This window comes from Cupriavidus sp. IDO, from assembly GCF_000812465.1.
GTDB lineage: Bacteria > Pseudomonadota > Gammaproteobacteria > Burkholderiales > Burkholderiaceae > Cupriavidus.
On sequence record NZ_JWMA01000190.1, the window covers coordinates 1 to 55917 of the forward strand.

At 65.7% G+C, this 55917-nt stretch carries 55 protein-coding genes (1 of these 55 only partly in view); 21 read left to right on the top strand and 34 right to left on the bottom strand.

Going from position 1 to position 55917, the window contains the following annotated elements:
- Positions 1-125: 125 nt before the first annotated feature.
- The 8 genes from RM96_RS33565 to purB form a co-directional block, all read right to left on the bottom strand.
- A complete protein-coding gene (locus RM96_RS33565) occupies positions 126-1133 on the bottom strand; it encodes a response regulator (protein ID WP_039016073.1) in 1008 nt (335 codons plus the stop codon).
- Entirely contained in the window at positions 1130-2263 is a 1134-nt protein-coding gene (locus RM96_RS33570) for a hybrid sensor histidine kinase/response regulator (protein WP_039016074.1), read from the bottom strand. Before RM96_RS33570 ends, RM96_RS33565 begins: the two co-directional genes overlap by 4 nt.
- Positions 2264-2269: 6 nt before the next feature.
- A complete protein-coding gene (locus RM96_RS33575) occupies positions 2270-3601 on the bottom strand; it encodes a sensor histidine kinase (protein ID WP_039016075.1) in 1332 nt (443 codons plus the stop codon).
- 25 nt (positions 3602-3626) lie between these two features.
- On the bottom strand, positions 3627-5018 hold the full coding sequence (locus RM96_RS33580) for a class I SAM-dependent methyltransferase (protein ID WP_039016076.1): 1392 nt from the start codon (positions 5016-5018) through the stop codon (positions 3627-3629).
- A 384-nt stretch (positions 5019-5402) separates the two neighbouring features.
- Positions 5403-5993, bottom strand: a complete 591-nt coding sequence (locus RM96_RS33585) for a YceI family protein (protein ID WP_039016077.1) — start codon at positions 5991-5993, stop codon at positions 5403-5405.
- Between the two features lie 85 nt (positions 5994-6078).
- The gene (locus RM96_RS33590; protein WP_039016078.1) at positions 6079-6651 is read right to left on the bottom strand and encodes a YceI family protein; all 573 of its coding nucleotides are present in this window, start codon (positions 6649-6651) and stop codon (positions 6079-6081) included.
- Between the two features lie 71 nt (positions 6652-6722).
- Complete coding sequence (locus RM96_RS33595; RefSeq protein ID WP_039016079.1) at positions 6723-7277, bottom strand: cytochrome b; 555 nt, start codon at positions 7275-7277, stop codon at positions 6723-6725.
- A gap of 248 nt (positions 7278-7525) precedes the next feature.
- Positions 7526-8902: an adenylosuccinate lyase gene (gene purB / locus RM96_RS33600; RefSeq protein WP_039016080.1), complete on the bottom strand. Its 1377-nt coding sequence runs from the start codon at positions 8900-8902 to the stop codon at positions 7526-7528.
- Between the two features lie 369 nt (positions 8903-9271).
- Between purB and RM96_RS33605 the strand changes: the two genes are divergently transcribed.
- Positions 9272-9886 carry a glutathione S-transferase family protein gene (locus RM96_RS33605; protein WP_039016081.1) on the top strand — a complete coding sequence of 205 codons (615 nt, stop codon included), beginning with the start codon at positions 9272-9274 and terminating at the stop codon, positions 9884-9886.
- Between the two features lie 65 nt (positions 9887-9951).
- Here the strand turns inward: RM96_RS33605 and mnmA are convergent, their stop codons facing one another.
- A complete protein-coding gene (mnmA, locus tag RM96_RS33610) occupies positions 9952-11031 on the bottom strand; it encodes a tRNA 2-thiouridine(34) synthase MnmA (protein ID WP_039016082.1) in 1080 nt (359 codons plus the stop codon).
- Positions 11028-11519 (bottom strand): NUDIX hydrolase, encoded by a 492-nt coding sequence (locus RM96_RS33615; RefSeq protein WP_193752572.1) that lies wholly within the window; start codon positions 11517-11519, stop codon positions 11028-11030. Before RM96_RS33615 ends, mnmA begins: the two co-directional genes overlap by 4 nt.
- Before the next feature lie 273 nt (positions 11520-11792).
- Between RM96_RS33615 and RM96_RS33620 the strand changes: the two genes are divergently transcribed.
- From RM96_RS33620 to RM96_RS33645, 6 genes are all read left to right on the top strand, one after another.
- Positions 11793-12914, top strand: coding sequence for a Re/Si-specific NAD(P)(+) transhydrogenase subunit alpha (locus RM96_RS33620; RefSeq protein WP_039016084.1), 1122 nt, complete (start codon positions 11793-11795; stop codon positions 12912-12914).
- A 60-nt stretch (positions 12915-12974) separates the two neighbouring features.
- Positions 12975-13337, top strand: a complete 363-nt coding sequence (gene panD, locus RM96_RS33625) for an aspartate 1-decarboxylase (protein ID WP_039016085.1) — start codon at positions 12975-12977, stop codon at positions 13335-13337.
- Positions 13338-13342: 5 nt separating this feature from the next.
- Complete coding sequence (locus tag RM96_RS33630) at positions 13343-14449, top strand: HAD family hydrolase (protein ID WP_039016086.1); 1107 nt, start codon at positions 13343-13345, stop codon at positions 14447-14449.
- A gap of 81 nt (positions 14450-14530) precedes the next feature.
- Positions 14531-14854 (top strand): NAD(P) transhydrogenase subunit alpha, encoded by a 324-nt coding sequence (locus RM96_RS33635; protein ID WP_039016087.1) that lies wholly within the window; start codon positions 14531-14533, stop codon positions 14852-14854.
- A complete protein-coding gene (locus RM96_RS33640) occupies positions 14851-16323 on the top strand; it encodes an NAD(P)(+) transhydrogenase (Re/Si-specific) subunit beta (protein ID WP_039016088.1) in 1473 nt (490 codons plus the stop codon). Before RM96_RS33635 ends, RM96_RS33640 begins: the two co-directional genes overlap by 4 nt.
- A 148-nt stretch (positions 16324-16471) precedes the next feature.
- On the top strand, positions 16472-17518 hold the full coding sequence (locus RM96_RS33645) for a response regulator (RefSeq protein ID WP_039016145.1): 1047 nt from the start codon (positions 16472-16474) through the stop codon (positions 17516-17518).
- A gap of 21 nt (positions 17519-17539) precedes the next feature.
- Here RM96_RS33645 and RM96_RS33650 read toward each other — a convergent pair whose 3' ends face one another.
- The 9 genes from RM96_RS33650 to RM96_RS33690 all read right to left on the bottom strand — a co-directional run bounded on the left by RM96_RS33650 (position 17540) and on the right by RM96_RS33690 (position 27361).
- Entirely contained in the window at positions 17540-18793 is a 1254-nt protein-coding gene (locus RM96_RS33650) for a THUMP domain-containing class I SAM-dependent RNA methyltransferase (RefSeq protein WP_039016089.1), read from the bottom strand.
- A 69-nt stretch (positions 18794-18862) separates the two neighbouring features.
- Positions 18863-19468: a 2-hydroxychromene-2-carboxylate isomerase gene (locus RM96_RS33655; protein ID WP_039016090.1), complete on the bottom strand. Its 606-nt coding sequence runs from the start codon at positions 19466-19468 to the stop codon at positions 18863-18865.
- A gap of 38 nt (positions 19469-19506) precedes the next feature.
- Positions 19507-19929 carry a CopD family protein gene (locus RM96_RS33660; RefSeq protein ID WP_039016091.1) on the bottom strand — a complete coding sequence of 141 codons (423 nt, stop codon included), beginning with the start codon at positions 19927-19929 and terminating at the stop codon, positions 19507-19509.
- A gap of 46 nt (positions 19930-19975) precedes the next feature.
- Positions 19976-21256: a glutamate-5-semialdehyde dehydrogenase gene (locus RM96_RS33665; protein ID WP_039016146.1), complete on the bottom strand. Its 1281-nt coding sequence runs from the start codon at positions 21254-21256 to the stop codon at positions 19976-19978.
- A gap of 82 nt (positions 21257-21338) precedes the next feature.
- Complete coding sequence (holA, locus tag RM96_RS33670; protein WP_039016092.1) at positions 21339-22397, bottom strand: DNA polymerase III subunit delta; 1059 nt, start codon at positions 22395-22397, stop codon at positions 21339-21341.
- 23 nt (positions 22398-22420) lie between these two features.
- Entirely contained in the window at positions 22421-22936 is a 516-nt protein-coding gene (locus RM96_RS33675) for an LPS-assembly lipoprotein LptE (protein WP_039016093.1), read from the bottom strand.
- A gap of 47 nt (positions 22937-22983) precedes the next feature.
- Complete coding sequence (gene leuS, locus RM96_RS33680; protein WP_039016094.1) at positions 22984-25605, bottom strand: leucine--tRNA ligase; 2622 nt, start codon at positions 25603-25605, stop codon at positions 22984-22986.
- Between the two features lie 182 nt (positions 25606-25787).
- Positions 25788-26585, bottom strand: coding sequence for a 4-hydroxy-tetrahydrodipicolinate reductase (dapB, locus tag RM96_RS33685; protein ID WP_039016095.1), 798 nt, complete (start codon positions 26583-26585; stop codon positions 25788-25790).
- A gap of 110 nt (positions 26586-26695) precedes the next feature.
- Positions 26696-27361: an outer membrane protein assembly factor BamE gene (locus tag RM96_RS33690; protein ID WP_039016096.1), complete on the bottom strand. Its 666-nt coding sequence runs from the start codon at positions 27359-27361 to the stop codon at positions 26696-26698.
- 188 nt (positions 27362-27549) lie between these two features.
- On the opposite strand from RM96_RS33690, the gene fur reads away from it, so the two are divergent.
- On the top strand, positions 27550-27981 hold the full coding sequence (gene fur, locus RM96_RS33695; protein WP_039016097.1) for a ferric iron uptake transcriptional regulator: 432 nt from the start codon (positions 27550-27552) through the stop codon (positions 27979-27981).
- A 98-nt stretch (positions 27982-28079) separates the two neighbouring features.
- Here fur and RM96_RS33700 read toward each other — a convergent pair whose 3' ends face one another.
- The gene (locus RM96_RS33700; RefSeq protein ID WP_039016098.1) at positions 28080-29069 is read right to left on the bottom strand and encodes a LysR family transcriptional regulator; all 990 of its coding nucleotides are present in this window, start codon (positions 29067-29069) and stop codon (positions 28080-28082) included.
- A 270-nt stretch (positions 29070-29339) separates the two neighbouring features.
- Between RM96_RS33700 and RM96_RS33705 the strand changes: the two genes are divergently transcribed.
- Complete coding sequence (locus RM96_RS33705; RefSeq protein ID WP_039016099.1) at positions 29340-29948, top strand: flavin reductase family protein; 609 nt, start codon at positions 29340-29342, stop codon at positions 29946-29948.
- Positions 29949-30013: 65 nt separating this feature from the next.
- Here the strand turns inward: RM96_RS33705 and gap are convergent, their stop codons facing one another.
- Positions 30014-31012 (bottom strand): type I glyceraldehyde-3-phosphate dehydrogenase, encoded by a 999-nt coding sequence (gap, locus tag RM96_RS33710; protein ID WP_039016100.1) that lies wholly within the window; start codon positions 31010-31012, stop codon positions 30014-30016.
- A gap of 84 nt (positions 31013-31096) precedes the next feature.
- Positions 31097-33130, bottom strand: coding sequence for a transketolase (gene tkt, locus RM96_RS33715; protein ID WP_193752573.1), 2034 nt, complete (start codon positions 33128-33130; stop codon positions 31097-31099).
- A gap of 299 nt (positions 33131-33429) precedes the next feature.
- Between tkt and RM96_RS33720 the strand changes: the two genes are divergently transcribed.
- From RM96_RS33720 to RM96_RS33730, 3 genes are read left to right on the top strand one after another with little or no spacing between them, the layout of a single operon-like run.
- Positions 33430-33861 carry a VOC family protein gene (locus RM96_RS33720; protein WP_039016102.1) on the top strand — a complete coding sequence of 144 codons (432 nt, stop codon included), beginning with the start codon at positions 33430-33432 and terminating at the stop codon, positions 33859-33861.
- Entirely contained in the window at positions 33861-34622 is a 762-nt protein-coding gene (locus tag RM96_RS33725) for a 16S rRNA (uracil(1498)-N(3))-methyltransferase (protein ID WP_039016103.1), read from the top strand. The genes RM96_RS33720 and RM96_RS33725 overlap by 1 nt, the downstream gene beginning before the upstream one ends.
- 53 nt (positions 34623-34675) lie before the next feature.
- Positions 34676-35290 carry a YidB family protein gene (locus RM96_RS33730; protein ID WP_039016104.1) on the top strand — a complete coding sequence of 205 codons (615 nt, stop codon included), beginning with the start codon at positions 34676-34678 and terminating at the stop codon, positions 35288-35290.
- A 79-nt stretch (positions 35291-35369) separates the two neighbouring features.
- Here RM96_RS33730 and RM96_RS33735 read toward each other — a convergent pair whose 3' ends face one another.
- The 3 genes from RM96_RS33735 to RM96_RS33745 form a co-directional block, all read right to left on the bottom strand.
- Positions 35370-35987, bottom strand: a complete 618-nt coding sequence (locus tag RM96_RS33735) for a barstar family protein (protein ID WP_039016105.1) — start codon at positions 35985-35987, stop codon at positions 35370-35372.
- Positions 35984-36355 carry a ribonuclease domain-containing protein gene (locus RM96_RS33740; protein ID WP_039016106.1) on the bottom strand — a complete coding sequence of 124 codons (372 nt, stop codon included), beginning with the start codon at positions 36353-36355 and terminating at the stop codon, positions 35984-35986. Before RM96_RS33740 ends, RM96_RS33735 begins: the two co-directional genes overlap by 4 nt.
- A 398-nt stretch (positions 36356-36753) precedes the next feature.
- Positions 36754-39078 (bottom strand): NADP-dependent malic enzyme, encoded by a 2325-nt coding sequence (locus RM96_RS33745; protein WP_039016107.1) that lies wholly within the window; start codon positions 39076-39078, stop codon positions 36754-36756.
- A 304-nt stretch (positions 39079-39382) separates the two neighbouring features.
- Here RM96_RS33745 and thiL point away from each other — a divergent pair, with 304 nt between their 5' ends.
- From thiL to RM96_RS33760, 3 genes are all read left to right on the top strand, one after another.
- The gene (thiL, locus tag RM96_RS33750; protein ID WP_039016108.1) at positions 39383-40363 is read left to right on the top strand and encodes a thiamine-phosphate kinase; all 981 of its coding nucleotides are present in this window, start codon (positions 39383-39385) and stop codon (positions 40361-40363) included.
- Positions 40364-40491: 128 nt separating this feature from the next.
- Positions 40492-41058, top strand: a complete 567-nt coding sequence (locus tag RM96_RS33755; RefSeq protein ID WP_039016109.1) for a phosphatidylglycerophosphatase A family protein — start codon at positions 40492-40494, stop codon at positions 41056-41058.
- A 69-nt stretch (positions 41059-41127) separates the two neighbouring features.
- Positions 41128-41625 carry a CinA family protein gene (locus tag RM96_RS33760; RefSeq protein WP_039016110.1) on the top strand — a complete coding sequence of 166 codons (498 nt, stop codon included), beginning with the start codon at positions 41128-41130 and terminating at the stop codon, positions 41623-41625.
- Between the two features lie 60 nt (positions 41626-41685).
- Here RM96_RS33760 and pyrF read toward each other — a convergent pair whose 3' ends face one another.
- Positions 41686-42504: an orotidine-5'-phosphate decarboxylase gene (gene pyrF, locus RM96_RS33765; RefSeq protein ID WP_039016111.1), complete on the bottom strand. Its 819-nt coding sequence runs from the start codon at positions 42502-42504 to the stop codon at positions 41686-41688.
- 186 nt (positions 42505-42690) lie between these two features.
- Between pyrF and RM96_RS33770 the strand changes: the two genes are divergently transcribed.
- Together RM96_RS33770 and corA are read left to right on the top strand one after the other, a co-directional pair.
- A complete protein-coding gene (locus RM96_RS33770) occupies positions 42691-43590 on the top strand; it encodes a DMT family transporter (RefSeq protein ID WP_039016112.1) in 900 nt (299 codons plus the stop codon).
- Between the two features lie 478 nt (positions 43591-44068).
- A complete protein-coding gene (gene corA / locus RM96_RS33775; protein ID WP_039016113.1) occupies positions 44069-45031 on the top strand; it encodes a magnesium/cobalt transporter CorA in 963 nt (320 codons plus the stop codon).
- Between the two features lie 54 nt (positions 45032-45085).
- On the opposite strand, the gene mtgA is transcribed toward corA, so the two are convergent.
- The 8 genes from mtgA to mpl all read right to left on the bottom strand — a co-directional run bounded on the left by mtgA (position 45086) and on the right by mpl (position 53513).
- Positions 45086-45787: a monofunctional biosynthetic peptidoglycan transglycosylase gene (mtgA, locus tag RM96_RS33780; protein WP_039016147.1), complete on the bottom strand. Its 702-nt coding sequence runs from the start codon at positions 45785-45787 to the stop codon at positions 45086-45088.
- 78 nt (positions 45788-45865) lie between these two features.
- Positions 45866-46753 carry a shikimate dehydrogenase gene (gene aroE / locus RM96_RS33785; RefSeq protein WP_039016114.1) on the bottom strand — a complete coding sequence of 296 codons (888 nt, stop codon included), beginning with the start codon at positions 46751-46753 and terminating at the stop codon, positions 45866-45868.
- A complete protein-coding gene (locus RM96_RS33790; protein WP_039016115.1) occupies positions 46753-47673 on the bottom strand; it encodes an energy transducer TonB family protein in 921 nt (306 codons plus the stop codon). The genes aroE and RM96_RS33790 overlap by 1 nt, the downstream gene beginning before the upstream one ends.
- Positions 47674-47790: 117 nt before the next feature.
- Complete coding sequence (locus tag RM96_RS33795; protein ID WP_039016116.1) at positions 47791-49893, bottom strand: ribonuclease catalytic domain-containing protein; 2103 nt, start codon at positions 49891-49893, stop codon at positions 47791-47793.
- A gap of 233 nt (positions 49894-50126) precedes the next feature.
- Positions 50127-50867 carry a 3-oxoacyl-ACP reductase FabG gene (gene fabG, locus RM96_RS33800; protein ID WP_039016117.1) on the bottom strand — a complete coding sequence of 247 codons (741 nt, stop codon included), beginning with the start codon at positions 50865-50867 and terminating at the stop codon, positions 50127-50129.
- 42 nt (positions 50868-50909) lie between these two features.
- Positions 50910-51515 carry a chorismate--pyruvate lyase family protein gene (locus RM96_RS33805; RefSeq protein WP_052279904.1) on the bottom strand — a complete coding sequence of 202 codons (606 nt, stop codon included), beginning with the start codon at positions 51513-51515 and terminating at the stop codon, positions 50910-50912.
- Positions 51512-52129, bottom strand: coding sequence for a YqiA/YcfP family alpha/beta fold hydrolase (locus RM96_RS33810; protein WP_039016118.1), 618 nt, complete (start codon positions 52127-52129; stop codon positions 51512-51514). Before RM96_RS33810 ends, RM96_RS33805 begins: the two co-directional genes overlap by 4 nt.
- A gap of 10 nt (positions 52130-52139) precedes the next feature.
- Positions 52140-53513: a UDP-N-acetylmuramate:L-alanyl-gamma-D-glutamyl-meso-diaminopimelate ligase gene (gene mpl, locus RM96_RS33815; RefSeq protein ID WP_039016119.1), complete on the bottom strand. Its 1374-nt coding sequence runs from the start codon at positions 53511-53513 to the stop codon at positions 52140-52142.
- A gap of 207 nt (positions 53514-53720) precedes the next feature.
- On the opposite strand from mpl, the gene RM96_RS33820 reads away from it, so the two are divergent.
- The 4 genes from RM96_RS33820 to accB form a co-directional block, all read left to right on the top strand.
- Positions 53721-54413, top strand: coding sequence for a hypothetical protein (locus RM96_RS33820; protein WP_039016120.1), 693 nt, complete (start codon positions 53721-53723; stop codon positions 54411-54413).
- A gap of 73 nt (positions 54414-54486) precedes the next feature.
- Positions 54487-55035 carry a TlpA family protein disulfide reductase gene (locus RM96_RS33825; protein ID WP_039016121.1) on the top strand — a complete coding sequence of 183 codons (549 nt, stop codon included), beginning with the start codon at positions 54487-54489 and terminating at the stop codon, positions 55033-55035.
- A 214-nt stretch (positions 55036-55249) separates the two neighbouring features.
- The gene (aroQ, locus tag RM96_RS33830) at positions 55250-55738 is read left to right on the top strand and encodes a type II 3-dehydroquinate dehydratase (RefSeq protein WP_039016122.1); all 489 of its coding nucleotides are present in this window, start codon (positions 55250-55252) and stop codon (positions 55736-55738) included.
- Between the two features lie 167 nt (positions 55739-55905).
- Positions 55906-55917 carry the beginning of an acetyl-CoA carboxylase biotin carboxyl carrier protein gene (gene accB, locus RM96_RS33835; protein WP_039016123.1) on the top strand. 450 nt of this gene lie beyond the right edge of the window, so 12 of the gene's 462 nt are visible here — the first part of the coding sequence; the start codon lies at positions 55906-55908; its stop codon lies off the right edge, out of view.

Here is a 55917-nt window from a genome sequence, read left to right on the forward strand (position 1 = left end):
ACGCACATGCGCACGGGTCGTTAAGTCTCGACCTTCTCGTTACACCGTTCGGTTCCTGAGAAAGGACCTTAACTGAACGGCATTACACCCTCGGGTGCATTTTTTTGTTGCCGGAGCCGACCATGTCAGCTTGTCTCGGACAGCCGCTCGATCCACGCGGCCAGCCGGTCCGAAGCAAAGCTGTCGGCACGCGCGCCGGCACGGCAGGCGATAGTATCGCCTTCACGCGCGAACAGCAGCGCACCGCCCGCCTCTTCCACCCACAGCAGCGATGCCAGCCAGCCGGCGTGCTGCGCGGAGACGGCTTCGCCCACCGGCTTGGCGAGGAATTCGCTCAGGGTGACCGGCGCGGTCCAGATCACCGCATCGCCGTCGCGGCGCACGGAGGCGTCGCCCAGCGTCTCGGACACCACCGCCGCCGCGTCGGCCGCGCCGCGGCCTGCATGACGCGTGCGCAGTTCAGCCAGCCGCGTGCCGACCGCATGGCCGAAGCTGCCGCAGCGCTCGCTCTCGGCACCCACCAGGTCCGCATAGTCCATGCGCTGCCAGTCCGGCTCCGCATTGCGCGCGCCGGCCAGCGCGGTAGCGGCCAGGTAGGTCTCGACCGGCTGGAAGCGGCCGGGCCCGATCAGGCTGGCGCACAGCGCATGCACCATGCCGATGCGCGTGGCCACGGTCTGCTTCTGCAGCACGCTCAGCTTCTCGCGCACCAGCTGGTCGCGCTCCTTGCGCAGGCCGGCCAGTTCGAGCGCCTGCTTCAGTTCCATGCGCAGCGCGGTGATGTCCCACGGCTTCTTGATGTAGCGGTGGATCTGGCCCTGGTTGACGGCATCGACGGTCTGGTCCAGCTCGGAGTAGGCGGTGGTCAGGATCCGCACGATATGCGGGTAGCGCTCGCGCGCGTAGCGCAGCAGTTCATTGCCGTACTCGCCGGGCATGCGCTGGTCCGACACCAGCACGGCCAGGCTGTCCGCGTGAGCATCCAGCAGCGCCTTGCCTTCCTCGACCGAGCCGCCGGTCACCACCGGCGCCAGTGCGCCGATCGCGCGCTGGAAATATTTGACAGCCGTGGCCTCATCATCGACGAACAGAATCGCCGGTGGTGGTGCCTGCGTGGCATTCGGTTCGCTCATCGATCACTCCTATGCATTCGATTCCTGGTATTTGGGAAGTCCAGCGTCACCGTCGTGCCGGCACCGGACGCGGACGCGATCCGGATGGCGCCGCCAAAGGACTGCATGACGCGGTTGCAAAAAATCATGCCCAGGCCGCTGCCTCCGGCACTGGCGTGGGTCGTCACGGGATCGACCAGCAGGCGATCCATCACTTCGGGCGGAATGCCGGGCCCGTTGTCGCAGATGCGGATTTCCTGGTGCGGCTGCGCCACCACGACGAAACGCAATGACGGCGCGGCGATATTGCCCAGCGCCCGCAGCGCGTTGCTCATCACCGAAGAGAGCACCAGCGCCACGCAGTTGGGCAATGTCTGCACCGGAAAATCTCCGTGCATCTCGACCTGGACCCAGCCGCGCTGCTCGCCCGTGAACGGATAGGTATCCAGCAGCGAAGACACCAGCACACCCGCGCTGACGTCGACGCCGCGTTCCGGCCTGGGCGGCGCGGAGCCGGCTGTGCTGCGCACCGACTGCAGGAACGACGACAGCACTGCCAGGCAATACTGTGCGTTGTCGCGCATGGCGCCGGCGGCCTGTCCGATCTCGCCCTGGCGCTGCGCGCTGAATTCGCCGGCGACACGGCTCTCGATGCCGCGCGCGAAATTGGCGATGGCTGCCAGCGGCGTGTTCAGCTCATGCGCCAGGAAGGCCAGCGTCTCGTCGATCGCCATCAGCCGCTGCTGGCGCAGGGCCCGCTCACGGTGCCGCTCGGCGGCGCGCCCCAGCACGTCGCGCACATCGGCCACGCTCAGCGGCTTTTCCAGGATGCGGAACACCTCGCCGGTGTTGACCGTCTGCAGCAGCATGTCCTTGTCGGCGTAGGCCGTTACCAGGATGCGCACGATCTGCGGGTAGTCCTGCGCCACCTGACGCAGCAGGTCGCCGCCGTCGCGCCCAGGCATGCGGAAGTCCGTCACCAGGACCGCGATGCGTGCCCCTTCGGCGCGCAGCGTGGCAACGGCCTCGTCGGCGCTGCCGGCGAGCAGGACCTCATACTCGCTGCCCGCCGCCCGCGCGAAATACTTGCACGCCATCTCCTCGTCGTCGACGTAGAGAACGGTAAGCCGCGTTTGCTGGACCTCGGTCATGGCACCTTACTCCGCGCGCGGCAGGTCGAAACTGAATGCTGCCCACTGGCCGAGTTCGCTTTCGGCAAACAACTGGCCGCCGTGGCGCTCGATCACCGCGTAGCTGATCGACAGGCCAAGGCCCAGCCCCTGCCCCACTTCGCGCGTGGTGAAGAACGGCTCGAACACGCGCGCCAGGTTTTCGGGGGCGATGCCGGGGCCGTTGTCGCGCACCGTGACATGCAGGCGGTGGTCAGCCCATTTCACCGTGGTATGGATGGCCGGCGAGGGCGTGGCCGCCTTGCGCATCGCCAGCGCAGCATTCGAGAAAAGATTGATCAGCACGCCAATGATTGCCGCCTCGTCGCCCATTACCAGCGTGTCATCGGGCAGTTCGCGCGTAACCTTGACCCCGCGCAGTTCATGCGCGGTCAGGCGAATCGACGAATCGAGCGCCTTTTCGAACAGGAACGGCGTGCCTTCCACCTCGGCGCCGGGCTTGCGATAGGCGAAGGTCTTGAGGTCGGAGACGATATGCTGGATGCGCTGCATCCCCTGCTTGGCGTCGACCAGGCATTCCTCCAGCGACGGGTTCTCCTTGGCCTGCGGCTCTTCCATCGCCACTTCAATCGCCATCAGGCAGAAATTGACCGGGTTGTTCACTTCGTGCAGCAGACCCGCCGCGAGCGTACCGATCGCGGCCATCTTTTCCTGCTGCAGCATCTGGCCCTTGATGTCGACCAGCTTGCGGTTGATCACCTCCAGCTCGCCATTCTTCTCCGCCACCTCGGCCTTGAGGCGGAACAGCATGAAGCGCGCACGCTCGTTGAAGAAGGTGTACACGCCGCTGGCCGCAGCCGCGAACAGCAGGAACAGCGAATTGGCGATAAAGGTCCCAACCGGCTCGATCCCGCCCGGATGGAGCAGGCAGGCGAGCGCATACAGCACGTAGGAGAGAATCCCGAACACCAGGTTCTGCCATAGCCCGAACGGCAGCGCTATGCCAGATGCGAAGATCGCCAGGTTCAGGCCGACGTAGTAAGGCGACTCCACCCCTTCGGTCTGCGAGATCATCCACGCGATCATGATCTGCGGCAGCAGCAGCCAGGTCAGCGTCAGCCACGGCGCAAAGCGGCGCCCCGCCGCGCTGTACAGCATCACCACCACGCCCGCGATCAGCAGCGAGACCAGCACCCGCGCAACGCCGAAGACCAGTTGCTGCTGCGGATACTGGCCATAGTCGAGCCCCACCCCCAGCATGACCAGCACGATGGCGGTATAGGCGCCGCCGCGGCTGAACGCCAGGCGAAAATCCGCCAGCTCGGACTGGTAGCCCGCGTAAAGTTGATTCGTACTCATCGCTTGTTGGCCCTGCAGCACTGCCTCATTGGATGGTGGCTTCGGCGAACACATTGACGCCGGTGGTGTCGACGTAGATCCGATGCTGGTGCGAGTTCTCGGGCAGCAGCTGCGCCATGCCGGGATTGTCGCGGTAGATCAGGTACCACTCGAGCAAGTGTTCCATGCCAAACTTTTCCGGATTGTCGGCATGCACGTTGGTCACCAGTACCTGCCCGCCGGGCTTCGTGCGCGACGCAAAGTACGCCAGCAGGCGCGAGCAGACCTTGTCCGAGAGGTAATCGAACAGGCCTGCGCAATAGACGGCGTCGAACTCGCGCGCATCCACGTCGTCCGGCGAGATGCGCCGCTTGAGCAGCTCGTGGACTGACTGGTGCACCATCTCGACGGCTACCTTCTTGCCTGCCGAAGCCGCGGAGCGCTCGATCGAGGCGCGGGTGTATTCCAGCGTTTCCTCGCTGAAGTCCACCAGCTGGAACGACAGCATTTCCGGATTCGGGTACTCGCGCACGAAGCGCTGGATCTCGAACGCCGGGCCGCAGCCCACGTTCAGGACGCGGAACGGCCTGCCCGCGGCCTTGGCGCGCTCGGCCTGACGCGTCAGGAAATCGATCAGCAGTTCAATGCGGTTGCGGTGCGCCGTAGCCACCGCGGCCTTCAGGAAAGCGGTGTTGACGATCTGGAAATACGTGGTCGGGCCCTGCTGCGGATCGCCCAGGATCTGGTTCACCATTTCGTAGTCGCCGGCATAGCCCAGCGGCTTGGTGAAGGTCCGGTACACGAACGGCGCACGCAGCAGCAGCGGATGCAACGCAGCCTGTGCATAGGTGCGGTGCACCGGCGCGATCTCGGGATCGACACGCTGCGCTTCGCCCTCGAGCCAGTCCAGGTAGGTCTTGACCTTGAGCATGATCGGCGTGGCCAGCTCGTAAAACACGTCTTCACGCAGGCGGCCTTCGTTCTTGGGCAGCGATTCGGTCAGGTCGACCTGCTCCACCCAGCGCGATACTTCCGAGAGGAAGGCGCGCATCTCGTTGACCACGATCTGGTAGTCGCGCCGGATATTGAAACGCGTGTCCCAGTCCTGCACGAACAGCTCGGCCTCGCGCGCCACGGACTTGGGCTCGTTATTGAGGTCGCTCAGCTCGCGCCATTCGTCGATCAGGGTCAGCGAAACCACCGCGGTCAGGCCGGTATTCACCAGGCTCATGACCACGGCCTTGCCGAGATAGGCGTTCTTCGAGCCCATGCGGACGCTAAGCTCGCTCAGCACCTCGCTGACCTGGACGATCGAATACGGATTGTAGATTTCCATCACCAGAGACTTTCTCTGGAGATTGATGATCGTGCCCCGCACCTGCTCGCCCTGCGAGTTGCGGAAACTAACTACCGGATCGATTTGCGTTTTGGAATACACGGTATTGCGCCAGGGAAATCCGAGAAACGCTGCGGGCCATACAGCCAGGGCAGAACGGCCGGGTACAGCACAGGAGGGGCGAGGGGGTCGCGGGAGCGGCTACCGGTCAGGGGATGCAGCTAATGCTCATATGATGCGCTATTACCTGTTGCGGGCAGGGGGCGGGCGCTTCTGGCTTGGGGGCGCGCGCCTGGACGACCCTGATGGTGGCGGAATTGTAGCGGCCCATTGTACTGTGGCTATCGCGCGGCGTACAACCAAGTGCATATTCCGCCCCAGGCTAGGGCTTTCACCAATGAAAAAGGCCGGCAATGCCGGCCCTTCTTCATGCTTGCGGACATTGCGGCCACTGGCGTGGCCGCAATGCGCGGGCTTGCTCCACCCTTACTCCGCCTTCACGCCTTCCACCTGGATGGCGAGCTTGACTTCGGGCTTGAAGCCCATCTTCACGCCGTAGTCGATGCCGAAATCGGCGCGGTTGAAGGTGCCCACGGCATCGGCGCCGCACGCTTCGCGCTTGAGCATCGGGTGCTGGATGCACTTGAAATCGCGGATTTCGAGCTTGACCGGCTTGGACACGCCGTGCAGCGTCAGGATGCCATCGACCTCGGTCGGCACATCACCCTTGAACTTCGAGAACTTGCCCTTGTAGGAGGCCTCGGGGAAGGCTTCCACGTCGAACATGTCCGGGCCCTTGACGTGCTGGTTCAGCTTGGTGTTGCCGAAATCGATCGAGGCTGGGTCGATCTTGACATCAACCGTGCCAGCCTTGGCGGCGCGGTCCAGCGTGACCACCCCGCTCGACTTCTCGAACTTGCCGCGCCAGGTCGACAGGCCACCAAGGTGGTCGGCTTCGAAGCTCGGGTAGGTATGGGTCGGATCGAGGTTGTAGGTCACCGTGTTGGCCGAAGCCACGCCAAAGGCGGCGGTTGCCGAAACAGCCGCGACGGCGGCAAAGAGGGTACGCAGTTTCATGGGATCTCCCGACAAAAGGTTGGAGAGGAACGTCAAAAGGGGTGGCAAGGGATATTCAAGACATGGGACCGGGCGGGGCCAGGTCTCACTTCTTTGCCACGTTCACGATGCGGAATTTGATCTGGACGTCGTCGGCCACGACAGAAGTGTCCTTCCACTCGCCGTCGCCGATATTGAACACGGTGCGCTTGATCGGCAGCACACCTTCAAACACCTGGCCGCCGCTGTCCTGGCGGTAGGTCGCGGGCACCACCACGTCCTGGGTCTTGCCCTTGATGGTCAGCTTGCCGGCCACTTCATACTTGCCCGGCGCACCGTTCTTGATGCTGGTCGACTGGAACACGGCCTTGGGATATTTCGCCGAGTCGAACCAGTCCTTGCCCTTCAATTCCCTGGTGGTCTCGGCATCGCCGATCTCGAAGCTGGAGACATCGATCTCCACCTTGGCCGACGAGGTGGCCAGCTTGGCGGGATCGAAATCGACCGTTGCATCGAATTTCCTGAACTTGCCCTCCATCGGCACGCCAATCTGGCGCGCGACCGCGGTAACCGAACTCTTGGCGGCGTCGATCTGCGCCCAAGCAAGGTTGGCGGCAACGCCGGTGGTGGCCAGGACAGCGGCCATCAAGAGCGAGCCGGGGCGGGGAATGCGTTTCATCTAGTGACTCCTGTCGGTGGCGGCGCCGGGCGCCGCGTGTCAGAACCGGGGTTGTAATCGGATGCGGGTACTTACCTGAGGAACGGCAGCATGCGGCCCAGCGTGCCGTCACGGTCGATCAGCTGGTGCTTGACTGCCGCTGCCGCATGCACGACCACCACTGCGGCCATCAGGTAGTTCAGCCAGGCATGGGCGAACTTGAGCACTTCCTTGAGCTCGTCATTCTGTCCGATCAGGGCCGGCATCTTCCACAGGCCGAGATAGACAACCGGAACGCCGGCCGCGGAGCTGTACAGGTAGCCGGTGATTGGCACCACCAGGATCAGCACATAGAGCAGGTGGTGCGCACCCTCGGCCGCCCTGGCCTGCCAGGCGGGCGTGCCGGCGGCGACCGGTGGCGCGGCGTGCGTGGCGCGCCACAGCACGCGCAGCACGGCGATGGCGAATATGGTAACGCCAAGCCACTTGTGCCACGAGAACAGCTTCAGCTTAGTGGGCGTCAGGCCCGGGATGCCGGTCATATATAGACCGAGCCCGAATGCCGCGAAAATCAGCAGGGCAATGATCCAGTGAAGCCCAATTGCAGTGGCGCTATAGCCAGGAACGGCCTTGGCGGTGGAACGCATCGAATTCCTCTGCCCGTGTCACGGGCGTTTCACAATCTTTGGGGAAAGCCGGCGCCGGGGCAAACCGCCCCCGCGCTATGAATTCTCGCATTATTGCCGCGGAATGTGCGCAGGTGCAGGACAGTCCTTAATTAAGTTATTCAAATGCTTTGAAGTAACATTCTGCCGCAGCCCGCCCAACAAAAAAGCCACCCCGGCGGGTGGCTCTTTCGTGGCGCCGGCCTGTTGGGCCGGCTGGCTCAGGGCGGTCAGACGCGCTCGGCTAGGACCACGGCCTTGCCGATGTAGCTGGCGGGTGTCATCTCCAGCAGCAGTTTCTTCGCATCGTCCGGAATCGCCAGGCCGTTGATGAAGGTCCGCAGCGCCTCGCGCGAGATGCCCTTGCCGCGGGTCAGCTCCTTGAGCTGCTCGTAGGGGTTGGGCACGCCGAAGCGGCGCATCACGGTCTGGACCGGCTCGGCCAGCACTTCCCAGCAGTTGTCCAGGTCTTCGTTGAGGCGTTCGGGGTTGGTTTCCAGCTTGCCCAGGCCGCGCAGGCAGGCCTCGTAGGCCAGCAGGCTGTAGCCGAAGGCCACGCCCATATTGCGCAGCACGGTGGAATCGGTCAGGTCACGCTGCCAGCGCGACACCGGCAGCTTCTCCGACAGGTGGCGCAGCACGGCATTGGCCAGGCCGAGGTTGCCTTCGGAGTTCTCGAAATCGATCGGGTTGACCTTGTGCGGCATGGTCGACGAGCCGATCTCGCCGGCCTTGGTCTTCTGCTTGAAGTAGCCCAGCGAGATATAGCCCCAGACGTCGCGGTTCAGGTCGAGCAGGATGGTGTTGGCGCGGGCGATGGCGTCGAACAGCTCGGCCATGTAGTCGTGCGGCTCGATCTGGATGGTGTATGGGTTGAAGGTCAGGCCCAGGCGGGTCTCGATGACCTGCTTCGAGAAGGCTTCCCAGTCGAACGCCGGGTATGCCGACAGGTGCGCGTTGTAGTTGCCGACCGCGCCGTTCATCTTGCCCAGCAGTTCCACCTGCTCGATGCGCTGGATGGCGCGCGCCAGGCGGGCGGCCACGTTGGCCATTTCCTTGCCCAGCGTGGTCGGGCTGGCCGGCTGGCCATGCGTGCGCGACAGCATCGGCTGGGTGGCGTTGAGCTTTGCCAGTTCCACCAGGCGGGCCTGCACGCGCTTGAGCGCCGGCACCACCACGCCCTCGCGGGCGCCCTTGAGCATCATGCCGTGCGAGGTGTTGTTGATGTCTTCCGAGGTGCAGGCGAAGTGAATGAATTCGCTGGCGGCTTCCAGTTCGGCGTTGCCCTTGACCTGCTCCTTGAGCCAGTACTCCACGGCCTTCACGTCGTGGTTGGTGACGGCTTCGATTTCCTTGATGCGCCCGGCATCGGCTTCCGAGAACTTGTCCACCAGCGCCAGCAGCGCGGCTTCCGAAGCCGGCGAGAACTTCGGCATGTCCGGCAGGCCGGCCTGCGACAGCGCGATCAGCCAGTGCACCTCGACCTTGACGCGGTTGCGCATGAAGGCTGCTTCAGAGAGCCATTCGCGCAGCGCATCGGCCTTGGAGGCATAGCGGCCATCGATGGGAGACAGGGCGGTGAGCGGCGAAAGCGAAGAGGTGGACATGCTGGCAACCGGGGAGATAGAGAGGAGAACGGAATGGATTGCAGTAAATGGCGCAGTAACGGGACCGCGTCCTGCAGGGCTGGAAGGCGACTGGCGATGCGACCGATCCGCCGCACCACGCACCTGGCGCCGACCGGCCGGCGCCGCGCAACGCGGGATTTTACCATCCAACCCCCTGCTCCGGGGCAGCCGTCCACCGGCGCCGTGGGACATCCGTACGGGAGGCCGCATTCGTCATCTGGCGCGGGTATACTCGCGCTCGCCGTTCCAGTAGCCTGTTATGAAGTGCATCGGGCAAGAGAGGCGCGCCCCGCAGCCAGCCTTGCCATGGAGCGTCGATGCACTTCATAACAAGCTCAAGGGGAGAACATGAAGCTGTTTGCGAGCCATACCAGTCCCTACGCGCGCAAGGTGCGCGTAGTCATGGCGGAAAAGAAGATCGACTACCAGTTGATCGAAGAGAACGTCTGGTCACCCGACACGGTCATCGGCCAGTACAACCCGCTCGGCAAGGTGCCTTGCCTGGTCATGGAAGACGGCGGCGCAATCTTCGACTCGCGCGTGATCGTCGAATACGTGGATACGCTCACCCCGGTCAGCCGGCTGATCCCGCAAGGCGGGCGCGAACGCCTGGAAGTCCGTTGCTGGGAGGCGCTGGCCGACGGCCTGCTGGACGCTGCCCTGCTGGCCCGCCTGGAACACACCCAGCGCGAACCCCATGAACGCAGCGAGCGCTGGGTCCAGCGCCAGCTCGGCAAGATCGATGCCGCGCTGGCAGCGATGTCGAACGGCCTGGCCGATCGCCCCTTCTGCACCGGCAATCATTATTCGCTGGCGGATATCGCAGTGGGCTGCGCGCTCTCGTACCTCGACTTCCGCTTCCCGGAAATCCCCTGGCGCGAGCGCCACCCAAATCTCGTGGCGTTCGAGGAAAAAATGGCCAAGCGCCAGTCCTTCATCGACACCGAGCCGCCGCGCGGCTGAGCCAGACCAGCCATATGAAAAACGCCGGCTTCGCGCCGGCGTTTTGCTTCCTTCTTCCTTCTTCCTTATTGGATGATGCCGCCTCCCAGGCAGATATCCCCGTCATACAGCACGGCCGACTGGCCCGGCGTCACCGCCCACTGCGCTGCGGCAAACCCCAGCTTCAGCGTGTCGCCGTCCACGGCATCGACCGTGCACGCTGCGTCGCTCTGGCGGTAGCGCGTCTTGGCGGCCATGGCCGCCCCCGCTGCGGGCGGCTCGCCGGCCACCCACGACAGGTCCGCCGCCGACAACACCGGCGTCAGCAACCAGGGATGGTCGTGGCCCTGCACCACATACAGCGTGTTGCTCGCCATGTCCTTGCGCGCCACGTACCAGGCGTCGCCATTGCCGTCACGGCTGCCTCCCAGGCCGATGCCCTTGCGCTGGCCCAGCGTGTAGAACGCCAGCCCGATATGCTCGCCGACCACCCTGCCCTCCGGCGTTTTCATCGGGCCCGGCCTGGTCGGCAGGTAGCGGTTCAGGAAATCGCGGAATGGACGTTCGCCGATGAAGCAGATGCCAGTCGAATCCTTCTTCTTCGCATTCGGCAGCCCGATCTCGGCCGCGATTTCGCGCACGCGCGTCTTGGGGATCTCGCCCAGCGGGAACAGCGTGCGCGACAGCTGCGCCTGGTTCAGGCGATGCAGGAAGTAGCTCTGGTCCTTGGTGTGGTCGAATGCCTTGAGCAGCTCGAACCTGCCGCTTTCGCCCTGGCGCACGCGCGCATAGTGGCCGGTGGCAATGGTCTCCGCGCCCAGCGACATCGCGTGGTCGAGGAATGCCTTGAACTTGATCTCGGCATTGCACAGCACGTCCGGGTTAGGCGTGCGGCCGGCCGAATATTCGCGCAGGAAGTCGGCAAACACGCGGTCCTTGTACTCGGCCGCGAAATTGACCGCCTCCACGTCCACGCCGATCAGGTCGGCGACGGACACAACGTCAAGCCAGTCCTGGCGCGTGGAGCAATACTCGCTATCGTCATCGTCTTCCCAGTTCTTCATGAACAGGCCGATGACTTCATAGCCCTGCTGCTTGAGCAGCCACGCGGTGACCGACGAATCGACGCCGCCCGACATGCCCACTACGACTCGCTTCCCGCTCACGACGCGTCTCCGCCGGCCAGCACCGAGGGGTGCGTGTAGAGCGCGTCGAGCGCAAACCGCTTGCCGGCCAGGTAATCATCCACGCAGGCCATCAGCAGCGGCGTGCGATGGCGTTCCGGGCAGCCGCGCAGTTCTTCCGCGCTCATCCAGACGGTGCGCACGATGCCGGTGTCGAGCTGGCGCCCGGCATCCAGGGAGCCGAGGTCGCCGGTAAAGGCAAAGCGCACGTATGTGACGTCGGCGCCGGTTCGCGACGAGCTTGCTCGGCCCATATAGCAGCCCAGCAGCGCGCGTGGCTCGAAGGTGTGCGCGGTCTCCTCCAGCGTTTCGCGGATGACGGCGCGGATCAGGCTTTCGCCCGGATCCAGGTGGCCGGCCGGCTGGTTCAGTCGCAGGCCGTCCGGGGTTTCCTCTTCGACCAGCAGGAAGCGGCCGCCGCGTTCGATCACCGCGGCTACCGTTACGCTGGCATTCCAGTCACGTGGCATGATGCACAATTTTTAAGCAATCCGGCATTCTACCGGTTGCGGGACCATCGTGCACCGCCGCGCGCCGGCGAACCGGCCTGCTGGCCAGTCCTGCCAAAGCTGAAACGCCGTTGTAGTACTGTTGCAAAAGCCGACCGAGTGGTCACCATTGAACGTCAGATTCCTGTAAGCTGCGGAAAAATTGTGCGCTGCAGTCGAACCCGGAAGTGGCGTACACGGGCCAGACGTCTGCCCGCCCATCAGATACGACGCCAGCAAAAGGAGAAATTGACGATGTACATCGGCATCCCGCAGGAGACGCGGGCCGGCGAGACTCGTGTCGCCGCCACCCCGGAGACCGTCAAGAAGTACGTCGCGCAGGGCCACAAGGTCGTCGTGCAGGCCGGTGCCGGCGTGCGGGCGAGCCAGCCCGACAGCGCGTACGAAGCGGTCGGGGCGACCATCGGCACGGCCGCCGACGCGCTCGGTGCGCAACTGGTGCTGAAGGTCCGCGCCCCGGACGCCGCCGAACTGGCGCAGATGAAGCCGGGCTCGGTCCTGGTGGGCATGCTCAATCCCTTCGACGCGGAGAACAACGCGCGCATGGCGGCGGCGAACATTACCGCCTTCGCCCTGGAAGCCGCGCCGCGCACCACGCGCGCCCAGAGCATGGACGTGCTGTCGTCGCAGGCCAATATCGCCGGCTACAAGGCCGTGCTGGTTGCCGCGCACCATTACCAGCGCTTCATGCCGATGCTGATGACCGCTGCGGGCACCGTGAAGGCCGCCCGCGTGCTGATCCTCGGCGCCGGCGTGGCGGGCCTGCAGGCGATTGCGACGGCCAAGCGGCTGGGCGCGGTGATCGAGGCCTCAGACGTGCGCCCCGCCGTGAAGGAGCAGATCGAATCGCTCGGCGGCAAGTTCCTCGACGTGCCGTTCCTCACCGACGAAGAACGCGAGATCGCGCAGGGCGTGGGCGGCTATGCCCGCCCGATGCCGCCCGACTGGATGAAGCGGCAGGCGGAGCTGGTCCACCAGCGCGCGATCCAGGCCGACATCGTCATCACCACCGCGCTGATTCCCGGCCGCAAGGCGCCGGTGCTGCTGCAGGAAGCCACCGTGCAGCAGATGAAGCCGGGCTCGGTGGTGGTCGACCTGGCCGCCGCGCAGGGCGGCAACTGCCCGCTGACCGTGGCCGATGAAGTGGTCGAGCGCCACGGCGTCATCCTGGTGGGCCACACCAACCTTGCCAGCATGGTCGCGGCGGACGCCTCTGCGCTTTACGCCCGCAACGTGCTGGATTTCCTCAAGCTGGTCGTCGACAAGGACGCCCACTTCACGCTCAACCTGGAAGACGACATCGTCGCTGCCTGCCTGATGAGCAGGGACGGCCAGGTCGTGCGCCAGGCTGCGTGAGTTCATCGGGCGCCCCGCGGGCGCCCACTGCCTTTGCATCAATATAAGGACGTATCACCCATGCAACGCATCATGCTCCGCGCGAAGCTCCACCGCGTCACCGTGACGCAGGCGGACCTCAACTATGAGGGTTCGTGCGGCATCGACGAGAACCTGCTCGAAGCTGCCGACATGAAGGAGTTCGAGAAGATCGAGCTGTACAACGTCAACAACGGCGAGCGCTTCTCCACCTACATCATCAAGGGCGAACGCGGGAGCGGCGAGATCTCGCTGAACGGCGCCGCGGCACGCCGTGCGCACCTGGGCGACCAGCTGATCATCTGCACCTACGCGCCGATGAGCGACGAAGAAATCGCCACCTACAAGCCGAAGATCATCCTGGTCGACGAGAAGAACGGCATCAAGGAAATCAAGAAGGTCTGACGTCCATGACCCTGCGCCTGCGTCCGGAACCTGTCTCCAGCGCCGCACCATGGCGTGCGCGCCTGGGCATGCGGCTCGCGCAGGCGGCAGGAGCAGGACTGCTGGCGCTTTGCGCCGCATGCAGCAGCACCGGCGGCGGTGCCGGCGCCACGCAGCAGATAGCAGCCGATCCGCTGCCGGCGTGGCGCGACGGCGCAGTCAAGCAGTCCATCCTGAATTTCGTCAGCAAGACCACCACGCCGGGCAGCCCGGACTTCGTGCCGCCGGAGGACCGCATCGCGACCTTCGACAATGACGGCACGCTGTGGCGCGAAGACCCGGCGGTGGAGCTGCTGTTCGTGGTGTACCGCGCGCAAGAGCGCGCAAGGGCCGAACCCGCACTGGCAAACCGTTCGCCCTACAAGGAATTCCTCGCCGATCCTTCGGCCTACTTCAAGACCACCGGCGAAGCCGGTGCGCTGCGCATCCTCAACGAGCTTTACGGCAATACCAGCGTCGAAGATTTCCAGAACGACGTGCGCCGCTACTTCGCGAGCGCGCGCCACCCGAAATCGAACGCCCCCCTGCGTGAAGGCACCTACCAGCCAATGCTGGAGCTGCTCGCGCTGCTGCGCGCCCACGGCTACCAGACCTGGCTCTGCTCCGGCGGCACGACCGATTTCATGCGTGTCATATCGCAGTCCTATTATGGGATTCCGCCCCAGCAGGTGATCGGCTCACGGCTGGCAACGCTGTTCCGGGAGAACGGCCGCGAGAACCAGGTCTGGCGCGAGCCGAAGATGGAAAGCTTCAATGACAAGCAGGTCAAGCCGGCCAACATCGCCTTGCAGATCGGCAAGCGGCCGGTCTTTGCGGCGGGCAATGTGGGCGGCAAGGGCGACATCGCGATGCTCTCGTACTCGCAGGCGCGCAAGGGCTCGTCGTTCCAGCTGCTGGTCAATCATGACGACATGGACCGCGAGCTGGCCTACGGGGAAGCCGACAACGCATCGCTGCGCGCCGCTGCCGAGCGCGGCTGGACCGTGGTCAGCATGAAGCGCGACTGGGGGCGCGTGTTCCCGGCCCCGGCGGCTGCCGCAGCCTCGGCCCAGGCGCCCGCTCAGGCTCCCTAGAGCGGCCGCGTCCCGGTCGTTCGCACCACACACAGAAAAGACAAGCGGCATCCAGGATTCAAAGCAAAGGAGGAGAAGTCGATGGAGATGGTGAACCACACGGTGATCAACCTGATCATCTTCGTGCTGGCGATCTACGTGGGTTACCACGTGGTCTGGACGGTCACGCCGGCCCTGCACACCCCGCTGATGGCCGTGACGAATGCGATCTCGGCCATCATCATCGTCGGCGCAATGCTCGCGGCCGGCCTGACCGAAGGCGGTGTCGGGCGCGTGATGGGCACGCTGGCGGTGGCGCTCGCCGCGGTCAACGTGTTCGGCGGCTTCCTGGTCACCCAGCGCATGCTGGAGATGTTCAAGAAGAAAGAGCCGAAGGCCAAGGCTGGTAGCAAGGAGGGCGCATGATGGAACTCGTCAGCATGAACCTCGTCACCCTGCTCTACCTGGTCGCGTCGGTCTGCTTCATCCAGGCGCTCAAGGGCCTTTCCCACCCGGCTTCGGCGCGCAAGGGCAATGCCTTCGGCATGATCGGCATGGCCATCGCCGTGGTGACCACGCTGGCGCTGATCGTCAAGCTGAAGAATGAATTCCTCGCGGCGGGCACGGCGCAGTCGTCGGTAGGTACCGGCCTGGCCCTGATCTTCGGCGCGCTGGTGGTCGGCGGCGGCATCGGCGCCTACGTGGCGAAGAAGGTCGAGATGACCAAGATGCCGGAACTGGTCGCGGCGATGCACTCGCTGATCGGTCTGGCCGCGGTGTTCATCGCGGTGGCGGCAGTGGCCGAGCCGGCGGCGTTCGGCATCACGCCGGCGGGCTCGCACCTGATCCCGATGGGCAACCGGATCGAGCTGTTCATCGGCTGCTTCGTCGGTGCGATCACCTTCTCGGGTTCGGTGATCGCCTTCGGCAAGCTGTCCGGGCGCTATAAGTTCCGCCTGTTCCAGGGCGCGCCGGTGGCGTTTGCCGGCCAGCACTGGCTGAACCTGCTGCTGGCGGTGGCGATGCTCGGCTTCGGCGTCATCTTCTTCCTGTCGCAGGACTGGCTGCCGTTCCTGCTGATGCTGGCGATCGCCTTCGTGCTGGGCGTGCTGATCATCATCCCGATCGGCGGCGCCGACATGCCGGTGGTGGTGTCGATGCTGAACTCGTACTCGGGCTGGGCGGCGGCGGGCATCGGCTTCTCGCTGAACAACCCGATGCTGATCATTGCCGGCTCGCTGGTGGGCTCCTCCGGTGCCATCCTCTCGTACATCATGTGCAAGGCGATGAACCGGTCGTTCTTCAACGTGCTGCTGGGCGGCTTTGGCGGTGCAACCGCGGCGGCGGCAGTCGGCGGCGCGCAGCAACGCAATGTGAAGTCGGGCTCGGCCGACGACGCGGCGTTCCTGATGGGCAACGCCGAAACCGTGATCATCGTGCCGGGTTACGGCCTGGCCGTGGCGCGCGCCCAACACGCGCTCAAGGAACTGACCGAGAAGCTGGCCGAGAAGGGCGTGACCGTGAAGTACGCGATCCACCCCGTCGCGGGCCGCATGCCGGGCCACATGAACGTGCTGCTGGCCGAGGCCGAGGTGCCCTACGACCAGGTCTTCGAGATGGAAGACATCAACAGCGAGTTCGGCCAGGCCGACGTGGTGCTGGTGCTGGGCGCCAACGACGTGGTCAACCCGGCGGCCAAGACCGATCCCAACTCGCCGATCGCCGGGATGCCGATCCTGGAGGCCTACAAGGCCAAGACCATCATTGTGAACAAGCGTTCGATGGCCGCCGGCTACGCCGGCCTGGACAACGAGCTGTTCTACATGGACAAGACCATGATGGTGTTCGGCGACGCCAAGAAGGTGGTGGAAGACATGTTCAAGGCGGTGGACTAAGCCGGGCGCCTCTCCCGGTGGCCGGCCGGCGCCTGCCGGCCGTGCCTTGCAAGGGCGCGGCAGCGCGCTATACTGGCCTGCGGCCGCGGACGCCCTGTCCGCTGCCCTGCCGAATTACCTGCCTGCCGGCGCCCGAGCCGAACGCATCATGACATTCAACCCGCATGACAGGAACCTGTCGGTCTTCCATCACCCGGTGCTGACGGTGCTGGTCGATGACAGCAAATCGTTCATCGACAGCCTGGCGTTCCAGATGGATGCGTCACGCGCCGTGGTCACGTTCACCGACCCGCGCGAGGCCCTGCAATGGATTCGCGAGGCGTATGCGACCCGCTTCCCGGGCTTCCTGCCGGTGCAGGTCACGCACGACGACCTGACATTCCTGACCGAGCGGCGCACGGTGCAGCTGGATATCGACCGCATCCACCGGCAGATCCACGACATCAACCGCTTCCTGCAGCCTGGTGTCGTCGTTGTTGACTATTCAATGCCGCAGATGGACGGCCTGGAGTTCTGCCAGGCCTTGCAGGACCTGCCGTGCAAGACCATCCTGCTGACCGGTACCGCGGACGAAAGCATCGCCGTCCAGGGCTTCAACCATGGCCTGATCGACCGCTATGTGAAAAAGCACGACAGCAATATGGTCGAGCGCCTGGGCCAGGAAATCGATGCAATGCAGCACGCGTATTTCGCCACGCTGTCGCGCACGCTGCGCGAACTGCTGACGCGGCACTCGTTCTCGTTCCTGTCCGATCCCGCGATGACCGAGCGCGTACGCCAGATCACGGCGCGCTACGGTTTTGCCGAGTACTACCTGTATCCGAACCCGGCCGGCATCCTGATGCTGACCGCACAGGGCCACGCCACGCTGATGGTGATCGAGACCCGGTCCGGGCTGATGAGCCAGGTCGAGTCCGCGGAAGCCTACGACGCCCCGGCGGCGCTGATCGAAGGCCTGCGCGAAGGCCGCCTTATCCCCTTCTTCTGGCCGGGCAACGGCATGTACACGCCGGCCTGCATCGACTGGGAGCAATACTGCCTGCCCGCCGAACGCTGCGAAGGCCGCGAAGAGTATTTCTATGCCCTCTTCGACCTGCCCCGCCATCTGTTGGAGGAGCCGGTGATCAGCTTTCAGAGCTTCCTGGCCGATTTTGCCCGCAACGCTGAAGCGATGACGGGCCGCAAGCGACCCTGAGCCGGCGGCTGCCGGCTCGCCTCAGTCTGCCTGCGGCGCCCGGTTGCCGCCGCGCACCATGTCAAACCGGAACAGCCGGCATTCGATATTGCCGTTGTAGAGCGGCGTGCGGCGCGATTCCTTCAGCCGCAGCCGGCGCGGGAAGCTCAGGTCGCCGGTGAAGACCCAGGCCTGCCAGCCGGCAAAGCTCTGCTTGAGCGTGGTGGCGAATGCGCTGGCGAACTCGTTGGCCGCCGCTTCTTCGGCATCGTCGCGCGGCGCCTCTTCGTCAGGCGCCCTTCGCTGGCCACGCACAGCGATCCGCTCCCCGTAAGGCGGATTCATCAGCATGACCCCCGGCTCGGCGAACGGCGGCTGCACGAAGCGTGCATCGACCTGCTTGGTGCGCGCCTCGCCCGGCAAACCGGCGCGCTCCCAGTTGGCACGGGTCATCGCCAGCATGTCGGTGGAGATATCGGAGCCGACGATCTGCAGTTCGTCCGCCGACGCCAGCATGCGCGCGCGCTGGGCATCGGTCTTCAGCTTCTGCCACGCCTTGGTGTCCGCGCCCTTGAGCCATTCGAAGGCAAAGCTGCGGCTGCCGCCCGGGGCAATGCCCAGCGCGACCTGCGCGGCTTCGATCAGGAACGTGCCGCTGCCGCACATCGGATCATAGAACGGCCGGCTGGTCTGGCCCGGCACCCAGCCGGCCAGACGCAGGATGCCGGCGGCCAGGTTTTCCTTCAGCGGCGCCTCGCCCTTCTCCATGCGCCAGCCGCGCTTGAACAGCGGCTCGCCGGTGGTATCGAGGTAGAGCGTGCAGTCGTGCTCGGTCAGATGGGCATAGATCCGCACATCCGGACTGACCGTGTCCACGCTTGGCCGTGCGCCCATGCGCTCGCGCATGGCGTCGCAGATGCCGTCCTTGACCCGCAAGGCGGTGAAATTCAGGCTGCGCAGCGGCGACTTGTGCGAGGTGACGTCCACGCGCAGCGACTCGTCCGGCGAGAACCACTGCTCCCAGCGCTGGCTGCGCGCGAGCGAGTAGATGTCGTCCTCATGCCGGTAGCCGCGCGCCGCCACGCGCATCAGCACGCGGCTGGCAATGCGCGAGTGCAAATTGACCGCGTAGGCCGCCGCCATCTCGCCTGAGAAGCTGACACCGCCCGGCATTTCGCGATGCACCTCGAACGGCGCCAGCGCCGCCATCCCGGGCCGGGCAGCGATCTCGCGCAGTTCTTCGGCGAGCGCGCTCTCGAGGCCGCGCGGGCAAGGGGCAAAGAAGGCTTGGGTCATGGGATGCGGTTCCTGCAAACAAAAACGTCCGCCGTGGCGGACGGGACTCAGATTAGCGTAGACGAGGACTTAGCTGGCTGCCAATGCTCGATCAAGGAAGTCCAGGCGATCCTGGCCCCAGTACGGCTGGCCGTCATGGACATACCAGGGCGCGCCGAACACGCCGGCCGAAATCGCGTCCTGGGTGTTCTGCGCGTAGGCAGCCTGCACCGCCTGGGCATCGCTGGCCTTGAGCAGGCTGTTGCCGTCCAGGCCCGCTTCGTCGGCCAGCTGCGCCAGCGTGGCGGCATCGGCGATATTGCGCTGCTGCGCCCAGACCGCCGCGCCGATGGCACCGGTCAGCTGCATCGCGCGCGCGGTGCCGTGGGCCAGCTGCGTGGCGATGATGAGCTTGCTGGCCGCATCGCCGGACACCGGGAAGTAGGTCGGGTTCGCATTCAGCGGCAGGCCGAGGTACTCGCTCCAGCGTGCCAGCTCGACCAGGCGGTAAGCCTGCCGCTGCGGCGGGCGCTGGGCCAGCGGCAGACCGCCGGAGACCGAGAATACCTTGCCCAGGTCGCACGGCTTCAGGTTGACCTGCACGCCGTGCCGCGCCGCAATGGCGGCAAAGCGCTCATGGCCCAGGTATACGAACGGCGACTGCGGGGTGAGATAGTAGTCGACCTGCTTGCTCATCTTGATCTCAGTAAGGATTTTCCAGGCGGCGCCGGATATCAGAAAGGCTTGACCACCACCAGAATCACGACAGCCAGCAGCACCAGCACCGGCAGTTCGTTGAACCAGCGATAGAACTTGTGGGAACGCGCATTGCGCCCCGCTTCGAATTTGCGCAGCAGCACGCCGCAGCCGTGGTGGTAACCGATCAGCACCAGCACCAGCGCCAGCTTGGCATGCATCCAGCCCTGCCCCGCGCCGCGGCCGATGCCGTAGCCGAGGTACAGCCACAGGCCGAACACCAGCGCCGGCACCGCCAGCATCGTCATGAAGCGGTACAGCTTGCGCGCCATCAGCAACAGGCGCTGCGTGCTGGCCGGGTCCGTCTCCATCGCCAGGTTGACGAAGATGCGCGGCAGGTAGAACAGGCCGGCGAACCACGAAACGACGAAGACGATATGCAGCGCTTTGACCCAGAGCATCGAAAGACTTGTGAGAACGATTGTTGTTGTTTTTTGGGGCGGAGCGTCAGGTCCGGATCTCGCCGTGGCCGAACACCACGTATTTGAGCGAGGTCAGCCCTTCCAGCCCGACCGGGCCGCGTGCGTGCAGCTTGTCGTTCGAGATGCCGATCTCCGCGCCCAGTCCGTACTCGAAGCCATCCGCAAAGCGCGTCGAGGCATTGATCATCACGCTGGCCGAATCGACTTCACGGATAAAGCGCATGCCCGTCGAGTAGTTCTCGGTGATGATCGAATCGGTGTGGTGCGAGCCGTATTCGTTGATGTGGGCAACGGCCTCGTCCAGGCCCGCGACGGTGCGGATGGCCAGGATCGGCGCGAGGTATTCCAGGCGCCAGTCTTCTTCGCTGGCATCGACCAGCCCGCTGAAGCCCGCGGCTTCCAGCGTCGCGCGGGTGGCCGGGCAGACGCGCAGCTCGACGCCCTTCTCCTGGTAGATGCGGCACAGCGGCGGCAGCGCGGCCGCGGCGATGTCCTTCGACACCAGCAGCGTCTCCATCGTATTGCACGGCGCGTAGCGCTGGGTCTTGGCGTTGTCGCAGACGCGCACGGCCTTCTCCAGGTCGGCATCGGCGTCGATGTAGACATGGCAGATGCCGTCCAGGTGCTTGATCATCGGCACGCGCCCCTCTTCGATCAGGCGGGCGATCAGGCTCTTGCCGCCGCGCGGCACGATCACGTCGACGTATTCCGTCATGGTGATCAGGCGGCCGACCGCGGCGCGGTCGGTGGTTTCGATGACCTGCACGGCCTCGGACGGCAGCCCGGCCGCTGCCAGGCCCTCGGCCACCAGCGCCGCGAGCGCGGTATTCGATTCGATCGCTTCCGAGCCACCGCGCAGGATGGTGGCGTTGCCCGATTTCAGGCACAGCGCCGCCGCATCGATGGTCACGTTGGGGCGCGACTCGTAGATGATGCCGATCACGCCCAGCGGCACGCGCATCTGGCCAACCTGGATGCCGGTCGGCCGGAACTTCATGTTGGAGATCTCGCCGATCGGATCGGCCAGCGCGACGATCTGCTCAAGGCCCGCGGCCATGGTGTCGATGGCCTTGTCCGACAGCGTCAGGCGGTCGACGAAGGCGGCGTCCTGGCCGTTGGCGCGGGCACGCTCGACGTCGCGCGCATTGATCGCCTTCAGCTTGCCGGCATCGCGGCGGATGGCGGCGGCAATGGTCAGCAGCGCACGGTTCTTGTCGGCCGTGGAGGCACGCGCCATCGCGCGCGAAGCTGCGCGGGCCTGGCGGCCGACGCGGTCCATGTATTGGTTGAGGTCGAGCTCGTTCATGTTCATGGCCAGGAAAATCCTGCCTTCGATGCGTGTGTTGTAGCGTTGCGGGGCGGGCCCGCCGGCGCAGGCGATGCGCGCGCTAGCGCGCAATCGTCAGGGCAAGCTGCTGCAGGCCATCCCACGGCTCCGCCGGCAGCGGACTGCTGCCGGGCGGCGGCAGGTCCGACAGGCCTTTCACCTGGCGGTCCAGCCTGGCCGCCATGGCCAGCGCCGCCTCCAACTGCGCCTGCGAAAGCCGCTGCGCGGCCTGCGGCACGAGGCGTTCGCGCGGGCCCCAGACCCGCAGTTCGCGCATCAGCACGCCCGCGGGCTTGCCAGCCGCCAGGCCTTGCCGGACCTTGGATAATACGCGAATTTCCTCGGTCAGCGCCCACAGCACCAGCACGGTGGCCTCGCCCTCGCCGCGCAGCCCCTCGAGCATGCGCACCAGCCGCGGCACGTCGCCGCCGAGCATGGCTTCGGACAGCTTGAATACGTCGTAGCGGGCCACGTTCAGCACTGCATCGTGGACCTGGTCGAAGCTCAGCTCGCCCGGCGGGTACAGCAGCCCGAGCTTCTGGATTTCCTGGTGGGCCGCGAGCAGGTTGCCTTCCACCTTGTCGGCAATGAACTGCAGTGCACGCCGCCCCGCCTCGCCGCCCTCGACGCGCTGCTGCTGCAGGGCCAGCCGCTCGCCGACCCAGGCCGGCAGGCGCGAGCGGTCCACGGTGTCGACCTTGATCGACACGCCGGCGCTTTCCAGCGCCTGGAACCATGCGGACTTGGAAGTGGCGAAATCAAGACGCGGCAGCGTGACCAGCATCACGACGTCCGGCGACGGCTGGGCGGCCACGGCGCGCAAGGCTTCGCCGCCGTCCTTGCCGGGCTTGCCCGACGGAATGCGCAGTTCGACGATCTTGCGGTCGCCGAACAGCGACATCGATTGCTGGGCTTCGACCAGCTGGCCCCAGTGGAATCCGCGTTCGGCCACCAGCACGTCGCGCTCGGTGAAGCCGGCTTCGCGCGCCGTCTGGCGCAGGCGGTCGACCGCCTCCAGCACGAGCAGGTGCTCGTCGCCATGCACCACGTAAAGCGGCGCCAGGCCCTTGGCCTTGGCCTGCCGCAGGTGCGCTTCCAGTCCGTCGAGCTTGAGTTGCATCCCGGTGCCTGTCGGCCGCTTGCTCAGATGGCCTTGACCGAAGCCAGCCGGCGCATCAGCTGCTGCACGATGTCGCGCTGCATGTCGCGGTAGAGTTGCTGCTCTTCGTAGTCTTTGGCCAGCGTGTTGGCTTCGTTGTAGGTGAGGTCGCGCGTCAGGACCAGCAGCGACGGCGGGATCAGCTCTTTGCCGGTGGCGTCGCGCAGACGGAAGCTGAAGCGCTGCGTCAGGCGGTATTCACGCACCACACCCTCGGTGGTGATCGACAGGATGGTCTTGGTGCGGGTGTCCTGCAGCACGTCAAGCAGCGCGTCTGCCTCTTTCTGGTCGGAGACGATCTGCGTGTCGGAGCCGCCGCGGATGGCGCGGCGCAGGTCCGAACCCATCAGCGTGTTGGGCGGAATCCCGATATAGAGCCGCTTGAACGCGAAATCCGAATTGCCGCGCATGTGGAAGCCGCAGCCGGCCAGCAGGCCCATTGCCGGCACTGCCAGCATGGCCGCGAGTACCTTGCGGCGACCCATGTTCAGTCGGTTCATTCTTGGCGATTCCTCAGTCTCAGGTTCCGGGTTCCGGGCCTTGCTGCTTACAGTACGACGTTGACCAGGCGGCCGGGCACGACCACGATCTTCTTCGGCGCCTTGCCCTCGGCAAACTTCGCCACGACCTCGCTGGCGGCAGCCGCGGCCTCGATGGCGGCGCGGTCCGCGCTGGCCGGCACGGTGATGCTGCCGCGCACCTTGCCGTTGATCTGCAGCACCAGTTCGATCTCGCTGCGCACCAGTGCGCCTTCGTCGACCTGCGGCCACGGGGCGTCGAGCAGGTCGCCGAATTCGGTGGCATAGCCGAGTTCTTCCCACAGCCCGTGGGTGATGTGCGGCACCACCGGATACAGCACGCGCAGCAGGATGCCCAGGCACTCGCGGCGCGCGGCCGGCGAGGCGGTCTTGGCATCTTCGAGCGCGTTGAGCATCTTCATCGTGGCGGACACCACGGTGTTGTACTGGATGCGCTGGTAGTCGTAGTTAGCCTGCTTGAGCACGCCGTGGATCTCGCGGCGCAGCCCGGAGTCATCGGCGGTCGCCGCGCTGCCGGCACCATCGCGCACCGCGGCGGCGTTGGCAAAGCCGTAGTTCCATACGCGGCGCAGGAAGCGCGAAGCGCCCTCCACGCCCGAGCCGCTCCATTCGAGCTGCTGCTCGGGCGGCGCGGCAAACATCACGAACAGGCGCGCGGTATCGGCGCCGTGCTGGTCGATCAGGGCCTGCGGGTCGATGCCGTTGTTCTTCGACTTCGACATCTTCTCCACGCCGCCGATCACCACCGGCTGGCCATCCGCCTTGAGCGTGGCGCCCACCGGGCGGCCTCGGTCATCGGTCTTCACATCGACGTCGGCAGGGTTGTACCAGTGCTTCTTGCCCGAGGCGTCTTCGCGGTAGTAGGTCTCGTTGAGCACCATGCCCTGCGTGAGCAGGTTGGTGAACGGCTCGTCGAACCTGACCAGGCCCAGGTCGCGCATGACCTTGGTCCAGAAGCGCGCGTACAACAGGTGCAGGATCGCGTGCTCGATGCCGCCAATGTACTGGTCCATCGGCATCCAGTAATCGTTGCGGCCGTCGACCATGGTGGCGGCGTCCGGGCAGGTATAGCGCATGTAATACCAGCACGAATCGATGAAGGTATCCATCGTGTCGGTCTCGCGGCGCGCCGGCTTGCCGCAGGACGGGCAGGTGCACTGCAGGAAGCGCGGATCCTTGGCGAGCGGATTGCCGGTGCCGTCCGGCACCAGGTCCTCGGGCAGCACCACCGGCAGGTCCTTTTCGGGGACCGGCACCACACCGCAGCTGTCGCAATGGATCAGCGGGATCGGCGTGCCCCAGTAGCGCTGGCGCGAAATGCCCCAGTCGCGCAGGCGCCAGGTGACCTTCTTCTCGCCGATGCCCTTGGCGCCGAGGTCAGCGGCGATGGCGTCGACCGCAGCCTGGTAGCCGAGGCCGTCGTACTTGCCGCTATGGACACAGGTGCCGTTTTCCTTGTCGGCGTACCACTCCTGCCACGCTTCGGTCGAGTAGGCCTGGCCCTTGACGTCGATAACCTGCCTGATCGGCAGCTTGTACTTGAGCGCGAAGGCGAAGTCGCGCTCATCGTGCGCGGGCACGCCCATCACGGCGCCGTCGCCGTAGCTCATCAGCACGTAGTTGCCGACCCAGACATCGACCTCTTCGCCGGTCAGCGGATGCACGACCTTCAGCCCGGTCGGCATGCCCTTCTTCTCCATGGTCGCCATGTCGGCTTCCATGACCGAGCCGTGCTTGCATTCGTCGATGAAGGCGGCGAGCTCAGGGTTGCTCAGCGCGGCGTGTGTGGCCAGCGGGTGCTCGGCGGCGACCGCGCAGAAGGTCACGCCCATGATGGTGTCGGCGCGCGTGGTGAACACGTACAGCTTGCCATCGTTGATCGGCTTGCCGTCTTCCCCCGGGATGTCATGGGTGAACGCAAAGCGCACGCCCACGCTCTTGCCGATCCAGTTCTGCTGCATCACCTTGACGCGCTCGGGCCAGCCCAGGCCGCCCAGGTCACCCAGCAGTTCCTCCGCATACTCGGTGATGCGCAGGTAGTACATCGGGATTTCGCGCTTCTCCACCACCGCGCCCGAACGCCAGCCGCGGCCGTCGATGACCTGCTCGTTGGCCAGCACGGTCTGGTCGACCGGGTCCCAGTTGACGGTACCGGTCTTGCGGTAGGCGACGCCCTTTTCCAGCATCTTCAGGAACAGCCACTGGTTCCAGCGGTAGTAGTCCGGGCTGCAGGTGGCGACTTCGCGCGACCAGTCGATCGCCAGGCCCATCGACTGCATCTGCTTCTTCATGTAAGCGATGTTGTCGTAGGTCCAGGCAGCCGGCGCCACGCCGTTGTTGAGCGCGGCGTTCTCCGCCGGCATGCCGAAGGCGTCCCAGCCCATCGGCATCAGCACGTTGTTGCCGTTCATGCGCAGGTAGCGCGCCATCACGTCGTTGATGGTGTAGTTGCGCACGTGGCCCATGTGCAGCTTGCCCGACGGATACGGCAGCATCGAGCAGGCGTAGAACTTGGGCTTTTCCTTGCCGTCGGGCCCGGCTGCATGCTCCGACACGCGATAGGCGTCGATGGCTTGCCAGTGTTGCTGGGCGGCTTGTTCAACGGCGGAAGGAAGATATTTGTCTTGCATGGTCGGGACAGCAGTCAGGACAACGTCTGCGCGGCAACTGGCCTGCCGGCATCCGGGGAAATCGTTGGAATGTGAGCGGCGGGCGCCCGCTTGCGCGGCGCCCGCCAGGCGTGCAATGCGAAAGAAGTCGATTATAACCGTGGCGGCAGGCCACCTTGCGGCCCCGCGCGCCAGGCCGGGCCTTACTTCAGGCCTAGCACGTCCTGCATGTCGAACAGGCCGTTCGGCTTGTCGGCCAGGAAGCGGGCAGCGCGCACGGCGCCGTCGGCATACGACTGGCGGCTGGACGACTTGTGGCTGATCTCGATGCGCTCGCCGATGCCGGCGAACATCACGGTGTGGTCGCCGACGATATCGCCGCCGCGCACGGTGGCAAAGCCGATGGAGTTCGGGTCGCGCTCGCCGGTGTGGCCCTCGCGCGCGTAGACGGCGCAGGTCTTCAGGTTGCGGCCAAGCGCTTCAGCGATCACCTCGCCCATCTTCAGCGCGGTGCCGGACGGGGCATCGACCTTGAAGCGGTGGTGGGCTTCGATCACTTCGATGTCATAGCCGGTCGACAGCAGCCTGGCGGCCACTTCCAGCAGCTTGAACGTGGCATTGACGCCAACGCTGAAGTTGGCGGCGAAGACGATACCGATCGACTTGGCGGCCTCGGCCAGCGCCGCCTTGCCGGCCTCGTCGAAGCCGGTGGTGCCGATCACCATCTTCACGCCCAGCTTCTTCGCCGCGGCCACGTGCGCCAGCGTGCCTTCAGGGCGGGTGAAGTCGATCAGGCAGTCCGCGCCAGCCAACACAGCTTCCAGGTCGGAGCTGATCACCACGCCGGTCTGGCGGCCCAGCAGCAGGCCCGCATCCTGGCCCAGCGCCGGCGATCCCGGCACGTCGAGCGCGCCCGCCAGGCTCACGCCCTCGGTATTCAGCACGTGTTCGATCAGCATGCGGCCCATGCGGCCGGAGGCGCCTGCGATGGCGATGTTCATGGTGTTTTGCTCAGCTGGATTGGAAAACGGCCGGTCGCACGAGACCGGCCTGATGATCGGGGCGCTTCCGGAGCCAGGCCGGCTGCCGCGCGGCGGGCGCGGCGCGCGGGTCACTGCGCCGGTTTGGGCGCGTCGGCCTGCTTTGCGGCCTCTGCCGGTGCGGCTGCAGCCGGCGCGGTCGCCGGGGCTGCTGCGGCTGCCGGATCCGGCGACGGCGCAGGCACAAAATTCTCGAGCGTAGTCCCCGCAGCAGGGGCTTCCGCGCTGGAACCGGAACCGGAGCTAGGGCTAGGGCTAGAGCTAGAGCTAGAGCTAGAGCTGGTTATGATCTTGCCCGGGGTCTGGTCCTTGAGCGCCTTCTTCATGCCGTCGATTTCGGCAATCAGCTCATATTCGGACGGCAGTTCGTCGCCGCCAAACTTGACCAGCTTGTCGCCCTCGAAGAACACCGTGTAACGGCGCTGCTGCACCACCGGGGTATTGCCGCGGCGGAACGAGAACACATAGTCCCAGCGGTTGGCGTGGAACACGTCGGTCAGCAGCGGCGTGCCGAGCAGGAACTTGACCTGGTCGCGCGTCATGCCTTCGCGCAGTTGCGAGGCAGCTTCGCGCGATACGAAGTTGCCCTGCACGATATTGATCCGGTAGGGCGTAATGGCGTTGGCGACCTTGCGCGACGTGGAGTCGTAGGTCGAGCACGCGCCGGCCAGCAATGCCGAGGCCAGCAGGGAAATAACCAGCGTCGGGCGCATGGCGGACGAACGGAATGAACGCATGTATCTCGCTTCTGGAAGGGAGAGAAAAGTGCCGATTACGGCGGGTGCGCCTTGCGGCGACCACCGTGGCCACGATGGCATCCGGCGGGCAACGCCGCAGGCGCTCGCCATGGCACCATGGGCGACTTTTGTCGCCAAAACCCTTATGATTCAACTATCGAGACATTGTACTCTAGGGAGTCACGCCCATGCCGAGTCCGGCGGACCTCAAGAACATCGGCCTGAAGGCGACCGTGCCCAGGCTGAAGATTCTTGAAATTTTTCAGACCAGCGAGCAGAGGCACCTGAGCGCGGAAGACGTCTACCGAATCCTGCTGAACGAGCATATGGATATCGGCCTGGCGACCGTATACCGGGTGCTGACGCAGTTCGAACAGGCTGGCCTGCTGTCGCGCAACAACTTCGAATCCGGCAAAGCCATTTTCGAACTCAACGAAGGCAAGCACCACGACCATCTGGTTTGCCTCGACTGCGGCCGCGTCGAGGAATTCTACGATTCCGATATCGAGCACCGCCAGCAAAGCATTGCGCGCGAGCGCGGTTTTGCCCTGCAGGAACATGCGTTGTCGCTGTACGGCAATTGCACCAAGAACGACTGTCCCTACAGACCCAAACGATAAGCCAGGCGGGTCCGCTCATGCGGACACCGCGGCAAACAAAAAACCGGCGCCTGGCGCCGGTTTTTTGTTGCTGCTTGTGGAAAGCCCGGAAAGCCCGCTCAGGGTTCCTGCAGATCCTGCTCAGCCACCACGCGCAGCGTGCGCGGCACCGCCGGCATGCCGACGAACTCGCCCACGACCTGGCGGAACAGCCCGCGTGCCCACACCAGCATCGGGTGCGTGTTACGGCTGCGGTGCCAGAACATGTTGAGGCCCAGCGTCGTGTTCAGCTCGGCCGGCAGCGGGAACGCCTTCAGGCCGTAGGTTTCGCACGCCATGTCCTTGGTCAGCGCGTTGACGGTGAAGATCATGTCGGTCTGCGCCGCAAGTTCGGCCTGGGCACGCCACGAATGCACCGTCAGCGTCGCATTGCGCTTCAGGCCGCGCTGCTGCAGCGCGTAGTCGAGCGGAATCAGCGAAGGCGCCGGACGGCCGGAGCCGCCGGAATGCGCCATGAAGATATGGCCGCAGTCGAGATATTGCTCGAGCGAGCAATGGCCCTTGAGCAGCGGATGGTTCTTGCGCGCGCAAACCCACAGGCTCAGCGACGTGACCATCTCCTCGACGATTTCCGGATGGCGGGTCGGGAACGGCGAAAACGCAAGGTCCAGCTCGTTGGCACGCATCGATGCCACGTCGGACTCCCACGAATGGGATTCAACCAGCTTGATATGCAGTTCCGGCGCCAGCTGCTTGATGCGCAGGATAAAACGGTTGAAGACCGTATCGCCCAGCTCCGCCGCGAAGCCGATGTTGAGCGTGCCCGTGGCAATGGCCGGATCGAAGTTGTCGGCATCGCCCTCGTTGATCGACGACCAGAGGTCCAGCATGTCGCGGATCTTGGGGCCGAGTTCGAGTGCACGCGGGGTCGGCGTCAGGCCGTGTGGCACCCGGATGAAAAGCGGATCGTCGAAGATTTCACGCAGCCGGCCCAGCGAATGCGACACAGCGGGGGCCGTCATGTGCATTTTCTCCGCGACATAGGTCGCGTTCCGCTTGCTCAGCAGTTCGGTGAAGATCACAAGAAGCTTGGTGTCTACATTCACCATGATCAGGCCCTGGTCAGATTATTCACATCATAGATGGCCCCACCACTTGCACTGGCTGCACATCAGATTTCAACGGCTTCTTAGTAGTGTAAGAGGAAAAAACTGCCTCGGAAAGCAGATTCGACATTTCTCGCATACTGGCGCTAGGAAGATTCGGGCAAAAAAAGCCAAATTTGCCGCCAATCCATGCAGATAGTTGACATTTCCGGAACCAGCTGCTTCGGCGCCTGAGGGCGTATAGTCCGATTGTCCCGTCCCGCAATCGTGATCATGCCTGCACACCGACGCCCCGTCGACCTGTCCAAAGCCTACCGCCTGCTCAACCATGGCCCGACCGTCCTGGTCAGTGCCGCGTCCGGCGGCAGGCGCAACATCATGGCGGCCGCCTGGGCCATGCCGCTCGATTTCTCGCCGCCCAAGGTAGCCGTGGTCCTGGACAAGAGCACATGGACCCGCCGGCTGCTTGAGGAAAGCGGGGAGTTTGTCCTGCAAGTCCCCACGGTCAGCCAGGTCGACCTGACCGAGGCCCTTGGCTCCAGTTCCGGCCTGGTGCTCTCCGAGCAGTCTGGCACCGACAAGTTCGACACCTTCGGCCTGCAGACCTTTGCCGGCACCAAGGTCGCCGCCCCGCTGCTGGAAGGTTGCGCCGCGTGGCTGGAATGCCGGCTGCTGCCGGAGCCGGCCACCCAGCAGACCTATGACCTGTTCCTGGGCGAGGTCATCGCCGCGCTTGCGGACTCGCGCGTGTTCAGCAACGGACGCTGGCATTTCGAGGGCCACGACGCCCTGCGGACCATCCACCACGTGGCCGGCGGCCACTTCCTGGTCGACGGCGCCGCCGTGGACGCGCGCCCGCTGCAGCCTCGCGGCACCGCCTGACAATCCGCGCCGGCATAAAAAAACGCGCCCGAAGGCGCGTTTCTCTTTCCGCAGAAGGTGCCGGATTACTTGGCCGCGACGCGGACCATTTCCAGCACCTTGTTCGAGTAGCCCCACTCGTTGTCGTACCAGCTCACGACCTTGATGAAGGTCGAGTCCAGCGCGATACCGGCTTCGGCGTCGAAGATCGAGGTGCGGGCATCGCCACGGAAATCGGTGGCAACGACCTTGTCTTCGGTGTAGCCCAGCACGCCCTTCAGTGCGCCCTGGCTCTGTGCCTTCATTTCGGCGCAGATTTCTTCGTACGTGGCCGGCTTGTCCAGCTCGACGGTCAGGTCGACCACCGACACGTCCGAGGTCGGCACGCGGAACGACATGCCGGTCAGCTTCTTGTTCAGCTGCGGGATCACCACGCCAACGGCCTTGGCAGCGCCGGTCGACGACGGGATGATGTTTTCCAGGATGCCGCGGCCGCCGCGCCAGTCCTTGTTGGACGGGCCGTCGACGGTCTTCTGGGTGGCGGTGGCGGCGTGCACGGTGGTCATCAGGCCGCGCTTGATGCCCCACTTGTCGTTCAGCACCTTGGCAACCGGGGCCAGGCAGTTGGTGGTGCAGCTGGCGTTCGAGATGATCGCTTCGCCCTTGTACGTCTCGTGGTTCACGCCGTACACGAACATCGGGGTGTCGTCCTTGGACGGGGCCGACATGATCACCTTCTTCGCGCCTGCGTCGATATGCTTCTGCGCGCCTTCCTTGGTCAGGAAGATGCCGGTCGACTCGACCACCACGTCGGCGCCGATCTCGCCCCACTTCAGCTCGGCCGGATCCTTGACCGCGGTCAGGCGGATCTTCTTGCCGTTGACGACCAGGGTGTTGCCGTCGACCGACACTTCGCCGTCAAAGCGGCCGTGCACCGAGTCGTATTTCAGCATGTACGCCAGGTAGTCGGGCTCCAGCAGGTCGTTGATGCCAACGACTTCGATGTCCTTGAAATTGGCGACGGCGGCACGGAACACCATGCGTCCGATGCGGCCGAAGCCGTTGATGCCGATCTTGATGGTCATGACTGTCTCTCCTGAGGATCGATTGAAACCGGTGGGCACCGCACGGGCCGCGCGGCGCACCACGCGGCTGCAGCGCCAGGATGCTTAGATAAGGGTGTCTTTTACCGTTCGGACGACGTTTTCCACGGTGAAGCCGAAGTGCTTGAACAGCACGCCGGCCGGGGCCGATTCACCGAAGGTGTCGATACCCACCACCGCCTGGACCTGGTACTTCCACCAGAAGTCCGTCACGCCCGCCTCGACCGCCACGCGCGGCACGCCGGCCGGCAGCACGCTGGCCTTGTACGCGGTGTCCTGCTTGTCGAACACGGTGGTGGCCGGCACCGACACCACGCGCACGTGCACGCCTTCCGTAGCCAGCGCGTCGGCTGCGCCGACGGCCAGGCCCACTTCCGAGCCGGTAGCGAGGATCACGGCGTCCGGACGGCCGGTCTTCGGGTTCACGCTGTCGCGCAGCACGTAGCCGCCACGCCCGATATTGGCGCGGGTGGCGTCGTCGCGGCGCTGGAACGGCAGGTTCTGGCGGCTGAAGATCAGGCAGCTCGGGCCGTTCTCGCGGCGGATCGCCTCGGCCCAGGCCACGGCGGTCTCGGTGGTGTCGGCGGTACGCCAGACGTCCATGTTCGGGATCAGGCGCAGGCTGGCGACGTGTTCGATCGACTGGTGGGTCGGGCCGTCTTCGCCCAGGCCGATGGAGTCATGGGTGAACACGAACAGCGTGCGGATCTTCATCAGCGCCGCCATGCGCAGCGCGTTGCGGCTGTAGTCCGAGAACGTCAGGAACGTGGCGCCGTAGGGAATGTAGCCGCCATGCAGCGTGATGCCGTTCATGACCGCGCTCATGCCGAACTCGCGCACGCCGTAGTTGATGTGGTTGCCCCAGGCATCCACACGAACAGCCTGGCTGCCCGACCAGTTGGTCAGGTTCGAGCCGGTCAGGTCGGCCGAGCCGCCCAGGAACTCGGGCAGCACCGGGCCGAAGGCTTCGATGGTGTTCTGGCTGGCCTTGCGGGTGGCGATGGTCTCGGCCTTTTCTTCGCACTTGGCAATGAAGGCGTCCACGGCGGCGTCGAACGAGCCCGGCAGGTCGCCGCGCATGCGGCGCTGGAATTCGCCGGCTTCATACGGGTGGCGCTCGGCGTAGGCGTCGAACAGCGCGCTCCAGGCACGCTCCAGCGCCTGGCCGTTAGCCCTGGCGTCCCAGGCGTCGTAGACCTCGGCCGGCACCTCGAACGGCGCGTGGGCCCAGCCCAGCGCCTCGCGCGTGGCCAGCACTTCGGCCCCGCCCAGCGGGGCGCCGTGCACGTCGTGGCCGCCTTCCTTGTTGGGCGCGCCCTTGCCGATCTTGGTGCGGCAGCAGATCAGGGTCGGCTTGTCGCTGGCCTTGGCCTGCGAGATGGCGAGGTCTACGGCGGTCACGTCGTGGCCGTCGATGTCGCGGATCACGTTCCAGCCGTAGGCTTCGAAGCGCTTCGGGGTGTCGTCGTTGAACCAGTGCACCACGTCGCCATCGATCGAGATGCCGTTGTCATCCCAGAACGCGATCAGCTTGTTCAGCTTGAGCGTGCCGGCCAGCGAGCAGGCCTCGTGGCTGATGCCTTCCATCAGGCAGCCGTCACCGAGGAAGACATAGGTGTGGTGATTGACGATGTCGAAGCCCGGGCGGTTGAACTCTTCGCCGAGCAGGCTTTCGGCCAGCGCCATGCCGACCGCATTGGTGATGCCCTGGCCGAGCGGGCCGGTGGTCGTCTCGACGCCCGGGGTGATGCCGTATTCCGGGTGCCCGGCCGTCTTGCTGTGCAACTGGCGGAAGTTCTTCAGCTCGCCGACCGGCAGGTCGTAGCCGGTCAGGTGCAGCAGCGCGTAGATCAGCATCGAGCCGTGGCCATTCGACAGCACGAAGCGGTCGCGGTCCGCCCACGTCGGGTTGGCCGGGTTGTGCTTCAGATGCCGGCCCCACAGGGCCACGGCGATATCCGCCATCCCCATCGGCGCACCGGGGTGGCCAGAGTTGGCTTGCTGGACGGCGTCCATGGCAAGCACACGGATGGCATCGGCCATCAGCTTGGCCGGCTGGGAAGCAAAGGGACTTGTGGCGGGATGAGCAAGGGCGGACATGCGGCGGATTCGGGCGTGAGCCTGACGGCGGGAAAACCGCAATTTTAGCAGAAGCATCGGGTATTTCCGGACGTTGCGGCCCCCCTCCGCCAGGGCGCGGCCGGGCGCCCGTCAGGAGCCGTGCCGGCCCTGCCCCGACGGTGGCAACCTGAACATCACATTTATTGCTGCCGCGTCACCCGTAAACCCTCTTCGACAGCGCCGGCGGTCCCGCGTAAGATTCACATTCGCACCGCGCGCCCGCCTGGCATCGATGCCGGCATTCGCCGCGCGAGGTTTCCCGTTTCCTGGAGACGATCATGACGAGACCGGCCAACACCCCCTGGCTCACCCCCTACCTGACCGTCAGCAACGGCCGCGCCGCGCTCGAGTTCTACAACCGCGCCTTCGGCTTTGCCGCCGGCAACGTCGTCGATGAAAACGGCGTGCCCACCCATGCGGAGATGCATTACAAGGGCGAACTGGTGGTGATGTTCGCGCCCGAGGGCGCGTGGGGCAGCACGGCGCGCACGCCGCGCTCGCTCGGCGTCGAATGTCCGCAGACCTTTTATGTCTATTGCGACGATGTCGACGCCATGCATGCGCAGGCCGTCGCCGCCGGCGCGGTCAGCCTGATGGCGCCCGCTGACCAGTTCTGGGGCGACCGCTACTGCATGGTGGAAGATCCCGACGGCTACCGCTGGGGTTTTGGCAAGCCCATCGCCGGCAACGAGCAAGGCAAGGCGAGCTGATGCCACCGCGTTTTTTTGTTGGCACGGCAGACGCACGACTGGCTGCCGACACCGATTACGAACTCCCTGAAGCAGTAGTCCGGCATGCGCAGGTCCTGCGACTGGTGCCGGGCGACGCCATCACGCTCTTCGACGGTCGTGGCGGCAGCCATGCGGCCACACTGGTCGACCTCGGCAAGCGGCACGCCGTGGCACGCATCGGCGCGCATGACGCCACCGAGGCCGAACTGCCGTTCCGCGTCACACTGGCGCAGGGGCTGGCCGGCGGCGACAAGATGGACTGGCTGATCGAAAAGGCCGTCGAGCTGGGCGTGACTGCGATTCAGCCGCTGCACGCCAGCCGCTCGGTTGTCAGGCTGACGGGTGACCGTGCGCTCAAGCGGCAGGCACACTGGCAGGCGCTGGTCGAGGCGGCCTGCGAACAATGCGGACGCAATCGCTTGCCCGAGGTGGCGCCGGTCGCTAACTTGGAGTCATGGCTCGGGCGTTCGGGCAATAGCAGCGAAAGCGGCGAACGCCTGCTGCTGTCGCCGCGCGCCACGCATTCCCTGCCGGCGCTTGCGGCCAGCCGCCGTGCCGAATGGCTCGCAGGCGGCGTCACGCTGCTGATCGGGCCGGAGGGTGGGCTTTCGCCAGACGAGGAATCGGACGCGTTGAAGGCCGGCTTCACCGCAGTGTCACTCGGCCCGCGCATTCTGCGGACCGAAACCGCCGGGCTGGCATGCCTGGCGACATTGAACGCCATCCTTGGCGGATTCTGATGGCAGCCGGGCAATATCCGGCCCGCTGCCATCTTCATGGACAGGAGTCGATCATGGGACTACTCGATAGCGTGCTGGGCGGTGTGCTCGGACAGCTCGGCGGCGCGCGCCAGGGCGAAGGCGAAAGCGCCGGCGGCCTGAACCCGAAGCTGATGATGGCGCTTGGCCTGCTGGCCATGCTGGCGATGCGCAGCAAGGGTGGCGCGCAAACCGGCGCCGCGGAAGCCGGCCATGACGATGCGTCGGGCGGCCTTGGCGGACTCGGCAGCCTGGGCGGACTGCTGGGCGGGCTGACGGGAGGCGGCGCCGGTGGCCAGGCCGGCGGCCTGGACCTGGGCTCGCTGCTGGGCGGACTCCTTGGCGGCCAGGGCGGTGCCCCGGCCAATAGCCAGGCAATGGGTGCGGCAGCCGGCGGCATTGGCGCGCTGCAGGAGGTGCTTGCGCATGCAGGGCTCGGCGAGCAGGTAAATTCCTGGATCGGCAGCGGCGCCAACCAGCCGGTTACGCCGTCGGACCTGAGCAGCGCGCTGGGCGATACCGGTGCCATTGCCTCGCTGGCCCAGTCGACGGGAATGTCGCAGGACGACGTCGCCGCCCACCTCAGCGAAGGCCTGCCGGAACTGATCGACCGCCTGACACCGCACGGCCACGTCCCGGCATCGGAATAATCACCGCCTGAGGATGAAAAAAGCCCGCAGATCGCGGGCTTTTTTCTTACGGGAAAGCCGCCGCCGGGGCGGGAGCCGTTCAGGCGAACGAATAGAAAACGCGGAATTGCACCTTGCGCTCGCCCCAGAATTCCGCGGCATCGCGGAAGACGTCCAGCAGCACTTCGCGCGCTTCCTTGTCGAATTTCTGTGCGATCGGCAGGCCTTCGAGCACGATCACGAAGCCCGGCTGCGGGCCGGCCTTGTAGATCATGTCGGTCAGGCAGTCCGACAGCGCGTCGAAATTCTTGCCGAAATGCTTCGGGAAAGTAAACGACGTGGCAATCGTTTCCAGGATCTCTGCCTTGCTCGCGCAATGGGCGCAGCTGGCATACAGGAAGTGCTGGCCGAGATCGGCCGCCGCCTGGGCAAGTTCCGGCACACGAAATGCGCGGATCGACTGGACGATGTTCGGACGCACCGTCTTGAACAGGTTCATGGCTCCCTCATTGGTGCCGTCGGCCCAACCCGCACCGACCGGCAAGGTCGCGGGCGCAGTTGCGGGCGGTAGTTTGTGCGTGAGCTCTTGGCGCGGCATCATCAGCACATTGTCATATAGGTTCTGGGCCTGATGCTGTGCCCGCTGCCAGCCATCTCCGGCGCCGCGCTCTTCGCGGGCGGCAAGGGCGTCGCCCAGTCCGAAAATGTCAGTCATCATTTGGTTATCCGTTTGAAACTGTTGTAGTGATCGTCCGTGTAGTAACAGTCGTTGGCGGCGCGTTGATCACCGCCGCATACGATCCGCTTCGCTCCCCGATTCCGGCTCTTGGCACTCTTGACCGTGTATTCGCGGTAATAACCGCGTTGCTGCTGCGGCAGGATGCGTTCGTAGTTACCGAACCTCGCACCATCCTTGTCATACGGAAACGGGCCGCCGGCCTCGATGCGTTCCAGGGTCTGCTGTGCTTCGTTGGGCAACTGCTGCACGGCGATGGTTCCCGTCGCCTCGGGCTGAGACTGGCGGGCCAGCGATGGCTGCGCCAGTGCCAGGACCAGCGCCACGCCGGACATCGCCTGCGCCAGCATCCGTGCCGCACGTGCCGGCAATGCCTGGAAATTCGCGCGCTGCGTCAGAGAAATCTGAGAACCCACGTTGCTTGTGTGTCTTGGTTGAACCGGGAATCGAGCCTGCCGCTATTTGGGTAGACAACGTGTCCGGGCCACCCCTGGCCGCCGCCTGCAAGGCGTCGACCGCACCGGCGCGCTCGAGGCGAGCGCCTGTATCAAAGGCGTAAGGTTACGCGCATGCACGCAATTAATCAATCCCGCGCCGCTGCAGGCGGGAAAACTTCAATTGTTTCAACATGTTAATTGTATGTGTGCGCATACTAACGACGCAGCCGGCAAGATAGGCCAGAATACAAAAAGGGCACAAAAAAAGCCGGGCGAGCCCGGCTTTTCCATACCTCGCGTCACACTGACATTCAACGCTTGGCGGCAGCGTCCACCACGACCAGCGAAGTCATGTTGACGATGCGGCGTACCGTCGCCGACGGCGTCAGGATGTGCACCGGCGCCTTCACGCCCAGCAGGATCGGCCCGATCGCCACATTATTGCCCGCGGCAACCTTGAGCAGGTTGTACGAGATATTGGCGGCGTCGATGTTCGGGCAGACCAGCAGGTTGGCTTCGCCCTTGAGGGCGCCGTCCGGCACCAGCTGGTCGCGCAGCTTCTGGTCGAGCGCGCTGTCGCCGTGCATTTCGCCGTCCACTTCGAGATCCGGGGCGCGTTCGCGCAGGATGGCGAGCGTCTCGCGCATCTTGCGGGCCGAAGGCGCATCGGACGAGCCGAAGTTCGAATGCGACAGCAGGCCGATCTTCGGCTCGATGCCGAAGCGCTTGAGCTCTTCCGCGGCCATCAGCGTGATCTCGGCCAGTTCGTCGGCGGTCGGATCCACATTGACGTGGGTGTCGACCAGGAAGATCTGGCGGCCCGGCAGGACCAGGCCGTTCATCGCCGCGTAGACCTTGTTGGTGCCGCCCAGCACCTGGTCGATATAGCGCAGGTGAGCCGCGGTGTTGCTGACCGTGCCGCAGATCATGCCGTCGGCCTCGCCCTGCTTGACCAGCATGGCGCCGATCAGGGTGGTGCGGCGGCGCAGTTCCAGCTTGGCATACTGCGGCGTGACGCCTTCGCGCGCCATCATCCGGTAATACGTATCGGAATAGGCGCGGAAGCGCTCATCGTGCTCGGGGTTGACCACCGTGAAGTCCACGCCCGGGCGCAGGCGCAGGCCGAAGCGTTCGATGCGGTGCTGCAGCACGGCCGGACGGCCGATCAGGATCGGGTTGGCCAGCTTTTCGTCGACGATCACCTGCACGGCGCGCAGCACGCGCTCCTCTTCGCCCTCGGCGAAGACGATGCGCTTCTTCTCCATCTCGACCTTGCGCGCGGCGGCGTAGATCGGCTTCATCAGCGTGCCGGAGTGGTACACGAACTGCTGCAGCTGCAGGCGGTAGGCGTCCATGTCCTCGATCGGGCGGGCAGCCACGCCGGACTTCATGGCGGCTTCCGCCACGGCCGGGGCCACCTTGACGATCAGGCGGGGATCGAACGGCTTCGGGATCAGGTACTCCGGGCCGAACGAGAGGTCCTGGATGCCATAGGCAGTGGCGACGATATCGCTCTGCTCCTGGCGTGCCAGCTCGGCCAGCGCATTGGCCGCGGCGATTTCCATCTCGCGCGTGATCGTAGTGGCGCCGCAGTCCAGCGCGCCGCGGAAGATGAACGGGAAGCACAGGACGTTGTTGACCTGGTTCGGGTAGTCGGTACGGCCCGTGGCCATCACGGCGTCCGGGCGCACTTCCTTGACCAGCTCCGGCGCAATTTCCGGATTCGGGTTGGCCAGCGCCAGCACCAGCGGCTTGTCGGCCATGCGCTGGACCATGTCCTGCTTGAGCACGCCCGCGGCGGACAGGCCCAGGAAAATGTCGGCGCCGTCGATCACCTCGGCAAGCTTGCGCTTGTCGGTCTTCTGCATGAAGCGCGCTTTTTCCGGATCCATCAGCTCGGTACGGCCTTCGTAGACCACGCCGGCCAGGTCGGTCACCCAGATGTTCTCGATCGGCAGGCCGATGTCGACAAGCAGGTCCAGGCAGGCCAGCGCGGCTGCGCCGGCGCCCGAGGCAACCAGCTTGACCTTCTTGATGTCCTTGCCGACCACCTTCAGGCCGTTGATGATGGCCGCCGCCACTACGATGGCGGTGCCGTGCTGGTCGTCGTGGAAGACGGGGATCTTCATCTTCTCGCGCAGCTTGCGCTCGACGTAGAAGCACTCCGGTGCCTTGATGTCTTCCAGGTTGATGCCACCGAAGGTCGGTTCAAGCGCGGCGATGATCTGGACCAGCTTCTCGGGGTCTTTCTCGTCGACTTCGATATCGAACACGTCGATACCGGCAAACTTCTTGAACAGGCCGGCCTTGCCTTCCATCACCGGCTTGGAGGCCGCGGCACCGATATCGCCGAGGCCCAGCACGGCGGTGCCGTTGGTAATCACGGCTACCAGGTTGCCGCGGGCGGTGTAGCGGAACGAGTTGGCCGGATCAATAACAATTTCTTCACAAGCGGCCGCTACGCCTGGCGAGTAGGCCAGGGCCAGGTCGCGCTGGTTCGACAGCGGCTTGGTGGGCGTGACGGAGATCTTGCCGGGGGTCGGAAACTCGTGATACTCGAGCGCCGCTTTGCGCAGCGCCTCACGCTGCTGCTGTTTCAGATCGTCTTGGGACGGGGACTGCTGAGGGCTTGTCATCGGCGCATCTTCCAATCGGTGGAGCCGTCATTGACGAGGCTGGACGATCGGCGGACCGGCTCCACGTGCCCGCCCTTCTCTTCCTTTGGACCCAGCATTTTATATTGTGAAATATTATTTCACAATAAGCGTTTTACATGGAGCAGCTTTGCGTTTCAGTACAATATGCCCCAAGCGACGGGGCTTGACCAGCAATGCTGACGCCCGCTACGGTATCTTGCCGAAACGCGAGCTTCCCGCCATCGTCGTCCCGATCCGCCACCCCTGTCTACCCGCCGCCAGCGCCCTGGCCCGGTCTTCCCCAATGTCCACTTCCGCCAGCGCCCAGCTCTCCGAGTTCGACCTGATTCGCCGTTTCTTCACCCGCCCGGTACGCAAGGCCGCGCTGGGCGTAGGTGACGATTGTGCGCTGATCGAGGGTCGGCCTGGCCATCATCTTGCAATCAGCACCGATATGCTGGTAAGCGGACGGCATTTTTTCCCCGATGTCTCGCCGGTTGCCCTCGGCCACAAGGCCCTGGCGGTCAACCTGTCGGACCTGGCCGCGATGGGCGCCGAGCCGCGCGCCTTCACGCTGGCGCTGGCCCTGCCCGAGGCGGAGCCCGACTGGCTGGCCGGCCTGGCCGAAGGCATGCTGGCCCTGGCCGATGCGCATGGCTGCGAGCTGATCGGCGGCGACACCACGCGCGGCCCCCTTACCCTGAGCCTAACCGTCTTCGGCGATGTGCCGCTGCGCACCGCCTTGCGCCGCGACGCCGCCCGTCCGGGAGACGATATCTGGATCTCCGGCACGCTCGGCGACGCCCGGCTGGCGCTGGGTGACTGCCGTGGCGAATGGCTGCTGCCCGAGCCGGAATTCAGCCAGGTCCGCCCGCGCATGGAAATGCCGACCCCGCGCGTGGCGCTCGGCCTGGCGCTGCGCGGCGTCGCCCACGCGGCGCTGGATATTTCCGACGGCCTGATCGGCGATCTCGGCCATATCCTGGCGCGCTCGCAGGTCGGCGCACTGGTCGATGTCGATGCCCTGCCGCGCTCGGCCGTGCTGGCCAGCCAGCCGGAAACCCTGCAGCGCGAGTGCGTGCTGGCCGGCGGCGACGACTACGAACTCTGCTTTACCGCGCCGGCGGGCAATCGCGACGCCATTGCGGCCATCAGTGAACGGCTGGCGCTGCCGCTCTCCCGTGTCGGCACGATCACGCCGGAACCCGGCCTCAGGCTGGTGGACCGCGAAGGCAATCCGACCGTCTACGCCGGCGCCAGCTTCGACCATTTCGCCTCGCCCTGACAGGCAGGCCGCCGGCGTGTCATGATGCCGGCAATCGGGGCTTCGGCAATGCCTGTACCAGGGACGTACAAAAACTGGCAGCCCGGCCGCCCCGGTCATAAAACATAAGACATACACGAGCCAATTCGATGTCCACTCTCCCGCCCGGAGCCGCGCCACGCGACCCCGCCATCACCGTTGAAGCCGGGCAGACCGTCAAGGTCACGCGCCCGACGGCCCGCTTCATGCTGGCCCATCCGGCCCACCTGATCGCCCTCGGGTTCGGCTCCGGCCTGTCGCCGGTCAGCCCCGGTACGGTCGGCACGCTCTACGGCTGGCTGTCGTTCGTGGTCTTTTCCCTGTGGATAGAGCCGGTGACCTGGCTGTGGATCATCGCCGCCGGCTTCCTGCTGGGCCTGTGGGCGTGCGCCCGCACTGCGCGCGACATGGGCGTGCACGACCACGGCGCCATGGTCTGGGACGAGATCGTGGCGTTCTGGCTGGTGCTGGCCTTCGTCACCCCCACCGGCTTCTGGGGCCAGTTCGCGGCCTTCCTGTGGTTCCGCCTGTTCGACATCGCCAAGCCGGCGCCCATCGGCTTCTACGACCGCACGCTCAAGGGCCCGGGCCTGCGCGGTGCGTTCGGCGTGATGTTCGACGACATCTTTGCCGCCTTCTACACGCTGCTCGTGTTCGCGCTGTGGCGGTCGTTCTGACCGCAAACTCCGCGATCCGCGCGCCTCACCCCACGAACGCCGTCCAACGTCACCCAAGATCTGTCAATCATGTCCGTCAGCCGCCTGCTCGACCAGCTAGCCATCCAGGCCGGCGTTGCCCTTGCCGAAACCTCGCTGATGCTTGCCACCGCCGAATCGTGCACCGGCGGGCTGGTCGCCGCGGCCATCACCGATGTGTCGGGCTCGTCCGGCTGGTTCGAGCGCGGCTTCGTTACCTATTCCAATGAAGCCAAGACCACCATGCTCGGCGTGCCGGCCAAGCTGATCCGCGACTTCGGCGCGGTAAGCGAGGAAGTCGCGCACGCCATGGCGGAAGGCGCCCTGCTCAACAGCCGCGCCCAGGTGGCGCTGTCGATCACCGGTGTGGCCGGGCCGAACGGCGGCACGCCCGAGAAGCCGGTCGGCATGGTCTGCTTCGGCTGGAGCAACCGTATCACCACCCGCACCGAGACCCAGCGCTTCCGCGGCGATCGCGGCCAGATCCGCCGCCAGGCCGCCGAGCACGCCATGCGCGGGCTGCTGGAGCTGGTCCGGAACGAAGCCTGACAACAAAAAAGCCGCGTCATTTGCCTGACGCGGCTTTTACCAGAGGGGCCTGCCCCGTCCTCAGCCGTGCCGGTAGCGATTGATGGTCTCGCGGGTCTGCAGCGCGACATTGCGCGCCGCGGTGGCGAAGTCCTTCTCGCGACTGGCGTAGAGGATCGCACGCGACGAATTGATCATCATGCCGGTGCCATCGGCCGTGCGGCCGGCCTTGACGGTGGCCTCGATATCGCCGCCCTGGGCGCCGATGCCCGGAATCAGCAGCGGCATGTCGCCGACGATCTGGCGCACCCGTGCAATCTCGTTCGGGAAGGTCGCGCCCACCACCAGGCCCATCTGGCCGGTCGTGTTCCAGCGCTCCCTGGCCGCCTCGGCCACCAGCTGGTACAGCGGCTTGCCGTCCACCTGCAGGAACTGCACGTCCGAGCCGCCCGGGTTGGAGGTGCGGCACAGCACGATCACGCCCCGCTCGGGATAGGCCAGGTACGGCTGCATCGAATCGAAGCCCATATAGGGGCTGACCGTCACCGCGTCGGCCTTGTAGCGCTCGAAGGCCTCGACGGCGTAATGCTCGGCCGTCGAGCCGATATCGCCGCGCTTGGCGTCCAGGATCACGGGAATCCCGGGATGGGCATCGTGGATGTAATGGATCAGCTGCTCGAGCTGGTCTTCGGCGCGCTGCGAGTGGAAATAGGCGATCTGGGGCTTGAAGGCGCAGACCAGGTCGGCGGTGGCGTCGACGATCTCGCGGCAGAACGAAAAGATGGCGCCGCCGGTGCCGGTCATGGAGAGCGGGAGCTTCTGCGGGTCAGGATCGAGCCCGACGCAGAGTAGGGAATCGTTGCGCTGCCAGGCGGCAGACAGCTGCTCGATGAATGTCATGGGTACTCGATATCCTGGTGGCGCCGGCGCCCGTCGGGCCCGCCGGCGCGGTTGGCCGCGGACGAGGTGAACAATCCTCATGTCCGCAGCATATGTCGTTACCGGCAATTTTACCCGCTGCGTGCTATCGTTTTGCGCTCCTGACAAAACAAAGAGCGGCATCCTGCACAGCCGCCCCTCTCCCACATGTCTCTCGATCGACGCGGCCTGGTCCTCCTGGTCATCCTCACCCTGGCCTGGGGCATCAACTGGCCCATCATGAAGGTTGGCGTAGCGCACTTTCCCGCCATGGGCTTCCGCCTGCTGTGCATGGCCGGCGGCCTGGCGGCACTGGGGCTGGCACTGCGCATCCGGGGCGACTCGCTGTATGTGCCGCGCTCGCAATGGGGTACGGTGGTCAGGCTGGCGCTGCCGAACATGGTGGTCTGGCACCTGTTCGCCATCTGCGCGGTCAAGATGTTGTCTTCGGGGCGCGCCGCCATCCTCGGCTACACCATGCCGATCTGGGCGGTGGTGTGGGGGCTGGTGCTGTACCGCGACCGCATCGGCGTGTCGGCCTGGATCGGCATCGCCTGCGCGCTGGCGGGCACAGTCCTGCTGCTGTCGGGCGAGATCAGCGCGCTGACCGGCAGCCCGGCGGGCACCCTGCTGATGCTGGTGGCCGCGGCCGGCTGGGGCTTCGGCACCCAGCTGATGAAGCGCACGCAGACCGACGTCCCGATCGGCACGCTGACCTTCTGGATGCTGGCCGTCACCCTGCCGTTCCTGGGCGCCGGCTCGCTGCTGCTGGAAAGCGGCTGGCGCATGCCGACCCTCGTCGAATGGGGCGCGATTGCCTACAACGCGGTGGTGGTCTTCGCCTACTGCCACCTGGTCTGGTTCGGGCTGGCGCGCAGCCTGCCACCGGTGGTGTCGAGCCTGTCGATCATGTTCATCCCCGTGGTGGGCGTGTTCTCGGGCATGTGGATGCTGGGCGAGCAGCCCCACTGGCAGGACTACGCGGCCATCGTGCTGATGTTCGCGTCACTGTCGTCGGTGATGCTCGTACCGCTGGTGTTGCGCCGCCTGCGCGGTGCTATGAACTGACCGAGATTTCGCTTAACAAGCCCCCCTCCGTTGGGCTACACTCGCGGCCATCACAATCCCGGAGAAATTACGTGGGCAGTAGCATCGGGTGTTCGAGTTGCCGCAGCAACGCTGCGACTTCACTGAATGCCATGTCACTGCGGGCTGCGTAACGACGACCCGCCGGAGCCAGGCTCCCGCCTCGTCGCCCTCGCCCGCAGCACACTGCGGGCGAGTGTCTTTCCGTGTCACCGACGGCTGCCAGTCGCGCAGCCGCACTTGCGGAACTTCCCTCTCCCGGCTTGCCAGCCAACCCAGGCAAACGCCATCGCCTTGTGCCAGCGCACAGCGCGATCACGCTTGCCCGTGGCCCGGCCCCGCCGTTCTGGTGGTGCCATTCAGGGCATTACGGACCACCTGGGATGCGGCGAGCCCGCCTGCGCTTGTCTTCGCGCTTGTCTTTGTTTTTCGTCGCAATCAGTAATAAGGAATCCCGGGGATGATCAACCTGTTCGTCCTGCAAAAAGGCCGGCTTGCCCAGGAGCAGGTCGACGAGCGCAACGAGCTGCTGCAGCACAAGCCGATCTGGATCGACGTCGTCAGCCCTGACGACGAGGAACTGGCCTGGATCAAGGAAGCCTATGGCGTCGTCCTTCCCGAACTGGAAGACCTGGGCGACCTGGAGGCTTCGGCCCGCTATTTCGAGGGTGAAGACGAGAATATCCACATCCGCACCGACTTCCTGCTGGCCGAGGAAGAGTCCTCGCGCAACGTGCGCGTGGCCTTCGTGCTGACGCGCGACGTCCTGTTTTCCATCCACGACGAAGACCTGCCGGTGTTCCGCCTGGTGCGCCTGCGCGCGCGCATGCGCCCGGGCTCGGTGCGCAACGCGAAGGACGTACTGATGGACCTGTACGCGACCGACGCCGAATACTCCGCCGACTCCATCGAGGAAATCTACGAACGCCTGGAAGAAGCCAGCCGCCGCGTGCTGGCCGAGAACGTGACCGACGCCGCGGCAGCCGACGTACTGGAAACCATCGCCCGCGAGGAAGACTTGAACGGGCGCATCCGCCGCAACGTGATGGACACGCGCCGCGCGGTGTCCTTCCTGATGCGCAGCCAGTTGCTGTCGGCCGAGCAGCAGGACGAGGCCCGCCAGATCCTGCGCGATATCGACTCGATCGAGAACCACACCGCGTTCCTGTTCGACAAGATCAACTTCCTGATGGACGCGACGGTCGGTTTCATCAACATCAACCAGAACAAGATCATCAAGCTGTTCTCGGTGGTGTCGGTGGCGCTGATGCCGCCGACCTTGATCGCCAGCATCTACGGCATGAACTTCAAGATCATGCCGGAGCTGGACTGGGCGGCGGGGTATCCGTGGGCGATTGCGCTGATGGCGGTGTCGGCGGCGATTCCGCTGGTGTACTTCAGGAGGAAGGGCTGGCTGAGCTGAGCATGCCGCAGCCTGGCTCCCCTCTCCCGCGCAGTGGGGGATGGGAGCAAACCCTCAATCCGGCAGCGTAGCGGCCCCCATCCGCCGCGCGATGATGCCCGCCTTCACGCGGAAGTTGACGCGCACATTGGCGCAGTATTCCTTCTTGTCGAAGCACTTCGGCGCCGGGAGCGCAGCGGCCAGGCGCGCGGCCTGGCCCACGCCGAGCTTGTTGGCCGTGGTCCTGAAATAGTGGTCGGCCGCGGCCTCCGCACCAAACACGCCCTCGCCCCACTCGACCGAATTCAGGTAGATCTCGTAGATCCGCTGCTTGTCGAGCCAGAACTCCAGCATCCACGTGATCGCCAGCTCCTGCCCCTTGCGCAGGTAATGCTGCTCGGACGACAGGAACAGGTTCTTGGCCAGCTGCTGCGTAATGGTCGAGCCGCCGCGCACGATGCGGCCGCGCTTCTTGTTGCGCTCCCATGCGTCGAGCATGGCGTCGAGTTCATAGCCGGGATGATTGACGAAGTCGGCATCCTCGCTGGCGATGACGGCGCGCTTCAGGTTGCGCGAAATCTGGTCGTACGGCACCCAGCGCCGGTCGATCCTGCAGTTCCAGACATTGATGCCGCACAGGCGCCAGCGCTCGGCGCGCATGAATGTCGTCGAAGACGGATTCACGTATTGCCAGCTGGCAATCTGCACGAAGAAGTACAGCTGCATCGCCAGCACGCCGGCAATCAGACAGCCGAGCAGGTAGCCCAGCCAGCGCAGCGGGTTGAAGACCGCGCCGCCCGAGGGCGTAGCGCGGTTCGGACGATTGCGGGTGGCCACGATGGGCGGTAGTCCGCGTCAGCCCGTGCGTTCGGCCTGCAGCGCCGCGCGCAGCTCGGCCAGCACGGGCGCCGTGCGGGGCCGCACGCCGCGCCAGATGTAGAAGGCTTCGGCCGCCTGCTCGACCAGCATGCCAAGGCCGTCGCTGGTGCGTGCGCCGCATTTGGCCGCAAATTGCAGGAACACGGTCGGCTCGGCGCCGTACATCATGTCGTAGGCCAGCACGCCTTCGCCCAGCAGGAACTCCGGCATCGGCGGCACTTCACCGTGCAGGCTGCTGGAAGAGGCGTTGATCACCACGTCGCAGGATTCGTCTTCGGACAGCGCCTCCAGTGCGTCGAGACCACCACCCCACAGCTCCACGCCGTACTGGTCGGCAGCTTCGACGAATTCTTCCAGCATGTCGCTGGCGCGCGAGGCCGTGCGGTTGGCCACGACGATGCGCGACGGGCGGCATTCGATCAACGGGAGCATCGCGCCCATGGCTGCGCCGCCGGCGCCCAGCAGCAGCACGCGCTGGCCTTCGAGCAGGGTGTCGAGGTTGTCCTGGATATCGCGCACCAGGCCGATGCCATCGGTATTGTCGCCATGGATCAGCCCGTCTTCGATCCACATCGTGTTGACCGCGCCCGCGGCTTCCGCGCGCGGGGTCAGGCGGTCGGCCAGGTCATACGCTTCCAGCTTGAACGGCACGGTCACGTTGAAGCCGTGGCCGCCCTCGGCCAGGAACTTGCGCACGGTGTCGGCGAACGCATCGAGCGGGGCCTCGAGCCGGTCATACTGGATCGCCTCGCCGGTCTGGCGGGCGAAAGCGGCGTGGATCGCGGGCGAACGGCTGTGCGCTACCGGGTTGCCGACCACCACATAGCGGTCGGGCGTTGTCTGGGGCGAAGAAGTGGATGTCATCAGCGTGCCTGCAAGCGGGTTTCCAGCCCGCTTCGCGAAAACTTGAAAGTGGAAATGACTTCGAGAATGTCCTGGCGCGCCGACATCTCGGCCGTGAACGGCCCGAACGGCGCCGCCGCGCGGACGATGGCGACCGCCTGGCGGTCCAGCGCCGGATCGCCGGAGCTCTTGACCACGTCGATGGCGTCGACGTTATAGCCGTCGCGGTTGTAGCCGAGCTTGCCCAGCCGGTTGACGTTGATCACCAGGATCAGCTGGCCATACAGCGGCTTGCCGTTGTGTTGCGGGAAATCGGTGGTGCCGCGCGCCTCGATCTTGCGGCGCAGGCGGTCGTAGTACTGCGCGTAGTCGACAGCCTGCGCGCTGGTGGCAGTGAGCTGGAAGCGCTTGGGCCGCTTGGCGTAGTGCTCGAGATTGCGGCCGATCTCGGCCTCGAGCTTGGCCATCTCGCTGGTCGAGGTGCGTTCGTCCTGGCCGCGCTGCGGATTGTCCAGGCGCTGCTCGCCCGGCTTGAGCGGCTGGTTGCGCACGGACGGCTGCGGCTCGCGCGCCTGGGTCAGCAGGCGCTGCTGTTCCTGTTCGAGCTGTTCGACGCGGCGCTGGACCTGGCGCACCAGGTCGCCCTCCTGCGTCACGGTCTGTGCCGGCAACGGCGTGGTGGCACGTTGCTGGTCGTTGTCACCACCGCCGTCGAGATTGGCCTGCGCCAGCACGGTTGGGTTGCGCGGCTTCTGCGCCGACTTGGAATTGACCAGCACCACGTCCAGCGCGGCATCGGTGCGCTTGATCTCGAACACTTCAGGCGCCGCTACGCGGACCATCAGCAGCAGCACGTGCACCGCCACGGAAATGGCCAGCGCCTTGGCCAGCGTACTGCTGGTTTGCCACCAATGGCGGGGAGCGGCGAGTGCGGCGTTCACGATAAGGGCTTGCCAAAGGGCTCTGGATGGACGGCGGGAATGTCGGTTCGGCCCGGCCCGGACAAGCACCCGGGCCAGACAGCCATTGTATGTGAGCCCCGGGCTTTTCCGATACGCTCAGCCGGCCGCCGGGGCGTCAGTGTCGCGCCCTGCCGACGCCTCGTCGCCACTGGCCTCGCCACCACCTTCAGCCGGCTCGGCTGCCACGCCCACAGCCTGTTCGGCCGCCTCTTCCGCGGCGACCTCGGCAGCTGCTTCGGCCGAGACCTCTGCGGCTTCTTCGTCGCTTTCCAGTTCTTCCTCGGGCAATTCGCCTTCGCCGGCAAAGACTTCCAGCACCCGGCAAGAGACCTCGAGGGTGATTTCGTCGATGGCGCCGATCTCCAGCAGCACCTGCGTGCCGCGTGCCGCCTGCGCCAGTTCCGGCACGCGCGTCACCAGCGGAATCTCGGTAAAGCGCACCGCGCCTTCCTTGAGCACCGAGGCCATCATGCGCTCGCGCTTTTCCTGCATGAGCCAGCGCAGGCACCAGTAGCGCTCCATGGTGGACTGGTGGTCGGCATAGGCCGCGTACGTGCCTTCGAAATCGGCCACGGCCGCCAGCAGGTCGGCATCCTTGGGCTTGAACGGGGCCACCAGCTTGGCGGTTACGCCATGCTGGGCCACCGCCAGGATCTGCCACTGGTTGACCAGGTCGACATAGCGGCGCAGCGGCGAAGTGCTCCACGCGTACTGCGCCACGCCCAGGCCCTCGTGCGGGGCCGGGTAGGTCTGCATGCGGGTGCGGTGCATGCCCCACGCCTTCTGCGTGCGGTAGATGCCTGGCACGCCGTTGTCCGCCAGCAGCTTGCCCCAGGTGCTGTTGGCCAGGATCATCAGCTCGGCCACGATCTTGTCCAGCGGCGAGCCGCGCTTGCGCTGCTCGATGCGCACGCGCTGGCTGCCGTCGGCCTGGTCGTCCAGGTAGAAGTTGAAGTCGGCGCGGTTGTGCGATTCCGGCCGCAACCCGCTGGCAAGGCGCGCCTTCTGGCGCTCGTCATAGAGGGAGCCGGCAAAGTGCCACAGCCGCGTGAGCTGCGCGCGGAACGGGTAGTCGCCGCTGCCGTCGGCCAGCGAGGCCTCGGTGATGACCTCATCCAGCAGGTTGTGGCGCAGGTTGGCCGCGATCGGCACCATCTCCGCGCGCGTCTCGCTGCCAAGGATTAGCCATAGCGACGGGTCCACGGTCACATAGAGCGACAACGCCGGGCAAGTCCGGCCTTCCTGCAGCGTGTAGCGCTCGACCACCGTGTCCGGCAGCATCGTGATCTTGTCGCCCGGGAAATACACCGTCGACAGGCGCTGGCGCGCCACCACGTCGAGCGGCTCGCTGCGGCGGATGCCCAGCGCCGGCGCGGCGATATGGATGCCGATGCGCAGCTTGCCGTCGGGCAGCTCGGTCACCGACAATGCGTCGTCGATCTCGGTGGTGGTGACGTCGTCGATGGAGAAGGCCTCGACGTCCGCCAGCGGCAGATCGGACGGCGGCTCCGGCACGCCGGCATCCGGGAAGCCGGTGCCCTTGGGGAAACACTCGGCCAGGAACTTGGCTTCATGCAGCGCGCGCGCACTGGACACGCCGCCCGCCGCCACCATCAGGCGCATCGGCGACATGCCGAGCGCGGTGCAGGCGGCATCGAGCGCCTTGTATTCGAGGCTGTTCTTGTCCGGCTTGAACAGCAGCGGCAGCACCTTGTTGCGGAACGATTCCGGCAGCGTCAGCGCCTTGAGCTGCGCTTCATACTCGGCCTGCACCAGCGCCTGCTGCTTCTTGCGCTCCAGCGCGGCCAGCGCGGCCTTGAGCTGGTCTTCCGGGGCGCGCTGGTAGCGGCCGCGGCCCTTGCGGCGGAAATAGACCGGATTGCCGTGCAGCGCCATCGCCAGCGCGGCCTGCTGCACCGGGCCGGCATCGGCGCCATAGTATTCGGCGGCCAGCTCGGCAAAGCCGAACTCGGCTTCCGGCGCGCATTCCCACAGGAAATCGAGGTCGATCTCGGCAGTCATGTCGCCGGTCTGGCGCACCAGTTCGATCGCCGACGGCTGCGCGAACTGCAACAGCACGTCGCGCGCCTTCACCTTGGTGCGCTTGCCGGCCGGCAATTCAACCTGGTAGGCCTCGCCCTGCTGGGTCAGCACGGTGCCGGCGCGAATCTCGCCGCCTTCTTCGAACAGCAACTGCATCGATCGGTACTTTCAGAAATGCCGGGAACCGCGTGTGGCCAGTAGTGACACCTGGGCGGGCGGGTCCTGTGGGAGAAATGATGCGAAAGGCCGGACTAGTGCCCCGGACCACGGCTGGAAAGGCCTTCCGAGGCCCTCCGGCGCCAGTTGCGGCGCCCCGGCCGGACCCTTCATAGGGCCGGCCGCAGACCCGTGATGATACCGCACCGCCGGGGTGCGGTTTCACCACTGCCTCAGAGCGACATCCCGCCACTGGCCTCGATGGCCACGCCGTTGACGTAGCTGGCGTCGTCGCTGGCCAGGAAGGCGTAGATGCTGGCGATTTCCGACGGTTCGGCCAGGCGGCGCAGCCAGCACGATGCCTTCATGCCGTCGAGCACCTTCTCCGGCACGGTCTGCAGGATCTCGGTGCCGACAAAGCCCGGGCATACCGCGTTGACGCGCACGCCCTTGGGGCCCAGCTCGCGCGCCCAGGTCTTGGTGAAGCCGATCACACCGAACTTGCTGGCCGCATAGTTGGTCTGGCCGAAGTTGCCGTACAGGCCGACCACGCTGGAGGCGTTGAGGATCACGCCCTTGCCCTGCTCGCTCATGATGCCGGCCACGGCCTGCGCGCAATTGAAGACGCCCTTCAGGTTGACGTCGATCACGGCGTCGAATTGCGCCTCGGTCATCTTGGCCAGGCGCGCGTCCTTGGTGATGCCGGCATTGTTGACCAGCACGTCGATGCGGCCATGCTCTGCCAGCACGGCCGCGACCATGGCATCGACATCCTCGCGCTTCGTGACGTCGACGCGATACGCCGCAACCGTGGCGCCCGTCGCCGCCAGCGTGGCCGCCGCTTCGCGCACGCGCGCTTCCTGCACGTCGCACAGGATGACAATGGCACCGTCAGCGGCAAAGCGCTGGGCGGTGGCAAACCCGATGCCGGCGGCTGCGCCGGTAATGATGGCAATGCGACCCTGCAGTTTCATCGTTCTCTTTGCTTTCTATGTCTTGGTGTTGTGGTTCGTGGTTCAGGCGGGGCGTCGGTCTGGTTGAACGTCCTGCCTCGGTCCCCGGGAAGGCCGCTCCAGCAGGTCCGGCAAGAAGACCTCTGTCACGAGCATCATGCCGCCGCCGCGCCGGAACACCGAGCGCCGCGCGGGCAGCATGGGCACCGGCGCCATGGCCGGCAGTACCCGCTGCAAGGCCTGCCGCAGCGGATGGTGCGGCAACAGCCGCGCAAACTGGAACGGATCGCGCCGCACGCACGGATCGACAAACAGGCGGCCGCCCAGCGGCCGCTCGCCCAGCCCGCGCAGGAACGGCCAGTCGCGGCGGGCATGGCGTTTCCATACGACGGTGTGGGCGAACACGGCGGGCACTTCGTCGCAGATCAGCAGCACTTCGCGCGTGAGCGCCGGCTGGCGGTCGGGCTGGCCCAGTGCCTGCCATTCGTCGGCGAACGGACGCATCGGCTCCTGCAGCAGGCGCGCGACGCGGAAGCGCTCCGACGCCGCGACCAATCGCGCGGTCAGCGAGCCCTCGCCGGTCACCCAGTGCCGCAGGTTGGGCGTGATCGCTGCATCGAAAGGCAGGTGGCAGGCCCAGGCGCAGCGGCGCGCAAACTGCGCGCTCATGCCGTGCCGCCCGCTGCCGCGGGTACCACGCCGCCGGGACCATAGCCGCAGAAGGCCAGGACATCGTCGACGTAGTCGGCAAATTCGCTGATGCCGTGGTCGCTGCCTTCGATCACGCGGATATGCGCACCCGGACAGGCCGCGACCATCTCGCGGTAGTCGAGCACTTCGTCGCCGGTGGCGGCAATGAGGTAATAGCGTTCGGGGCGGGTGATGGCATCCACGCGCAGGTCGAGCAATTCCTGCAGATGGCGGCGCTCGACCGTCACCGAGCCGCCGCCATGCCACAGCGGCTGGTCGCCCAGGTACTGCTCAAGATCGGTCCACGGATGGATGGCCGGATTGAGCAGGACGGTCTTGCAGCTGTGGCGCTCGCCCAGCCAGCGGGCATAGAAGCCGCCCAGCGAAGACCCGACGATGGCGATCTCCTGATCGCCGCCGGCCTGCGCGGCGCGGATCGCGGCCTCGGCCTGCGCGACCGCCTGGGCCGGCGAGACATTCAGCATGGGGCAGGCGTAATAGCGCCCGACGCCCCATTCGCGCATGCGCTCTTGCACCAGCCGCGCCTTGAAGGACTGCGGCGAGGAGCGGAAGCCGTGCAGGTACAGCAGCATGGCAATCCCCTCAGCTGGCAGCGAGCGCGTCGAGCAGCTTCTGGTGCACGCCGCCGAAGCCGCCGTTGCTCATCACCAGCACCTGGTCGCCCGGCTTCGCCGCGGCGCGCACGGCGGCAACCAGTGCCGTCAGGTCCTGGAAGGCGGCTGCCTTGCCGCCGAGCGGCGCCAGCGCCTCGGCCAGGTCCCAGCCCAGCGCGTCCTTGCCGCTGGGGGCGCCATAGCCAAACACCAGGTCGGCCTGCCCGAGGCTGGCCGGCAGCTGCGCCTTCATCACGCCCAGCTTCATCGTATTGGAGCGCGGCTCCAGCACGGCCAGGATGCGGGCATCGCCCACGCGGCGGCGCAGGCCTTCCAGCGTGGTCTGGATGGCGGTGGGATGGTGGGCGAAGTCATCATAGACTGTCACGCCATTGGCCACGCCGCGCACTTCCATGCGGCGCTTGACGTTGGCAAAGCGGCCGAGCGACGCGATCGCCTGCGCCGGTGGCACCCCGACATGCCGCGCGGCGGCGATGGCGGCCAATGCGTTCATGCGGTTGTGGGTGCCCTGCAGGTCCCAGCTCACGCGGCCCTGCACGGCATCGCCGAACCAGACGTCGAAGGCATCCTTGCCGTTGCCGGCCTCGGTGGCGTCGCTTTCGCGCCAGTCGCCCACGCCGAACTGCTCCACCTCGCTCCAGCAGCCACGCTCCAGCACGCGCGCAAGGCTCTCTTCGACGCCGTTGACGATGACCCGTCCCTGGCCCGGCACGGTGCGCACCAGGTGGTGGAACTGTGTCTCGATGGCCGCCAGATCGGGGAAGATGTCGGCGTGATCGTACTCAAGGTTGTTCAGGATCGCCGTGCGCGGACGGTAGTGGACGAACTTGCTGCGCTTGTCGAAGAAGGCGGTGTCGTACTCATCCGCTTCGATCACGAAGAAATCGGACTCCGTCACGCGGGCCGAGATACCGAAGTTCTGCGGCACGCCGCCCACCAGGAAGCCCGGGTTGTAGCCGGCGTCTTCCAGGATCCAGGCCAGCATCGACGTGGTGGTGGTCTTGCCGTGCGTGCCGGCCACAGCCAGCACCCACTTGCCGGCCAGCACGTGCTCGCCCAGCCACTGCGGGCCCGAGACATACGGCAGGTTCCGGTTGAGGATGGCTTCCATCAGCGGATTGCCGCGGGACACCACATTGCCGATGACGAAGAGATCCGGCTCCAGCGACAGCTGCGCCGGATCGAAACCTTCGATCAGCTCGATGCCCTGGGCCTCGAGCTGGGTGCTCATCGGGGGATAGACGTTGGCATCGCAGCCGGTGACGCGGTGGCCCGCCTGCTTGGCGAGGACCGCCAGGCCGCCCATGAAGGTGCCACAGATGCCAAGGATATGAATATGCATGGGGTTCCCGGAAAGACTTGAAGCCAGGAGGCTCGGAACGTGGCGCCCGGCGGCACACTGCGGCGCACGGGGCCGGGCAGGAAGCCCCTGATTGTACCCGAGCACATTCGTGCACCAGCGGCCTTCGCAGCACTGCCGCACCGGATGCAACCCGGACGCAACCCTTATTGGGCCTTGCCCGGTGCGCAGCTCCGGTATGATCGTGACATGTCCCGACGTGCCCCACCCGACCCCACCCGCCTGCGCGAGGAGATCGCACAGGCCGCCGCCCGCATGATTGCCGAGGACGGCGCCGACTACGCCACCGCCAAGCGCAAGGCCGCCCGCCAGCTGCTTGGCGACCAGCGCGTGGCCGGCGAGTGGCTGCCCGACAACGAGCTGATCGAAGCCGAAGTGCGCGCCTACCAGGCGCTGTTCCACGCGGACAGCCAGCCGCGCATCCTGGCCCTGCTGCGCCGGCTGGCCGTGCTGGCCATGGAAGACCTGGCCGAATTCCGCCCCTACCTGGCCGGCGCCGTGCTCAATGGCACCGCCACCGAGCATTCGGATATCTATCTGCAGTGTTTCTGCGACAGCCCCAAGGACGCCACTTTGCACCTGCTCAATGCAGGCGTGAGCTTCGATACCAGCGAAACCCGGCACTTCAATGGCCGCGGCGAAGTCGAGACCCTCAGTTTCCTTTGGAAAGGCCAGTGGCCGGACCGGCGCGAAGCGCGCTTGCTGGCTGGCGAAGTGCGTGCGGAACTCGGCGCCCCGGTCGGTATCCATATCGCCTTGTATGATGCGGATGACGAACGCGGCGCCGCGCGCGCCGAACCCGGCGGCCGACTCCCCCGGGCGGATGTGGACGCGGTGCGGAGCCTGCTCGCCGCCGCGGACGAGCCCGGCGCGGCCGCCTGAGGCGTTCCGGCCCCTATAGCAATAACGTGCGAGAACCGCCCCCGAACGCGGCGGCTAACCGATCCATCTCCCCATGACCAACATTGCCCCTGCTCCCGTCCGCCGTTCCCGCCTGTGGCTCTGGCTGGCCATTGCCGTGATCGCCGCGGCGGCGGGTGCGCTGGCCGGCCACTTCGTGTTTTCGCCCAAGCCGGCGTCCGACCAGGCAGTGGAAGCCTTCTTCCGGGCGCGGCTCCCGGATCCCGCCGGCTCCGACATTGATCTGGGCAAGTTCCGCGGCAAGACAGTCGTCGTCAATTTCTGGGCGCCGTGGTGCGGGCCGTGCGTCGAGGAAATGCCTGAACTGACGTCATTGCACGCTGAATATGCCGGCCAGCAGGTCGAGTTTGTCGGGATCGGCATCGATTCGGCGACGAACATCCAGCAGTTCCTCAAGAAAGTGCCGGTGGAATATCCGCTCGCGGTGGCCGGTTTTGCCGGCACCGAGCTGTCGCGCAACTTCGGCAATGCGGCGGGTGGCCTCCCCTACACCGTAGTGATAAACCCGGACGGCTCGGTGAAATTCCGCAAAATGGGGAGGGTCACGGCCAGGGAATTGCGTGCAGTACTGCCTGGCGCATGAGCGCCAACGCCAGACCAAGAGAAATCTTCGGCGAAAATTCAGAAAATTCGCTGATCTTCGCCAAAACGTAGAAAAACGGCGCCCAATACCTGAAATGTGAGGCAATCGACCCTCCAGCATGTGCATGCGTCGTCAAGCCTTGTATCGCGCGCTAGACAAATCCCTCTAAGCTACGGTAATCTCCGCGCAATTTCGTTCAACTGGTCGAGCCGCCGTGACTGCTTCCCGCTCCATCCGTCGCTCCGCCCGCTACCGCAAGGTGCTGGTCCTGCATGGGCCAAACCTCAATTTGCTGGGCACTCGCGAACCGGAGACGTATGGGCACACCACGCTTGCCGATATCGATGCCGCCCTCGCGCAGCATGCGAGCCAGGCCGGCATTGCGCTGGCATCGTTCCAGTCGAACCATGAAGGGGCACTGGTCGACCGCGTCCATGCCGCGCGCGGCGAAGGCGTCGACTTCATCATCATCAACCCGGCCGCCTACACGCACACCAGCGTCGCGCTGCGCGATGCGCTGGCAGGGGTGGCGATTCCGTTTGTCGAGGTTCACCTGTCGAACGTGCATCGCCGCGAGAGCTTCCGCCACCATTCTTATTTCTCCGACCTGGCAGTCGGGGTGATCTGCGGACTCGGCTGGCAGGGTTACCTGCTGGCGCTGGACTATGCCCTCGGGCAGGAGCAGCCGCCACCGGGGGGCTGAGTCCCGCCAAACGTTTTCGAGTAGATGACGCGCGCCGCCTCGCGGCCCGCGCCCGGCGCGTGTGCAGCATGCGCGGAGGGTGCGGACGGTGGTGGGCGCAACAATGATTTTTTCCGCCGCCGTCCCGACGGGCGCTGGCGCGATAAACCGATTCAGGAGGATAGAAGATGGACCTGCGC

Coding starts and splice junctions, on each gene's coding strand:
- RM96_RS33565 (WP_039016073.1), bottom strand. CDS start 1,133: ATGAGCGAACCGAATGCCACGCAGGCACCACCACCGGCGATTCTGTTC.
- RM96_RS33570 (WP_039016074.1), bottom strand. CDS start 2,263: ATGACCGAGGTCCAGCAAACGCGGCTTACCGTTCTCTACGTCGACGAC.
- RM96_RS33575 (WP_039016075.1), bottom strand. CDS start 3,601: ATGAGTACGAATCAACTTTACGCGGGCTACCAGTCCGAGCTGGCGGAT.
- RM96_RS33585 (WP_039016077.1), bottom strand. CDS start 5,993: ATGAAACTGCGTACCCTCTTTGCCGCCGTCGCGGCTGTTTCGGCAACC.
- RM96_RS33590 (WP_039016078.1), bottom strand. CDS start 6,651: ATGAAACGCATTCCCCGCCCCGGCTCGCTCTTGATGGCCGCTGTCCTG.
- RM96_RS33595 (WP_039016079.1), bottom strand. CDS start 7,277: ATGCGTTCCACCGCCAAGGCCGTTCCTGGCTATAGCGCCACTGCAATT.
- purB (WP_039016080.1), bottom strand. CDS start 8,902: ATGTCCACCTCTTCGCTTTCGCCGCTCACCGCCCTGTCTCCCATCGAT.
- RM96_RS33605 (WP_039016081.1), top strand. CDS start 9,272: ATGAAGCTGTTTGCGAGCCATACCAGTCCCTACGCGCGCAAGGTGCGC.
- RM96_RS33615 (WP_193752572.1), bottom strand. CDS start 11,519: ATGCCACGTGACTGGAATGCCAGCGTAACGGTAGCCGCGGTGATCGAA.
- RM96_RS33620 (WP_039016084.1), top strand. CDS start 11,793: ATGTACATCGGCATCCCGCAGGAGACGCGGGCCGGCGAGACTCGTGTC.
- panD (WP_039016085.1), top strand. CDS start 12,975: ATGCAACGCATCATGCTCCGCGCGAAGCTCCACCGCGTCACCGTGACG.
- RM96_RS33630 (WP_039016086.1), top strand. CDS start 13,343: ATGACCCTGCGCCTGCGTCCGGAACCTGTCTCCAGCGCCGCACCATGG.
- RM96_RS33635 (WP_039016087.1), top strand. CDS start 14,531: ATGGAGATGGTGAACCACACGGTGATCAACCTGATCATCTTCGTGCTG.
- RM96_RS33640 (WP_039016088.1), top strand. CDS start 14,851: ATGATGGAACTCGTCAGCATGAACCTCGTCACCCTGCTCTACCTGGTC.
- RM96_RS33645 (WP_039016145.1), top strand. CDS start 16,472: ATGACATTCAACCCGCATGACAGGAACCTGTCGGTCTTCCATCACCCG.
- RM96_RS33650 (WP_039016089.1), bottom strand. CDS start 18,793: ATGACCCAAGCCTTCTTTGCCCCTTGCCCGCGCGGCCTCGAGAGCGCG.
- RM96_RS33655 (WP_039016090.1), bottom strand. CDS start 19,468: ATGAGCAAGCAGGTCGACTACTATCTCACCCCGCAGTCGCCGTTCGTA.
- RM96_RS33660 (WP_039016091.1), bottom strand. CDS start 19,929: ATGCTCTGGGTCAAAGCGCTGCATATCGTCTTCGTCGTTTCGTGGTTC.
- RM96_RS33665 (WP_039016146.1), bottom strand. CDS start 21,256: ATGAACGAGCTCGACCTCAACCAATACATGGACCGCGTCGGCCGCCAG.
- holA (WP_039016092.1), bottom strand. CDS start 22,397: ATGCAACTCAAGCTCGACGGACTGGAAGCGCACCTGCGGCAGGCCAAG.
- RM96_RS33675 (WP_039016093.1), bottom strand. CDS start 22,936: ATGAACCGACTGAACATGGGTCGCCGCAAGGTACTCGCGGCCATGCTG.
- leuS (WP_039016094.1), bottom strand. CDS start 25,605: ATGCAAGACAAATATCTTCCTTCCGCCGTTGAACAAGCCGCCCAGCAA.
- dapB (WP_039016095.1), bottom strand. CDS start 26,585: ATGAACATCGCCATCGCAGGCGCCTCCGGCCGCATGGGCCGCATGCTG.
- RM96_RS33690 (WP_039016096.1), bottom strand. CDS start 27,361: ATGCGTTCATTCCGTTCGTCCGCCATGCGCCCGACGCTGGTTATTTCC.
- fur (WP_039016097.1), top strand. CDS start 27,550: ATGCCGAGTCCGGCGGACCTCAAGAACATCGGCCTGAAGGCGACCGTG.
- RM96_RS33700 (WP_039016098.1), bottom strand. CDS start 29,069: ATGGTGAATGTAGACACCAAGCTTCTTGTGATCTTCACCGAACTGCTG.
- RM96_RS33705 (WP_039016099.1), top strand. CDS start 29,340: ATGCCTGCACACCGACGCCCCGTCGACCTGTCCAAAGCCTACCGCCTG.
- gap (WP_039016100.1), bottom strand. CDS start 31,012: ATGACCATCAAGATCGGCATCAACGGCTTCGGCCGCATCGGACGCATG.
- tkt (WP_193752573.1), bottom strand. CDS start 33,130: ATGTCCGCCCTTGCTCATCCCGCCACAAGTCCCTTTGCTTCCCAGCCG.
- RM96_RS33720 (WP_039016102.1), top strand. CDS start 33,430: ATGACGAGACCGGCCAACACCCCCTGGCTCACCCCCTACCTGACCGTC.
- RM96_RS33725 (WP_039016103.1), top strand. CDS start 33,861: ATGCCACCGCGTTTTTTTGTTGGCACGGCAGACGCACGACTGGCTGCC.
- RM96_RS33730 (WP_039016104.1), top strand. CDS start 34,676: ATGGGACTACTCGATAGCGTGCTGGGCGGTGTGCTCGGACAGCTCGGC.
- RM96_RS33735 (WP_039016105.1), bottom strand. CDS start 35,987: ATGATGACTGACATTTTCGGACTGGGCGACGCCCTTGCCGCCCGCGAA.
- RM96_RS33740 (WP_039016106.1), bottom strand. CDS start 36,355: ATGCTGGCGCAGGCGATGTCCGGCGTGGCGCTGGTCCTGGCACTGGCG.
- RM96_RS33745 (WP_039016107.1), bottom strand. CDS start 39,078: ATGACAAGCCCTCAGCAGTCCCCGTCCCAAGACGATCTGAAACAGCAG.
- thiL (WP_039016108.1), top strand. CDS start 39,383: ATGTCCACTTCCGCCAGCGCCCAGCTCTCCGAGTTCGACCTGATTCGC.
- RM96_RS33755 (WP_039016109.1), top strand. CDS start 40,492: ATGTCCACTCTCCCGCCCGGAGCCGCGCCACGCGACCCCGCCATCACC.
- RM96_RS33760 (WP_039016110.1), top strand. CDS start 41,128: ATGTCCGTCAGCCGCCTGCTCGACCAGCTAGCCATCCAGGCCGGCGTT.
- pyrF (WP_039016111.1), bottom strand. CDS start 42,504: ATGACATTCATCGAGCAGCTGTCTGCCGCCTGGCAGCGCAACGATTCC.
- RM96_RS33770 (WP_039016112.1), top strand. CDS start 42,691: ATGTCTCTCGATCGACGCGGCCTGGTCCTCCTGGTCATCCTCACCCTG.
- corA (WP_039016113.1), top strand. CDS start 44,069: ATGATCAACCTGTTCGTCCTGCAAAAAGGCCGGCTTGCCCAGGAGCAG.
- aroE (WP_039016114.1), bottom strand. CDS start 46,753: ATGACATCCACTTCTTCGCCCCAGACAACGCCCGACCGCTATGTGGTG.
- RM96_RS33795 (WP_039016116.1), bottom strand. CDS start 49,893: ATGCAGTTGCTGTTCGAAGAAGGCGGCGAGATTCGCGCCGGCACCGTG.
- fabG (WP_039016117.1), bottom strand. CDS start 50,867: ATGAAACTGCAGGGTCGCATTGCCATCATTACCGGCGCAGCCGCCGGC.
- RM96_RS33805 (WP_052279904.1), bottom strand. CDS start 51,515: ATGAGCGCGCAGTTTGCGCGCCGCTGCGCCTGGGCCTGCCACCTGCCT.
- RM96_RS33810 (WP_039016118.1), bottom strand. CDS start 52,129: ATGCTGCTGTACCTGCACGGCTTCCGCTCCTCGCCGCAGTCCTTCAAG.
- mpl (WP_039016119.1), bottom strand. CDS start 53,513: ATGCATATTCATATCCTTGGCATCTGTGGCACCTTCATGGGCGGCCTG.
- RM96_RS33820 (WP_039016120.1), top strand. CDS start 53,721: ATGTCCCGACGTGCCCCACCCGACCCCACCCGCCTGCGCGAGGAGATC.
- RM96_RS33825 (WP_039016121.1), top strand. CDS start 54,487: ATGACCAACATTGCCCCTGCTCCCGTCCGCCGTTCCCGCCTGTGGCTC.